The following is a 51,628-nucleotide window of genomic DNA, read 5'->3' as shown; positions in this document are numbered from 1 at the left end:
GGCCCGCCCCCCGCGGGGCCACCGCGGGCCCCCCCTCCTCCCCCCCCCCCCCGGGGCCGCCCCCCCCCTGATTAACCTCCCCCACGGGCGAGGGGCCCCCCCCCCATCCCGGCACCCGCGGCCCCGGGGCCCCTTTCTGGTGGCTCAGCGCCCCTGGTTGGCCACCGCCGCGGCGGCTGCCTTCGCAGCGGTCGGGTCGAGGTAGGTGCCGCCCAGAGTGAGCGGGCGCAGCTGCGGGTCGAGGTCGTAGCGCAGCGGAATGCCCGTCGGGATGTTCAGCTTGGCGATCGCCTCGTCGGAGATCTGGTCGAGGTGCTTGACGAGGGCGCGCAGCGAGTTGCCGTGCGCGGCCACCAGCACCGTCCGGCCGGCCAGGATGTCCGGCACGATCGAGTCGTACCAGTAGGGCAACATCCGGTCGACGACGTCCTTGAGGCACTCGGTGCGCGGCATCAGCTCGGTCGGCAGCAGCGCGTAGCGCGGGTCACCCACCTGCGACCACTCGTCGTTGTCGTCGATGGGCGGCGGTGGCGTGTCGTACGACCGGCGCCAGAGCATGAACTGCTCCTCGCCGTACTCGTCGAGGGTCTGCTTCTTGTTCTTGCCCTGCAGGGCGCCGTAGTGGCGCTCGTTGAGCCGCCACGACCGGCGCACGGCGATCCAGTGCCGGTCGGCGGCGTTGAGCGCCAGCTCGGCGGTGCGGATCGCACGGCGCATCACGCTGGTGTGCACGACGTCCGGTAGCAGGCTGTGCTCGCGCATCAGCTCGCCGCCGCGCCGCGCCTCGCCCTCGCCCTTCTCGGTCAGGTCGACGTCCACCCAGCCGGTGAAGAGGTTCTTGGCATTCCAGTCGCTCTCACCGTGTCGCAGCAGGACCAGCGTCCCGACGGTGGGCCCTTCGCTCGCAGTCATGCGGATCATCCTGCCTCAACCGCCTGACGGACACGCGGGCAGCCGTCGTGACGACCACCACGTGAAAAAGCTGATGACCAGCGGATCCGGCCGCCACTAGGGTTGTAAGGCACGCCAGTCACATCGGTCATTACTTGCAAGCGGGGCGCCATATGCGGACGATGCGGAGTTGGTTCCGGGACACCACCGGCGGCCTACCGACCACCTTCTGGTACCTGTGGTCGGGCACCCTGATCAACCGACTCGGCTCGTTCGTCCTCGTCTTCCTCGCCATCTACCTGACCCAGGAACGTGACTTCTCGGCCTCGCAGGCCGGCCTGGTGATCGGCCTCTGGGGCGTCGGCGGGGCGTTCGGCACGACCGCCGGCGGCACCCTCGCCGACCGGTGGGGTCGCCGACCGACACTGCTCACCGCCCACGTGGGAGCGGCGGCCATGATGCTCGGGCTCGGGCTGGCCCGGGATCTCTGGGCGGTGGCGCTGGGCGCGCTGCTGCTCGGCATGTTCGCCGAGGCGGCCCGGCCCGCGTTCGGGGCGATGATGATCGACGTGGTGCCGGCGAAGGACCGGCTGCGCGCCTTCTCACTCAACTACTGGGCGATCAACCTGGGCTTCGCCTGCGCCGCCGTCCTCGCCGGCCTCGCCGCACAGGCCGATTACCTGCTGCTGTTCGTGGTCGACGCGGCCACCATGCTGATCACCGCGCTGATCATCTTCAGCAAGGTGCCGGAGACCCGACAGGCCGGCCCCGCCACCGCCGTCGCGGCAGCAGCGGCTCCGCGCGGGGCGCTGCGCACGATCCTCACCGACCGGGTCTACCTCGGCTTCGTGGCACTCAACCTGTTCGCCGCGCTGGTGTTCCTCCAGCACATCTCGATGCTGCCGATCGCGATGGGCGACGACGGTCTGAGCCCCGCCACCTACGGCTCGGTGATCGCGCTCAACGGCATCCTGATCGTGGTCGGCCAACTCTTCGTGCCCCGACTGATCCGGGGTCGGAGCCGCTCGCACGTGCTCGCGCTGGCGTCCGTGGTGATGGGCGTGGGGTTCGGGCTGACCGCGTTCGCCGGCACCCCCTGGTTCTACGGGCTGACAGTGCTGATCTGGACGGTCGGCGAGATGCTGAACTCGCCCTCCAACTCCACGCTGATCGCCGAGCTCTCCCCGGCCGAGTTGCGCGGTCGCTACCAGGGCGTGTTCTCCCTCTCGTGGCAGATCGCCGGGGCCAGCGCGCCGATCCTCGGCGGCCTGGTACGCGAGCACGCCGGCAACGACACCCTCTGGTACGGCTGCGCCGCGCTCGGCCTCCTGACCGCGGTGGCCCACCTGGTGTCGGGGCCGGCCCGGGAACGGCGTGCAGCCGCGCTGCGCCGCTCCGGTGAGGCACTGGCAACGACCACCGCGTCCCGTGCGCCACAGCCCGCCGAGGCGTAATGAGTGGCGCGGCCGTGCCGGAGTTCCTACTGTGCGGTGGAAACAGTTAACAACCTGAACTGTCGGGAGGTCGGGTGCACGCCCTGCGGCGCTGGTGGCACGACACCGCAGGCGGGCTACCCGCCACCTTCTGGTACCTCTGGGCCGGCCTGCTGATCAACCGGGCCGGCGCGTTCGCCATGCTGTTCCTCTCGCTCTACCTCACCGACGTACGCGGCGCGAGCGAAGCCCTGGCCGGCACAGTGGTCGGCGCGTACGGGGCCGGCGGAGCGGCCGGCGTACTGCTCGGCGGGGTGCTCGCCGACCGGTGGGGACGCCGGGCGACCCTGCTCGCCGCGCACCTGGCCACAGTCGGCCTGATGGTGGCGCTCGCCTTCACCCGACCCCTGCTGCTGATCGCCGTGCTCTCCGCGCTGATCGGCGTGGTCCACTCGATGCCCAGCCCGGCATTCGTGGCGGCGATCGTCGACGTGGTGCCCGCCGAGCGCCGCTCACGCGCGTTCAACCTTCAGTTCTGGGCGTTCAACCTGGGCATGGCGGTCGCCTCGCTGCTCGCCGGGGTCCTGGCCGAGGCGAGCTTCACCGCACTGTTCCTGGTCGACGCGGGCGCCACCCTGACCGCCGCCGCCGTGATCGCCTGGAAGGTGCCCGAAACCCTGCGGTTGGCCCGGCCAGCAGCCAGCCCACCGCCCGCCACAGACGCGGCACCGAGGTCCGTCCGGACCCGCCGGCCGGGACTGCACACCGCGCTCACCGACCGCACCTTCCTGGTCTTCGTCGGGCTCACCTTCGTGCTGGCCGTACTCACCATGCAGACGTCGACCATCATGCCGCTGGCCATGCGCGCGGACGGCCTGGGCCCATCGGCGTACGGGCTGGTGGTGGCGCTCGGCGGCGCGCTGATCGTGGTCGGGCAGTTGTTCGTGCCCCGGCTGATCGACAGGCACCGCAAGGACGTCGTGCTGGCCGCCTCCACGGCGCTGCTCGCGCTCGGTTTCGGGGCGCTCGCCATTGCCGACGAACTGGCCGTCTACCTGGGTGCCGCAGTGGTCTGGACGGTCGGCTCGATGCTCGCCGCCCCGCCCAACGCGCAGATCAACGCGGACCTGGCACCACCGCAGCTACGAGCGCGCTACCAGTCGGTCTTCTACCTGACGTTCCCAGCCGCGGCGTTCGTCGCGCCCACCCTCGGCGGGGTGAGCCTCCAGCACCTCGGCGACCGGCACTGGCTGATCGTGGGCGGGCTGGGCCTGCTGGCCGCGCTCGGGCACCTGCTCGCCGGACCACCCCGGGAGCGGCACGTCGCCGCGCTGCGCCGGGTTGTCGACCCGAAGCCGACAACCTCCGCAGACCGCGTACCGACCGGATAACCGACGCAAAGCGCCCACCACGTCCCTGAGGTCGTGGTGGGCGCCCGCCGGTGGGGCCGGCGGCGGCGGGCAACACTCACCCCCGTAAGCATCGCCCGCTCACGCCGCCGGTCCAAACAGGTGGGAACCGTCCCCCAACGGTTATTCCACCCGTCCCCTCGCGCCTCGTCTGGTGCGCGGATCTGATCGATCCGCCGCTCCCCCGAACGTTTCCAAACGTGGCGCGGTGCAATAAAGCTAGTTCGCCCGGATTCTGGATTCAACCCAGAACGGCTGTCTCGCCGGTCACAACTGGCGAGTATCCGCTGCTCCGGCCTCGTCCGTTGGCAACAGCCGGGTACCCGTCGGCCATTCCCGCAAACACCTCAACCGTCTTCCCGATCGGGTGACTCGGTCCGGAAGAAGTTGCTCTGCCGGCCGTCCCGCAGCTGTTCCTGATAAATCAGGTTCAAGCGCCGCAGGTCAAACGTGTAGAACCACTCATCCCAGGTGATCTCGCGAATCCGGCTGCTTTCCCGGTATCCGGGAATGTTGAAGGTCAACACACCCGCCCGGCCATCCCGCTCGGTGCCGGCGATGGTCGCCGGCCGGGCCCCGCGTTCCCGGGCCCACCGCTGGATCACCTCGTGGTTCGCCGTGATCAAACTCCGTCCCGGCCGCTCCGGCCGGTCCGTGATCGACGAGATCACCTGCGAACTGCGGACCGACCGCCCCGTACCCCGTCCGGTCCGGATCCCGCCGGCCGCCGTCCCGCCACCGGTCGACGGCGTCAACGTGCGCTTGGCCGCCGCGCTCTTGGCCGGTACCGCGCGCTTCGCCGCCGCGCTCTTGGCCGGTGCGGTGCGCTTCGCCGCCGCGCTCTTGGCCGGTGCCGCGCGCTTCGCCGTGGTGCGCTTCGCCGCCGCGCTCTTGGCCGGTACCGCGCGCTTCGCCGCCGGCCGCGCCGGTGCCTTCTTCGCCGGTGCCTTCCGCGCGGGCGCCGTACGCGCCGTCGCTGTCTTACGGGCCGCCGTGGTCTTCCGCGCCGCGGCGGTCTTCCGGGCGGCCGTGGTCCTGCTCGTGGCCGTGCTCTTGCGGGCGGCCGTCGACGTCGCCGCTGTGGTTCTCTTCGCGGCGGTCGCCTTCTTCGCCGGCGCCCTCTTCGCCGCCGCCGTCGACTTCCGCCCGGCGGTCGCCTTCGTTGCGGCGGCCCGCTTCGCGGGCGCGCTCTTGTTCGCCGGCGCGGCCTTCGCACGGCTGGACGCCGGCCTGGCCGCGGACTTCTTGGTGGCGGCGGCACGACCCGCCGACGCCCTGGTGCCGGCGGCTCGACCCGACGGGCCGGTGCTGCTCCGACCGGCGCCGGCCCGCATCGAGCGCACCAGCTGTTTCACCAGCTCGGGCTTGCGCAACGCGGAGATCCCGGAGACCCCGCGTTTGCGCAACTGCCCGCGGATGTCGTCCACCCGCATCCGGGAAATCTCCGACTCGGAGACTCCGGGCGTACCCGGCGTCTGGTTGCCGGCCTGTCGCTTCGTCCTGGTCGCAGTCGCGCCGCGACCTGAGCTGTTCCGCTGAGCCATGGGACGCTCCGCTCCTTGGCACTCCGTCATCGGCGCGCGGGGGTCCCTTGCCGCACCGCGCGGTGCGGCATACCCGTCAGGAGCACTCCGAACCACAGTCAACTCGCCATGATCGTGCTGGATCCAGGATCGAGTGGCATCGCCGCGTCGGCGACACCACTACGTCGTGGTTCGAGCACGATCAGGGGAGGCGGCCCCGGCGCGCGGGCGCGGGACGGCGCGGGGTGGGGGCGCGGCCGGGGGCGGTGGGTCAGGTTGGGTCGGGGCCGGCGCCGGAGGGCTCGAAAAGGTGGGCGAAGGCGGCCAGGTTGGCGGTCGACTCGCCCCGCTTCACCCGCCACTCGTACTCGCGCCGGATCGAACTGCCGAAGCCAATCTCCAGCATCGTGTCGAACGACTCGTCGGCGTACGTGAGCACCGCGCCGAACAGTCGGTCCAACTCGTCGGCGTCGACGCCGGCCGGGTTGACCCGACCGGTCAGGTACACGTCGCCGACCGCGTCGGTCGAGAAGGAGACGCCGTACATCCGGGCGTTGCGCTGCAACAGCCAGGCCCACAACTCCTCGCGGCGCTCGTCCGGCTGGCGCATCACGAACGCCTCGATCCGCAGCGCGTGCTCGCCGACGATCAGGTTGCAGATCGTCTTCAGCTTGTGGGTGCCCGGCAGCGTCACCGCGTACGAGCCGGGGCCGGTCGACTCCCAGGCCAGGTCCCGCTCGGCGCAGGCCGACTCGATCAGGGTCGCAAGATCGCTCTTCGGGCTCACCGGACCCACTCTACGACCGACCGGGCTCGCGCACCCTGTGACAAGCGGGCCCCCGGGTCACCAGGAGCAGGAGAGCGCCGGGTCACACGCCAGGTCGGCCGCGAGACGGGCGCGGTGCCCGGCGATCGCCTCGCCGTAGACCCCGAGCAGACCGGCGACCGTACGGTCCCAGGAGAAATGCCGAGCGTGCTGCTCGGCGCCTCGGGCCAGCACCGACCGCAGCGCCCGGTTCGGCAGCAGGCTGCCCATCGCACGGGCCCAGTCGACCGGGTCGTGACCGTCGATCAGTACGCCACTGACCTGGTCCCGGACGGCGGTGACCAGCCCTCCGACGGCGGCGGCCAGCACCGGCGTACCGCAGGCCTGCGCCTCAAGGGCGACCAGCCCGAACGATTCGTTGTGCGACGGCACCGCGACGAGATCCGCCGCCCGGTACAGGGCCGGAAGGTCGTCCCCGGTGAGCGGCGGCAGGAACCGCACCCCGTCGCTGACCCCGAGCCTGGCGGCCAACTCGATCAGGGCGGTCGGCCGGTCCAGCCCACTGCCGCTGGGCCCGCCGCAGATCACCACCGTCACCTGATCGGCCAGTGCCGGGTCGCGCTCCCGCAGCGCGGCGATCGCGCGGATCAGCACGTCGGGGGCCTTGAGTGGCTGGATTCGACCGACGAAGGCAACTACGTACCCGTCGACGGGAAGCCCCAGCCGACGACGGGCCTGGCGGGCGGCCGCGGACCTGTCACCCGGCGCGGGCCGGAACCGGGCCAGGTCGACGCCCGGCTGCACGACGGACACCCGGGTCGGGTCGGCGTCGTACCGGTCGACCAGGTCGCTGGCCTCGACCCGGGTGTTGGCGACCAGCCGGTCCGCCTCGGCGACGACCTGCTCCTCGCCGATGACCCGGGCCTTGGGCTCCGGCCGGTCCCCGGCCGCGAGCTGGGCGTTCTTGACCTTCGCGAGAGTGTGCGCGGTGTGCACCAGCGGCACCCCCCAGCGCTCCTTGGCCAGCCAACCAACCTGGCCGGAGAGCCAGTAGTGGGAGTGGATCAGGTCGTAGTGGCCGGGCGGACGGGACGCCTCGGCGCGCAGCACCCCGGCGGTGAAGGCGCAGAGCTGACCGGGCAGCTCCTCCTTGGTGAGGCCCTCCAGGGGGCCGGAGGTGATGTGTCGGACCTGCACCCCGGGCGCCATCTCGACCACCGGGGGAAGGTCACCGGAGGTGGCCCGGGTGAAGATCTCCACCTCCACGTTGGCCTCGGCGAGACGCCGGGCGACTTCGAGGATGTAGACGTTCATTCCGCCGGCATCACCCGTGCCGGGCTGGTGCAGGGGGGAGGTGTGTACCGACAGGGTCGCGATGCGGCGAGGCCGGGGCCACGGTCGGGCACCTCGCTGACGCCCGACACCGGCGTGCATTTCCGCCACATCCGCTCCTTCTTCACGGTTGATGCCGTCTCGCACGACCGGCGCTTCTCGGTCAACCTGTACGCCGGATGTCATCTTCCCCATCGGGCTTCGGAAATTCCCCGGCGCGGCCCCTCGGCGTGACGGACCTCATCACCGAACGTCCGCCGATGGCTGCCCTACGCCCGGTCGGGGCGGGTCGTACGCCCGCTGTGACAATGTCGGAATGACCTCAGTCGCCATCGTCACCGGAGCGTCCAGCGGGATCGGCGCGGCCACCGCCCGCCGGCTCGCCGCCGAGGGCTTCCACGTGCTCGCCGCCGCCCGCCGCGCCGAACGGCTCACCGAGCTGGTCGCCGAGATCACCGCCGGCGGCGGGCAGGCCACCGCCGTGACCTGCGACGTCACCTCGGACGAGTCGGTGGCCCGGCTGGCCGACGCCGCCGCCCAGGCACCCGGGCCGGTCACCCTGCTGGTCAACAACGCCGGGGGAGCGCGCGGGCTGGACCCGGTGGAGTCCGGCTCGGTCGCCGACTGGCAGTGGATGTACGACGTGAACGTGCTCGGCACCCTGCGGGTCACCCAGGCGCTGCTGCCGGCGCTGGAAGCCTCCGGCTCCGGCACCATCGTGGTGGTCTCCTCGACCGCCGGACTGACCGTGTACGAGGGCGGGGGCGGCTACACCGCCGCGAAGCACGCGCAGACCGCCATCGCCGGCACGCTCCGCCTGGAGCTGTGCGGCCGGCCGCTGCGGGTCGTCGAGATCGACCCGGGCATGGTGAAAACCGACGAGTTCGGGCTGGTCCGCTTCGAGGGCGACGCGGAACGGGCCGCCGCCGTCTACGCCGGGGTGCCGGGGCCGCTGGTCGCCGAGGACGTCGCCGACTGCATCGCCTGGTGCGCCACCCGCCCCGAGCACGTCAACATCGACCGCCTGGTGGTCCGGCCCCGGGCACAGGCCGCCCAGCACAAGGTGCACCGGGTCGACCAGTGAAGCCCGGGCAGTGACGTCGGGATGAGCGGCGTGGCGCGGCGCCGGCCGGTCGGCGTGGTCACGCGCGGCACGACGAACCCGAACCGGCTCCGTCGGGTGGACAACTGGATCGTCGCCACCTGCGCCGACCGGCTGTCGGCGGCGGACGACCCCCTGGTGGTCGACCTCGGCTACGGCGCCACCCCGGTGACCGCTGTGGAGTTGCGCGCCCGGCTGGCGGCCGGGGTCCGTCCTGACGTACGGCTGGTCGGGTTGGAGATCGACGCGGCCCGGGTGGCGGCCGCGGCGCCGGCCGCCGACCCACCCTGGCTGATGTTCGCCCGGGGTGGGTTCGAGTTGGCCGGGCTCCGGCCGGTGCTGGTCCGCGCGTTCAACGTGCTGCGACAGTACGACGAGAGCGAGGTAACCGAAGCCTGGCAGACGATGACCGCCGCGCTCGCCCCCGGCGGAGTGCTCGTCGAGGGCACGTGTGACGAGTTGGGGCGGCTCGCCAGTTGGCTGCTGATCGACGCCGACGGCCCCCGGACGCTGACCCTGGCCGCGAAGCTCACCACGCTGGGCAGCCCTGCCGAGCTGGCCGAGCGGCTACCCAAGGCGCTGATCCATCGCAACGTTCCCGGTGAGCCGGTGCACGCGCTGATCCGCGCCCTGGACGACGCCTGGCAGGCCGCCGCCCCGTACGCCACCTTCGGCCCCCGCCAACGCTGGCTGCACGCGGTGACCCGCCTCCGCGAAACAGGCTGGCCCATCCTCGACAACGCCACCCGCTGGCGCCAGGGCGAACTAACCCTCCCCTGGCCCCTCCCCTAACCCGCACCCCGCACCCCGCACGCCGATCTTGCACTTTCGGTTGGCTATTTGCCCTTTTGTAGCCCTTATGTCACCGCAGAAACTGCAAGATCGCGGGGCGCGGGCGGGATGGGCGCGGGGCGCGAGGGCGGGGCGGGGCGGGGCGGGGGCGGGAGCCCGACCGGGTTAGAGGGTGCAGTTGATGAGGACTGGTTCGGGGTGCAGGGTTACGCCGAAGCGGGCGTGGACCTGATCGCGGATGGTGGCGGCCAACGCGAGCAGGTCAGCGGTGTGGGCGGTGCCGCTGCGGTTGGTCAGGGCCAGGGTGTGTTTGCTGGAGATGGCCACCCCACCCTCGCCGGGGTGACCCTTGGCGAAGCCGGCCTTGTCGATCAGCCAGGCGGCGCTCACCTTGACCAGGCCGTCCGCCCCGGGCCAGGCGGGCGGGTCACCCAGCTCGGCGGAGCGTTCCAGGAGCTGTTCGTACGTCGCGCGGTCGAGCACCGGGTTGGTGAAGAAGGAGCCGACCGAGCGAGTGTCCGGGTCATTGGCGTCGAGCACCATCCCCTTGCCCGCCCGCAGTCGCAGCACCACCGCTCGGGCGTCGGCCAGCGGCACCTGGTCGCCCACCTCGACACCGAGGGCTCGGGCCAGCTCCGCGTAGCGCACCGGCCCGGACAGCGAGGACCTGGTGAGTCGGAAGTCGACCGAGAGCACCACCCAGCGGTCCACGTACTTGAAGACGCTACCCCGGTAGGCGAAGCCGCAGTCTGCGGCGGGGATGACCTGACGGGTGCCCTCGACCCTGTCGTACACCTCGACGCCGGTGATCGTCTCGGCGACTTCCTGGCCGTACGCGCCGACGTTCTGGATGGGGGTGGCGCCGGTCGAGCCGGGGATGCCGGAGAGGCATTCCAGCCCGGCCCAGCCGTTGGCGATGGTGGAGGCGACCAGGTCGTCCCACGGCTCGCCGGCGTCGACCCGTACGGTGACCGAGGTGGCGTCCTCGGCGATGACCCGCATGCCACGGGAGCGCACCAGCACGACGGTGCCGGGGAAACCGGCGTCGCCGATCACCACGTTGCTGCCCCCGGCCAGGATCAGGACCGGCTCCGCCGCGGCGCGTACCGCCTGGACGAGCTCGTCGGCACTGCCGGCGGCCACGATCCGCTCGGCCGGCCCACCCGTTCGGAGGGTGGTGTAGCCGGCGAGTGGACCGGGGATGGCACGATCGGCGTCGGTTGTCGGCTGGGCGGAGGCGTCTGGCACGCCCTTCACCTTAGGCTGACAAGTAGCCGTGGCACCCACTGGTCGCCCGGCACCCCCGGGAGGATGGCGATGAGCAGACTGCAGGGCAGCAAGGATTTCTGGATCGGGGCGCTCCGGACGGAGGGTCCGGCTTTCGCGGCAGCGGTGGCCGAGGCGCCGCCGGAGACACCGGTGCTGTCCTGTCCGGGCTGGACGGTCAACGACGTCACACTGCACATGGCCGGCATCTACCACTGGGTGTCGTCGTTCGCCGGTTCCGGCCAGACCAGCCAGCCGCCTCGGCGGGAGAAGATCGAGGCCGACCCGGGCGTGAATGCGCTCCAGCTGTGGCAGCAGGGTTACGACCGGGTGATGACCCTCTTCGACGGGCTCGACCCCGAGGCACCGGCGTGGAACTGGGCCCCGCAGCCGAAGAAGGCCGGTTTCTGGCCGCGTCGGATGGCGCACGAGACGGCTGTGCACCGCTGGGACGCCCAGCTCGCCATCGGGGCTGGTGATCCGGTCGAGGCGAAGCTCGCGGCCGACGGGGTGAGTGAGGTGCTGGACACCTGGCTGCCGGCGGGCCGGCGGCAGGTGCCCGGTGACTGGCACGGGGTGGTGCAGCTCTGCGCGACCGATGCGGCCCAGGAGTGGTATCTGCGGTTGCGCGGCGAGGGGGTGGCGCTGCTCGACACCGCGACCATCTTCGACCACGACGATCACCACGCCCGCGCCCAGGTCAGCGGCACCGCGAGCGACCTGCTGCTGGCGCTCTGGGGTCGGGTGAGCTTCGAGACGCTGGACGTCGCCGGTGACCGCACCCTGTTGGACGGTCTGCGCACCGGCTGACCGACCCATCACGAACGAGGGCGTCACCCATCCGGGGTGGCGCCCTTCGTCGATGTCGGGGTTCCTTCGCCTGCCGGACGTCGCACCGGCGCGGAGCGTTCATCACGGGACCACAACGCTGAGAGAGCGCTCTCTTGACAGTCGGTTGGCGACCCACCACCCTGTCGTGAGAGCGCTCTCTTAGCCATCTGCCATCACCCGCCCGCCTTGAGAGAGGTCGATAACCCATGGCTGTCTTCCCGCGCCGCCGCCTCGCCGCGGTGGCCCTCGCCGCCGCCACCGCCCTGCTCGTCACCGCTGGCTGCGGCGGCGGCGACGAGCCGGGCGACGGACCGGTCACCCTGACCGTCGATGTCTTCGGCCAGTTCGGCTACGAGCAGCTCTACCAGGAGTACATGAGCGCCAACCCCGGCGTGAAGATCGTCGAGCGCGGCACCGGCACCAACCTCGACGAGTACTCGCCGAAGCTCACCCAGTGGCTCGCCGCCGGCCGGGGCGCCGGCGACGTGGTGGCCATCGAGGAGGGTCTGCTTGTCGAGTACAAGGCCAATCCGGCGAACTTCGTCAACCTGCTGGACCACGGCGCCGCCGACCTCAAGGGCAACTTCCTGGAGTGGAAGTGGAACGCCGGCCTGACCGCCGACGGCAAGCAGCTCATCGGCCTCGGCACCGACGTGGGTGGCATCGCCATGTGCTACCGCAAGGACCTCTTCCAGAAGGCCGGCCTGCCCACCGAGCGCGACGAGGTCTCCAAGCTCTGGCCCACCTGGTCGGACTACATCGCCACCGGTGAGAAGTTCGTCGCGGCCAAGACCGGAGCGTCCTTCCTCGACGCGGCCACCAACACGTTCAACACGATCCTGCTGCAGACCGCCGGCAACAGCAGCGGCTACAGCTACTACGACACCAGCGAGAAGCTGGTGGTCGACAGCAACCCGGCCGTGCGACAGGCCTACGACGTCACAATGGACATCATCGACTCCGGCCTCTCCGGAAAGTACGGCTCCTGGTCGGAAGAGTGGGTCTCCGCCTTCAAGCAGTCGAAGTTCGCCACCATCGCCTGCCCCGCCTGGATGACCGGCGTCATCGAAGCCAACGCCGGCACTGGCGCCCAGGGCAAGTGGGACATCGCCCAGGTGCCCGGCAACGGCGGCAACTGGGGCGGATCGCACCTCGCCGTGCCCAAGCAGAGCAAGCACCAGGCCGAGGCGATCAAGCTGGCCAAGTTCCTCACCAGCGCCAAGGGGCAGATCGGGGCGTTCAAGGCCAAGGGCCCGCTGCCCTCCTCGCCGCAGGCGCTCGACGACCCGGCGATCACCGGCGCCACCAACGCGTACTTCTCGGGGGCACCGGTCGGCACCATCTTCGGCACCGGCGCGAAGAGCCTGAAGCCGGTCTACATGGGCCCGAAGAACCAGGCCGTACGGACCGAGGTGGAGAACGCCGTACGGACCGTGGAGCTGGGTCAGCGCAGCCCCGCGCAGGGCTGGACCGACGCGGTGGCCAACGCGAAGAAGGCCGCCGCCAAGTAGCCCGAGCGAGCGTGCGGGCGGGCCTCGGAGCAGAGGTCCCGCCCGCACGACGGAAAGGAGTTCTCGGGCATGACCGTCCAGCTCGACGCCCGCCCGCCGGCCACACCGGCAACCGGTAACAGCCGCCAATCCTCGGGTCGACTCAGTCGATTCGACACGCGCTTCTCCCCGTACCTCTACATCGCCCCGTTCTTCCTGATCTTCGGCATCTTCGGGGCGTACCCGCTGGCGTACACCTTCTGGGTCTCGCTGCACGACTGGGACCTGCTCGGAGCCGACCACCCCTTCGTCGGGGCGGAGAACTACACCCGGCTGCTGGCCGACGTGGACTTCTGGCACGCGCTGGTCAACACGCTGGGAATCTTCGTCATCTCGACCGTTCCGCAGTTGCTGGCGGCGCTCTGGTTGGCCAACCTGCTCAACCGGGGCCTGCGGGGGCGCACCGGTTGGCGAATGGCGGTGCTCGTCCCCAACGTCACGTCCACCGCCGCGGTGGCGATCGTGTTCGGGGTGCTCTTCGGCCGTGAGTTCGGCATGATCAATTGGCTGCTCGACCTGGTCGGGCTGGACGCGATCGAGTGGAAGTCCAACCGGCTGGCCTCCTGGGTGGCCATCTCCGCCATGGTCGACTGGCGGTGGACCGGCTACAACGCGCTGATCCTGCTGGCCGCGATGCAGGCCATCCCCCGCGACCTGTACGAGGCGGCGGCGATCGACGGCGCCAGCCGGGCCCGACAGTTCTGGTCGGTCACCGTGCCGCTGCTCAAACCGACGATCATCTTCTGCGCCATCATCGCCACCATCGGCGGACTGCAACTCTTCACCGAGCCCCGGATGTTCCACTCCGGCACCAACCCGATCCGCGGTGGGCCGCTGCGCGAGTCGCAAACCCTGACCATGTACATGTTCGAGAACGCCTTCGCCCCGCACTACAACTTCGGGTACGGCTCGGCCGTGGCCTGGCTGCTCTTCGCGCTCATCGCGATCGTCGCGGCGGTCAACGTGCTGCTCCTGCGCCGACTCGGCGGCGGAGCGCGCCCCAACGCCCGGAAGGGAACCACCCGATGAGCCGGCTCTGGCGGGCCAGCCCGCTCACCTACCTCGCCCTGGTCGTCGCCGCCGGCCTGTCGGTCTTCCCGATCTGGTGGATGTTCGTCGTCGCCAGCCGCAGCAACGACGCGATGGGCCAACTGCCACCCCCGGTCACCCCCGGCGGCAACCTGGGCGCCAACATCGCCCGCCTGTTCGACAACACCGACGCGTACTTCCTGACCGGCCTGATCAACTCGGCTGTCGTCGCGACCACTGTGACCGTCTCCGTGGTGTTCTTCTCCAGCCTGGCCGGGTTCGCCTTCGCCAAGCTCAGGTTCCGTGGCCGCAACGCCCTGCTGCTCGTCATCATCGCGACCATGATGGTGCCGACACAGCTCGGCGTGATTCCGCTCTACCTGCTCATGACCAAGCTGCACTGGAACGACCGGCTCCCCGCGGTCATCGTCCCGGTGCTGGTCACCGGGTTCGGGGTGTTCATGATGCGGCAGTACGCCGGCCAGGCCATCAGCGACGAACTGATCGAGGCCGCCCGGATGGACGGCTGTGGCACCGCCCGGATCTGGTGGCACGTCGTGCTGCCCGCCCTGCGTCCCGCCGCCGCCGTCCTCGGTCTACTCACCTTCATGACCACCTGGAACGACTTCCTCTGGCCGTACGCTGTATTGAACGATCCGGCGAATCCGACAGTGCAACTGTCCCTACGAGCACTGTCGGACGGGTATTACCAGGACATGTCGCAGGTGTTCACCGGAACGGCCATCGCGACGCTGCCCCTGCTACTGGTCTTCGTGTTGTTCGGCCGACAGATCATCGGCGGAATCATGGAAGGTGCGGTCAAGGCGTGAACGAGCGGAGCGAGCCAACCAACCGGCCCGACAACGAGATCCGGTTTCCCGAACACTTCCTCTGGGGGACAGCCACCGCCGCGTACCAGATCGAGGGTGCGGCCCGCGACGACGGTCGCGGTCCGTCCATCTGGGACACCTTCAGCCGTACGCCGGGCAAGGTGTACCAGGGCCACACCGGCGACGTCGCCTGCGACCACTACCACCGGTACGCCGACGACGTGGCGCTGATGGCCGAGCTGGGCCTGCGGGCGTACCGGTTCTCGGTCGCCTGGCCGCGAATCCAGCCCGACGGCACCGGCCCCGCCAACCCCCGTGGGCTGGACTTCTACGACCGGCTCACCGACACGCTGCTCGACCGGGGAATCGACCCGATCGTCACCCTCTACCACTGGGACCTGCCGCAGGCCCTGGGCGACCGGGGCGGCTGGACCAACCGGGACACCGCCGAACACTTCGCCACCTACGCCACCGCCGTGTACGCCCGCCTCGGCGACCGGATCGACGTGTGGACCACGCTCAACGAGCCGTGGTGCTCGGCCTACCTCGGTTACGCCAACGGCCTGCACGCTCCCGGCGAGCAGGACCCGGCGGCGGCCTTCACCGCCGTACACCATCTGCTGTTGGGCCACGGCCTGGCGGCGCGGGCGTTGCGGGCGGCCGGCGCGCGCAGCGTGGGCGTCACCGTCAACCCGGCCGACGTACGCCCGGCCGACCCGCAGAGCGCTGCCGACGCCGCCGCGGTCCGCCTGGTCGACGGCCTGCACAACCGGATCTTCCTCGACCCGCTGCTGGCCGGCGGCTACCCGGACGACGTCCGCGAGCACGTGGCCCGGCTCGTCGAGCCGACGTTCATCCGCGACGGCGACGAGAAGGTGATCGCCGCCCCGATCGACCTGCTCGGCATCAACTACTACGCCCCGAGTTACGTGGCCGGTCGGCCCGACGGCGCCGGCAACGGCGCGTATCCGGGCACCGAGGGCGCTGTGCACTTCCTGCCGCCGGCCGGGCCGCTCACCGACATGGGTTGGATGATCGAACCGGCCGGGCTCACCCGGCTGCTGGAGCGGATCGCCGCCGACTACCCCGGTGTGCCGCTGCTGATCACCGAGAACGGCGCGGCGTTCCCCGACAAGCCCGGCGCCGACTCGCCCGACGGCCCGACGCAGGTGATCGACGCCGATCGCATCGCCTACCTCGACGGGCACCTCCGTGCGGCGCACGAGGCGATCTCCCGGGGCGTGGACCTGCGCGGTTATCTCGTATGGTCATTCCTGGACAACTTCGAGTGGGCGGAGGGTTACCGCAAGCGGTTCGGGATCGTGCACGTCGACTACCTGACCCAGCGGCGCACACCGAAGGCCAGCGCCCGGTGGTACCAGGAGGTGATCTCCCGGAACGGGCTGTGACGAGCGGGGGGAAAGCGCGATGACGACGGCGCAGCGGCCGACGCTCGAAGCGGTGGCAGCGCGGGCCGGGGTCTCCCGCGCCACCGTTTCGCGGGTGGTCAACGGCTCCACCACCGTCGCCGAGCCGATCCGCGAGGCGGTCACCCGGGCGGTCGCCGAGCTGGGGTACGTGCCCAACCTGGCGGCCCGCAGCCTGGTCACCCAGCGCACCGACTCGATCGCCCTGGTCATGCCGGAGGCGGCCACCCGGGTCTTCTCCGACGACCAGGTCTTCCCCGGCATCATCCGGGGCGTCAGCCAGGAGTTGGAGGCGGCCGACAAGCAACTGGTGCTGATGCTCGCCGGCTCGCCGGCCGGGCACCACCGGGTCGAGCGGTACACCACCGGCCGGCACGTCGACGGCGTGCTCTTCGCGTCGCTGCACGGTGCCGACCCGCTGCCCGGCACGCTGGCCCGACTCGGCATCCCGGTGGTGGTCAGCGGTCGGCCGCTCGGCGACGTGCCCGTCCCGTACGTCGACGTCGACCACGTGGCCGGGGTGACCGCAGCCGTCCGGCACATGATCGACAGCGGTCGTCGACGGATCGCGACCATCGCCGGGCCACAGGACATGGTCGCCGGGATCGAGCGGCTCAGCGGCTACCGCAGCACGGTCGCCGACGCGGGGCTGCCCGAGCTGATCGCCATCGGCGACTTCACCCGGGAATCCGGGTCGGCGGCGATGCGCCGCCTGCTCGCCGAGCATCCCGACCTCGACGGCGTCTTCGCCGCCTCCGACCTGATGGCGCACGCCGCCCTGCGGACGCTGCGCGAGGCGGGTCGACGGGTGCCCGACGACGTGGCGGTGGTCGGCTTCGACGACATCGAGACCGCCGCCTACACCGAGCCGCCGCTGACCACCGTCCGGCAGCCGATCGTGGAACTCGGCCGCCGGATGACCCGCCAACTGCTCCGGCTGGCCGCCGGGGAGAGCATCGAGCAGGCGATCATGCTCCCCACCGAACTGATCCGCCGCGCCTCCGCCTGACCGTACCGGGCGGTTAATGCGTCGCTCGGGCGGACGATCGTCGCTAGCCTCGCCGACATGCCGAATCCTGTCGCGCTGCTGCACGTGCTCCGCTGTTACCACCAGCGCGTCGAGATCGAGGCCGTCGCGGCCGTATGGATGGGGGCCTGACATGCGCATTCGTGAGGCACAGCCGGACGACGCTCCGGGCGTGGTGGCGCTGCGGACGATCGTCTACCCGTACCTGGTGCGCGGGGTCGAGTCGACCCGAAAGATGATCGCCGAGCCCCCACCCGAGGAGGGCTGGACCGCCTTCGTGGCCGAGGTCGACCACCAGGTGGTCGGCTGGGTGTCGGCGCAACGCTCGGGCTGGACCTCAACGCCGAACTTCGGGGAGGTCTCGATGCTGCACGTGCACCCGGAACACCGGAGGCGCGGCGTCGGCACGGCGCTGCTGACCGCCGTCACCGACCACCTCCGCCAACTGGGAATCCGCCGGGTACGTGCCATGGCCCAGACGGACGGGCTGCCGTTCGCCCGCCGACACGGCTACGAGCCCAGCCGCGAGGTGCGCTACTCGGCGCTCGACCTCGACCCGGCGCCCGCGCTACCCGAGCTGCCCCCGGGCGTACGGCTGCTGCCGATCTCCGACCTGGACCCGCACCTGCTGTACGCGGCCGACGTGGCCTCGGCCGCCGACGAGCCGGGCGACGTGCCGGTCGACTCGATCAGCTACGAGAGCTGGCAGTACGACGTCTGGGACAACCTCGGCCTGGACAAGTCGGCCAGCACCGCCGCCCAACTCGATGGTGAGGTCGCCGCCTTCAGCCTGGTGAAGCGGGACGGGGACCGGATGTGGTCGGACTTCACCGGCACCATCCCGGCCTACCGGGGCCGGGGCCTCGCCCGGCTCACCAAGACCGCAGCGCTGCACCGGGCCGCTGGGGACGGCGTACGCGTCGCGTACACCTCGAACGACGAGGAGAACGGGCCGATGCTCGCGATCAACACCCGACTGGGCTACCGACCGGTGGCATCCCAGTGGACCTGCCTGGCCGACCTGAACTGACCTGCAGTCCGGGAATGCGTTAGCGATCTGCCCCGCCCGCGCCGATCTTGCAGTTTCTGTCGTCGGAATGCGCGGAATGCCCCCTATGCCGCGACAGAACATGCAAGATCGCGGAAAGGACGAGCCAGACCTCGTCGATCATGGAGTTGTGGTGCCCGTTTTGTTGCAACAAAGGCACTTTGTCACTCACCACAACTCCATGATCAATGGGGCGGCGCCGGGGCTGAACTGCTCAGCATCAAGTGATCAAGGACAAGGTCGGTGTTCAAGGCGAGGGCCGCTCCTCGAACACCCGGCGGGCGACAGCGTGGGTGTCGGGGCCGAAGAGCACCAGGCGGGCCTCGGTGACGGTGGCCGGGGTGGCCGCGCGCAGCACCGCCAGCGCCTGACCAACCGCGTCGTCGACCGGCCAGCCGTAGATGCCGGCCGAGATCAGCGGGAACGCCACAGTGGTCGCGCCCACCTCGTCGGCCACCCGGAGGCTGTTGGCGTAGCAGTCGCGCAGCAGCGCCGACCGGTCCTCGGTGGCCGACCAGACCGGCCCCACGGTGTGGATCACCCAGCGGGCCGGCAGTTCCCCGGCCGTGGTCGCCACCGCCTGGCCGGTGGGCAGGCCCCTGCCGTAGCGGGACGCCCGCAGCGCCCGGCACTCGGCCAGGATCGCCGGCCCGCCGCGCCGGTGGATGGCACCGTCGACCCCACCGCCACCGAGCAGCGACGAATTCGCGGCGTTCACCATGGCGTCCACCCGCTGGGCGGTGATGTCTCCCTCGACCAGGCTGATCTCCATGTCAGCTCTCCTCGATCGGTTGGCCCATCGAGCGACGGGCCAGCAACGTGGCACCGGCGACTGCGGCCGGCATGATCAGCACGGCGCCGAGCGGAATCAGGAAGCAGAGGAAGACGGCCACTCCGAAGCCGAGCGCCGTGGGTCGGTCGGCCTTCAGGATCGTCCGGCGCTGCGGCAGCCGCATCCCCCGTCGGTAGAACGGTGCGCCCACCAACTCCACGGCGAGGAACCAGCCGCCCACGGCCGCCCCGATGACCGGGACGACCGTCTGGCCGACCACCGGAATGAAGCCGGCGACGAAGAGCGGGATGCCGACCAGCGCCGTGAGCGCCACCAGGCGTACCGAGTCGGCGAGGCTGCGGCGCAGCGACGACCAGAAGGGCACGTCCACAGCGCCCGGCGTGCCGCCGTACCGCTGCTCGACCTGCTCGGAGATCTTCTCGTAGAACGGGTCGCCGATGACCAGGGTGACAGCGGTGAAGGTGAGCACGCCGAGCAGGCCGCCGAGCCCCAGGAAGGCCAACCCGGCGATCACCCGGACCAGGCTGCGGCCGGTGCTCGACCAGTCGTCGGCGAACGGGGTGACCAGCGCGGCGAGATCGTCCACGAAATACACGAGCGTGGCGAGCGCGGCCAGGAAGAGCACGCCGGAGATCAGCGCCGGCACGATGCCGAGCAGCATCAGCCCCGGGCTGCGGACGTAGAGGCCCAACCCGCGCAGGAGCAGCCCCGCCCCGGCGAGGAAGCGTCCGACGACCCCGGTCACCGGGCTGGCGATTCTGCTGGCATCCACGATCGAGCAGCCTAACCAGCCGTGATCGGATCCGCCGGACGGAGCGCTAGCAGCGACTCACCACGTACACATCAACCGGTTGACGGACGGCGGTGATCCACCGGGCACACCGGGGTTCGTCGCTGACCGGTCGATTCGCCGGCGGGCCACCCCGACAACCATTGAGGGGTACGAAGTCAGCGGCGGCGGAAGGCGGCACGATGCCGGTCATCGAGGTGACCCACCTGAAGAAGCGGTACGGCGACCTGGTGGCGGTGGACGACGTGTCGCTCTCCGTGGAGGCCGGGGAGATCTTCGGGGTCCTCGGTCCGAACGGCGCCGGCAAGACCACCACGGTGGAGTGTGTCGCGGGGCTGCGTGTCCCCGACGGGGGCGGGGTGTCGGTCCTCGGGCTCGACCCCCGCAGGGACGCGGCCCAGCTACGCCAGCGGGTCGGGGTGCAGCTCCAGGAGAGTCAACTGCCGGACCGGTTGCGGGTGGCAGAGGCACTGGAGCTGTACGCCTCGTTCTACCGCAACCCGGCCGATCCGGCCGAGCTGATCGACAAGCTGGGCCTCGGCGAGAAGCGGAACACCGCGTACAAGAAGCTCTCCGGCGGTCAGAAGCAGCGGCTCTCCATCGCGCTGGCCCTGGTGGGCAACCCGGAGATCGCCATCCTCGACGAGCTGACCACCGGGCTGGACCCGCAGGCCCGCCGGGACACCTGGGGCCTCATCGAACAGGTCCGTGACAGCGGGGTGACGATCGTGCTGGTCACCCACTTCATGGAGGAGGCAGAGCGGCTCTGCGACCGGGTCGCGGTGATCGATCGGGGCCGGGTGGTCGCCCTGGACAGCCCGGCGGGCCTGGTGTCGACGGTGGCTCCGGAGCAGCGGATCCGGTTCCGGCCCTCGGCTCCGGTCGACGACCGACTCCTCACCGACCTGCCCGAGGTTTCCGCCGTGCAGCGCACCGGCAGTCAGGTGGTGGTGACCGGCACCGGTGAGTTGCTGCACGCCGTCACGTCGGTGCTCGCCCGCCACCAGATCGTCGCCGCGGACCTGCGGCTGGAGCAGTCCACCCTCGACGACGCCTTCGTCGAGCTGACCGGGCACCGGCCCGCCAACTGAGAGGGAGAGCCAGCATGCACGCCTTCCGCAACATCCTGCGAACCGAGGCGCGGCTCTACCTGCGGGACCTGCCGACGCTTCTCACCACGATCGGGCTGCCCACGGTGATCCTGGTGGTGCTGGGGCTGATCCCCTCGCTGCGCAAGCCGGATCCGACCTTCGACGGGCAGACCTTCGTCAGCTACTTCGCCCCGTCGCTGCTGGTGGTCACCCTCGCCATGGTCGGGGTGAACATCCTGCCCGCCGTGCTGGCCACCTACCGGGAACGCGGCGTGCTGCGCCGACTGGCGACCACCCCCGCGCACCCGGCCGCTCTGCTCGCGGCCCAACTGGTGCTGGCCCTGGCCGGGATCCTGGCCAGCGCGCTGCTGCTCATCGTCGTCGCCCGGCTCGCGTTCGGGGTGCCGCTCCCCCGGCACCCGCTCGGCTTCACGCTGGCGTTCATCCTCGGCACGGCCGCCCTGCTGTCGCTCGGTCTGCTGGTCGCCGCGGTGGCCCGCACGACGAAGGCGGCACAGGCCCTGGCCGTGCCGCTGTTCCTGGTCACCATGTTCTTCGGCGGGGTCTACCTGCCCCGGTTCCTGCTTCCGGACTTCGTGGCGCGGATCGGCGACTACACGCCGCCCGGGGTGCAGGCGCTCCTCGACGCCTGGACCGGCACCCCGCCGCAGCCGCTGCACCTGGGGATAATGGCGGTGATCGCCGTGGCGGCCGGCGCCGGCGCGGCGAAACTGTTCCGCTGGGAGTGAGCGGAGATGCGATGATCTGCAACGGTGGGCACGACCGTCTGACCAGTTGGCGAGAGCGCGAAGCGAGCCTCTATCGGGTGTTCCCCTTCGGCGGGCTGACCCTGGGCACCCTGCTGGCCCTCGTCGCACCGGCACCCGATCATCTCGGGACACTGCCCACCCTCGCCGTCGCCGTGGCGGCCGGATGCTGGGTCGCCTGGTTCGTCACACTGCACCCCGGCTGGCAGAGCCGGCGCACGCTGATGGCGGTCTACTACGCCGGCCTGCTCACGTTCGCCGCCGCACTGGTGGCCGCCAGCCCGTGGTACGGCTTCTTCGCCTGGATCGGCTACATCCACGCCTTTCCGGTGCTACCCGGGCGCTGGCGGGTCGCCGGCGTGGTCACCACTGCCGCCCTGGTCGCCACGTCTCAGGGCGGCGGCCTGTCGGTGGTGGTGTCGCACCTGCCGCTCTGGCTGGTGCTGGTGCTGTTCAACCTGGTGGTGGCCGGCTCGGTCACCTGGTTCGCGATGGTCGCCGAACAGGAGGACGCCAAACGCAAGCGGTTGGTGGCGGAACTCGGCGAGACCAACCGCCAACTCACCGAGACGGCCAGTGAGAACGCCGGGCTGCACGCCCAACTACTCACCCAGGCCCGGGAGGCCGGCGTGCTTGACGAACGGCAACGGATGGCGCGCGAGATCCACGACACCCTGGCGCAGGGGTTGACCGGCATCATCACCCAGTTGGAGGCGGCCGAGCAGACCCGCGACCGGTCCGCCGACTGGCGTCGGCACGTCGACAACGCGCTCGCCCTGGCCCGGGAGAGCCTCACCGAGGCCCGCCGCTCGGTACAGGCGATCCGTCCGGAACCGTTGGAGACGGCCCGACTACCGGACGCGCTGGTCGAGCTGGGCGGGCGCTGGGCGGCCCTGAACGGGGTACGGGCCGACGTGGCCACCACCGGCACGCCCCGCCCACTGCACCCGGAGGTCGAGGTGACACTGCTACGGGCCGCCCAGGAGGCGCTGTCCAACGTGGCCCGGCACGCCGCCGCGTCGCGGGTCGGGCTGACCCTGTCGTACATGGCGGACGTGGTCACGCTCGACGTCCGCGACGACGGGGCGGGCTTCGACCTCACCGACCAGCCGATGCCCCGTGAGCCGGGCGGCGGGTACGGACTGACCGCCATGCGGCAACGGGTGGCGAGGGTCGGTGGCGAGTTGGCAGTCGAATCCGAGCCGGGCGGCGGCACCGCCATCTCGGCGTCCGTCCCCGCGCTACCCGGAGGTGCCGGTTGACCGCCCCGGTTCGCCTGCTGATCGTCGACGACCATCCGGTGGTGCGGGACGGCCTGCGGGGGATGTTCACCGGCGACCCCGACTTCGAGGTGGTGGGCGAGGCGGCGGACGGTTCGGAGGCGTTGGCCCTGGTCGCGACGCTGCGGCCGGACGTGGTGCTGATGGATCTGCGGATGCCCGGGATGGACGGCGTCACCGCCATCGGCAGGCTGGCTCGCGCCGGCAGCACCGCCCGGGTGCTGGTGCTCACCACCTACGACACGGACGCGGACGTGCTGCCGGCGATCGAGGCCGGTGCGACCGGTTACCTGCTCAAGGACACACCTCGGGAGGATCTGGTTCGGGCGGTCCGGGCCGCGGCCCGAGGCGAGTCGGTGCTCGCGCCGAGCGTCGCCGGCCGGCTGATGGGTCGACTGCGCGCTCCCGCCGAGGAGCCGCTCAGTCAACGGGAGTTGGAGGTGCTCACCCTGGTGGCCCGGGGCGCCTCCAACCGGGAGGCGGCGACCCTACTGTTCATCAGCGAGGCCACCGTCAAGACGCACCTGCTGCACCTGTACGCCAAGCTCGGAGTCAACGACCGGGCTGCCGCGGTGGCCACCGCGTACGACAGGGGGTTGCTGACGCCCGGCGGGCGGTGAGCGGCACCGGGCAGGATGGGCGGATGCGCGCGTCCCGACTGATCTCGTTGCTGTTGCTGTTGCAGTCGCGCGGGTCGATGACCGCGAGCGAGCTGGCGCGGGAGCTGGAAGTCTCCGAGCGGACCGTCTATCGGGACGTCCTGGCGCTCTCGGCGGCGGGCGTGCCGGTCTACGCCGACCGGGGGCGGGCCGGCGGTTACCGCCTGCTCGGCGGGTATCGCACCCGACTGACCGGGCTGACCCGGGACGAGGCGGAGGCGCTCTTCCTCGCCGGGCTGCCCGGGCCGGCCGGTGAGATGGGGCTCGCCGACGCGGTCGCGTCCGCCGAGCTGAAGGTGCTCGCCGCGCTGCCACCCGCCCTGCGCGACGCGCCGGCTCGTGCCGGGCAGCGGTTCCACCTGGACGTGCCGGGCTGGTTCCGGGAGACCGCGCCACCGCTCTGGCTGCCCGAGCTGGCCCGGGCGGTCTGGGGCGACCGGGTGGTGGAGCTGCGCTACCGACGCGGCGACCGGGAGGTGACCCGCCAGGTCCAGCCGTACGGTCTGGTGCTCAAGAGCGGGGTCTGGTATCTGGTCGGCCGGGTCGGCGACGATGTGCGCACCTACCGGGTGGACCGGGTCACCGGGGTCGAGGTGGGCGACGAGCACTTCGACCGCGACGAGGGCTTCGACCTGGCCGGGCACTGGCGCGGACAGGCCGGGTCGTTCCTGCGGACCATGCTGCGGGCCGAGGTCGCCGTCCGGCTGAGCCCCGCCGGCCTGCGCCAGCTCCGGCACCTGGTCGATGCCCCCTTCGTGTACGACGAACTGGTCGCCGCCGCCAGCCCGCCCGACGGGCAGGGCTGGGTGATGGCGCGGCTGCCCGTCGAGTCGGTCCAGGTGGCGTACCACCAACTGCTGGGGCTCGGCCCCGAGGTCGAGGTCCTCGGCCCACCCGAGCTGCGGCGGTTGTTCGCGGAGGGCGCCGACCGGCTCGCCGCGCTCTACCGGTAGCCGGTCACGTCCGACGGCTTGCCCGCGTCGACCACCTCGGTGATGTAGCGGAAACCCTCGGGTTGGCTGCCGTCGAGGTCGGTGAAGCCGTACACCTTGGACAGCGTGCCGGCGTCGACGGATTTGCCGCTCCAGCGGGCCTTCTCCTCGTCGGCGGCGAGCGCGGCCACCGCCCGGCCGACGAAGGCCGGGGTTTCCGAGATGAGGAAGTTCGGGTCGGTGGCGGCACCGTCGCGCCAGTTCTCCTCGGTCACGCCGAAGTGCTCCAGCATCGCCTCGGAACGGATCCAGCCGGGGGTGAGCGCCACGGCCGTGCAGCCGTGCGACTTCAGCTCGTGGGCCTGGCTGAAGGCGAGCCGGTTGACCGAGACCTTGGCCAGGTCGTAGAAGACCGACAGCCGGTAGTTCTCGTCGTTGTACGCCTTGGTGCCGTCGCCCATCTCCACCACCAGGCCGCCGGGCTTGCGGATCAGCAGCGGTAGGGCGAAGTGGCTGGTGATGATGTGCGTGTCGACGGCCAGTCGCAGGGTACGGAAGCCGGCGTCGAGCGGCTGCTCCCAGACCGGCTTGTTCCAGGTGACCAGTGGGTCGCCGCCCCAGATGTCGTTCACCAGCACGTCGAGTTGGCCCTGTTCGGCGTCGATCCGGGCGACCAGGTCGCGGACCTGCTCGGGCACCAGGTGGTCGACCTGAACGGCGATGCCGGTGCCGCCGGCCGCGCTGACCAGCTCGGCGGTCTCCTCGATGGTCTCCGGTCGGTCCATCTCGGAGCGGCCGGCCCGGGAGCTGCGACCGGTGGCGTAGACAGTGGCACCGGCCGCGCCGAGCTGAACGGCGATCTGCCGTCCGGCACCACGGGTGGCACCGGCGACGAGCGCGATCTTTCCTGTGAGCGGTTGTGTCATGCCTGCGACGTTGTCAGGAATACCTGACAACCGACGTCCGAATTCGGTACTCGATCTAGTCGACCAGTCGGACCCGGACCCGACGGTTGGCCCGGCCCTTGCTCTCCACCTTGACCACCTGGACCTTGCCGATCTGGGCGGTGGAGGCGACGTGGGTGCCGCCGTCGGCCTGCACGTCGAGCCCGACGATGTCGACGATCCGGACCTCCTGCTCATCCGGCGGGATGAGGTTGGACTGGGTACGGATGATGTCCGGCAGGGCCAGCGCCTCGGTGCGCGGCAGCACCCGGGTGGCGACCGAGCGGTCGGCGGCCACCTCGGCGTTGACCAGCTCCTCGATGCGACTCTTGAAATCCGGGGGCACCTCGGGGAGGTTGAAGTCCATCCGGGCCTCGCCCGGTTCCATGGAGTTCCCCGTCACCAGCGCGCCGAAGTCGCGGAACACCACACCGCAGAGCACGTGCAGCCCGGAGTGGGTGCGCATCAGCCGGGTGCGGCGCTCGTCCTCCACCGCGCCGACGACCTCGGTGCCGACCGGCGGCAGCGGGTCACCCTCGGCGGGAACCAGGTAGGGGTCGTCGCCCTTGCGGGTGCCGACGATCCGGGTCTGCACCCCCTGCCAGAGCAGCACGCCGTGGTCGGGTGGTTGACCACCGCCGCCCGGGTAGAACGCCGAACGGTCCAGCACGATGCCCTGCTCCGCGTCGGAGTGCAGGACCGTGCACGTCCATTCGCGCAGTGTCGGGTCGGCAAGGTCCAGCCGGTGCGTCCGGCCGTGCTGTGTGACGCCCATGACAGGGCAGGTTACTCGTTCAGGAAGCCGGAGATGCGGTCCCGCAGGTCGGCGCGTTCCGACCAGAGCACGCCGGGCCTGTCGTACACGTGCAGGGTGGCCTGGGGCAGCGCGACGGCGAGCCGCTCGGCGACCTCGACCGGGTGCAGGTCGTCGCCCGCGCAACCGATCACCAGCGCCGGCGCGGTGACCGCCGTCAGGTCACCGATCTGGCGCAGCGGTGTCTGGTCGGTGAGCGTGGCCAGACCGTCGGCCAGACCGTCGCGAAGCAGTTGGTCGAGCCGTTGCCGCAGGTAGGCCCAGCCGGCCGGGGTGTTGCGCACCGCCGGGGGCAACTCCAGCGTGACGATGTCGGCGACCGCCGAGGCGTCCCCGCTCTCCACCGCCTCCAGCAGGTCGGTGACGCGCTCCCGGGCGAGCGGCCCGCGTGGCTCGTCGAGGACCGCCGGCAGGAAGAAGACCAGCTTGTCGAAACGCTCCGGGCTCTCCACGAGGAGTCGGCAGAGGGCGCCCGCGCCGAGGCTCGCGCCGAACGCGCGGCTGGCGCCGCCGAGGTCGGCGATCGCCCGCAGATCCCGGGCCAGGTCCAGGTAGTCCCACGGCCCGTCCGGGGCTTCGGAACGGCCGTGCCCGCGGAACTGGAAGAACACCTTGCGCCCGTTCACCCCACTGCCGAACGGGCGGGTGGTGGCGATGCCGTTGCCCAGCCCGTGCGCGAACACGGTGACCGGATCACCGGTGCCGGTGACCAGCCGCTCCAGCCGTACGCCGTGCGGAGTGGTGACCAGCTCGGTCTCCGGCTCCGGCAGCGCCGGCCGGCCGGTACGCGGCCCACCCGGCCCGGGCCCCCAGGTGCGGGGCCCGCTGTCGGGCGGAGGCGGCCAGCGAAAACCTCTCACCAGAACCCTTTGCCGTCGCTCAGGTCGCGCAGACCGACCCGGACGTCGAGCAGGTAGATCAGACCGGCGGCGATGCCGACCAGCCCGAAGAGGCTGATCGGACCGAAGCCGAGCAGGGTCAGCACGAGGCAGACCGCCAGGATGGCGATCCAACCGCCCTTGGGCAGCGTCCCGATGGCGGGGAAGGCGTCGGAGCGCTGGGTGACGGCGTGCACCAGGGCGACGCCCTGAACGATCAGCGCGAAGACGAGCAGGATCAGCTCGATCACGTCACGGACGGCATAGGCGAAGATCGGCGCGGCGTTGGCCATGTCGGCCAGTTTATGTCCACGACCCCGGCTACGTCCGACAAGGACGCCGCCGGGGTCGTGGACCCGACGAGCTACTCGGCGGCCGGGCGGGTCCGCTTGGTGGCCCGGGGAAGCTTCGCCGACGGGGTCTCGGCCGGCTTGGCGGCCTTCGGCGCGCGGGCGACCTTCTTGACCGCGGCCGGCTTGGCCTCGGCGATCCCCGCCACGTCGGCCGGGGTCGGCGCGTCGGCGGGGGCCGCAGCGGTCGGGGTGATGACAGCCGCGGTGGTGGCCGGCGTCACAGCCTCGGTGGCCTCGATGTCGGCGTTGACGGTCTCGGCGGCCTCCAGCACGCCGGCACCGACGACCCGCTCGCCCCGGGCGACCAGCGCGCCGTACGCGGCGAAGGCGCGTTCCTGGGCGACCTGGGCACCCGCGACCACCAGGGCGGCGTTGCGGGTCGCGGCGGCGCGCAGCTTGTCGATGTCGGCCACCTCGCGCAGCTTCGCCAGGTCGGCGGTCTCGTTGGCGGTTCGCAGCGTCTCGGTGGCCTTCTGCTTCAGCTCGAAGCCGGTCAGCACGGCCCGGCCACCCAGGTCGGCGACGACCCGGGTGCTGAGGACGCCGACCACGGCCGGCAGCTTGCGCAGCTGCTCGATGGCCAGCTCACCGGCGCCGGCTGCGGCGTAGATCGGGGCGGGGATGCGGTTGGTCTTCGGCTCGCTCATGACGTCTCCTCTTCGGCCGCCTCAGCGGCCTTCTTCTTCTGGGGGATGCTGGTGCTGCCCGGGGCGGGGGCGGTGCCCGCCTCGGTGACGGCTACCGACTCGAGCACGGCTTCGGTCGGGGTGCCGCCCACGGTGGTGGGGCCGGTGGCGGCCACATTGGCCAGGTCCGCGGCCTGGCTGGCGGACGGGCTGGCGGGCTGGTCGGCCTGCGCCGTCTCGGCTTCGGCCTGGGCCTCGGCCAGCCGGGTGTTCTCCCGGCGGAACGTCTCGTAGATCTGACTGAGCGACTGCTTCTGCGCCATCGTCAGGTCGGCGTCCACGGCGATGGCGGCGAGCACCCCGTGGCCTTCCTTGTCGTCGAGCAGACCGGCGCGCAGGTACATCGCCGGCGTGGAGACCCGCAGCGCGCTCGCCAGTTGCTGGAGCACCTCCGCGCTGGGTTTGCGCAGGCCGCGCTCGATCTGGCTGAGGTACGGGTTGCTGACCCCCGCCTGCTCGGCGAGCTGCCGTAGCGAGATCTTGGCGTTGCGCCGCAGATCGCGGATGAACCCGCCGACGTCGGGAAGGTCCTTGGGTGTGGCCATGGCAGCGACGCTAATCGTCCGCGCTAGCTGTTGCAAGCAAAACGCTAACCATAGTTAGCAAGGTCTCAGCACCCCGTTTGCGCGCCACTCGGCCGATCCGTACGGTCCGTCCGTGCACAAGATCACAGTCAATGGAGCAAGCATCGCGTACGACGAGGCCGGCACCGGTTCGCCAGTCGTCCTGCTGCACGCCGGAATCGCCGACCGGCGGATGTGGCGGGGGCAGGTGTCCGCGCTCGCCGCCCGGCACCGGGTGATCGTCCCGGACCTGCGTGGCTACGGAGACTCCGAGCTGCCCCCGACGCCGTTCGCGCATCACGACGACGTGGCCGGGCTGCTGGACGCGCTCGACCTGCCCCGGGCCGCCCTGGTCGGCTGTTCCTTCGGCGGGGCGGTCGCCATCGACACCGCGCTGGCCCACCCCGACCGGGTCAGCGCCCTCGCGTTGTTCGACACGGCGGTCTCCGGCAACGAGTGGTCAGACGAGGCGAACGACCTCTGGGACGGCCTGGTCGGCGAGGTCGACCCGGACGACTTCGTCGCCGGTGCGGCCGGTGAGGTGCGGTTCTGGGTGGTCGGCCCGCGCCGCCGGCCGGAGGACGTCGACAGGGAGCTGGTCGCGTTCGCGCAGGAGATGGACCAGCGTGCCCTCGCCGCCGAACTGGCGCTCGGCGCGGTCGAGGTGGGAGAGCTGTCGCCACCGGCGATCGGTCGTCTCGGCGAGCTGAAGATCCCCGTCCTGGTCACCGCCGGCGCCGCGGACGTGCCGGACATCAGTCGGCTCGCCGACCGGATCGCCGCCGAGGTCCCCGGCGCGGTACGACTGCCAGACGTGCCGGACGCCGCGCACCTGCTGCCGCTGGAGCGTCCGGAGCCGGTCAACGCCGCGCTGCTCGACTTTCTGAGCTAGCCACCACCGCCGCCGACGGGCCTGACGTCGCTCGATCCGGAGTTGGCCGCCGGGTCGGGCGGCCGGGCCGGTGGGCCCGTGGTGTCACCAGAGCGGGCGGACCGCCCCGACCGGGACCCCGCCACCGAAGAGCGGCACCTCGGCGTACTCGGTCAGCACCGGAGCGTCCACGCCGAGCCGGCGCAGCGCGGAGACCAGTACCGGCATCCGGGCCCGGTCGGCGCCGTCGTCGATCTTCAGTGCGACAGCGCCGACGCCCGGCAGCGCCACGGCGATCACGCCCTCGGCACCGACCTTGGCCAGCAGCCCCGGGACACCGCGCATCAACCGGGTGTCGTCGGCCTGGGTGCCACCTACGATCTCCGGGTACGCCCGCATCGCGTCGGCCACAGTGCGCGGCACCGAGCCGGGCTCGGCGTCGACCAGCCGGAGGTACGCCCCGGCCAGGCCGGTCAGCGACACCGCGAGGACCGGGGCGCCGCAGCCGTCGACCCCCACCGCCGCCGCCTGCTCGCCGGTGAACTCCTCGATGGCGGCCCGCAGCCGCTGCTGAAGCGGGTGCTCCGGCCGCCAGTAGCCCTCCCGGGACCAACCGGCGGCCTCGCAGGTCAACAGCATCCCGCTGTGCTTGCCGGAGCAGTTCATCTGCACCCGGCTGGGGGCGCCACCGGCTCGAAGCACCGCCTCCCGGGCCGCGGCCCCCACCGGCAGGTCGGGCGGGCAGTGCAGCGCCGACGCGTCCAATCCGGCGCGCTCCAGCAGCGCACCGACCCGGGAGATGTGGAATTCCTCGCCGGCGTGGCTCGCGGAGACCAGCGCCACGTCGGCCGGGTCGGTCAGGGCCAGGCCGGCCCGGAGCATCCCGATCGCCTGCATCGGCTTGCTGGCCGACCGGGGGAAGATCGGCGAGGTCACGTCCCCGGCGGTCGCCACCGCGGCACCGGCGGCGTCCAGCACCACCACCGAGCCGCGGTGCGCACCCTCCACGAACCCGGACCGGACCACCTCGGCGAGCGGCGCGCCGCCCTCGTACGTCTTCGTCACGCGCTGGACGGTACCGACGGTCCGGGGGTGCCCGGCGGCGGGGTGACCAGGAGGTCCACCGCCCGGGTGACAGGGGCGCGGGACAGACCCGGCCTTACAGCCCGAGCAGCTCGCGGGCCTCGGTGGTGGTCAGCGGCGGGCGCTGGGCGAGCTGGGCGAAACCCACAGCGCGGGCGACCAACTGCATGTTGGACTCCACCGGGCGGCCCTTCGCGTAGGTCACGGTGTCCTCCATGCCGACCCGCAGGTGCCCGCCCGTCGACAGCGAGGCCAGCAGCACCGCGATGGTGCTCCGGCCGACGCCGGTGGCCGAGAAGGTGGTGCCCTCGGGCAGGTCCCGCAGCATCCGGTGGGCCGCGACCAGGGTCTCGGTGGTGCCCGGCATCCCGCCCGGCACGCCCATCACGAAGTCGACGTGCACGTGCCCGCCGGCCGGCAGCCCGTACTTGCCGAGCAACCGCTGCAACGCGGACAGGTGGCCGAGGTCGAAGATCTCGTACTCCGGCACGATCCCGCGCTCCTGCATCCGGGTGTGCAGGTCGACGATGAACTCCCAGCGGTTGAGGAAGACGTCGTCGCCGAAGTTGACAGTGCCCATGGTGCAGGAGGCCATGTCCGGACGGGCGTCCAGCACGGCGAGCCGGGCGGCCTCCGGGTCGGTCACCGCACCACCGGAGGAGAGCTGCACGATCAGGTCGGTACTCTCCCGGAGCGCCGCCACCGTGTCGGCCAACCGCACCGGGTCGAGCGTCGGCCGGGCCTCGTCGTCGCGGATGTGGACGTGGATCACGGCGGCGCCGAGCGCCTCGCACTCCTTGGCGGTGAGCAGCAACTCGTCGAGGGTCACCGGCAGCGCCGGCACCTCCGCCTTGGCCGACTCAGCGCCGGTCGGGGCCACCGTGATCAACGTCCCTGTCGTCATGCCGGCGATCCTAGACGGCCCGCTCAGGACGGGTCGATCGCCGCCGCGGTCTCGCCGATCAGCAACGCGGCGTCGTCCGGGACGTTCCGCTTCAGCACCGCGAGCGCGACCTGGCCCAGCTCGTGGTGCAGCACTGCGGTGCCGACGAAACCGACCGCCCGGCCGTCGAGCGTCACCGGCGTACCGGCCACCGGCGGCTGATCGGTGGTCACCCCGTCCAGATGCAGCAGTACGAGGCGACGCGGCGGCCGGCCCATGTTGTGCACTCGCGCCACCGTCTCCTGCCCCCGGTAGCAACCCTTGTCCAGATGCACCGCCGGGGCGATCAGGTCGACCTCGGCCGGAATGGTCCGGTGGTCGGTGTCCACCCCGACCCGGGGCTGCCGGGCGGCCACCCGGATCGCCTCGTACGCCCACAGCCCCGCGACCGGCACCCCGGCACCGCGCAGCTCCGCCACCACCTGGTCCATCGCCGACCGGGGCACCAGCAGGTCCACCCCGAGCGGACCACGTCGGGCCCAGCCGCCGATCGGCAGTGGCCGTACGTCGTACCGAGCGCTCGCCCGGGGTGGCACGGCACCGTGCGGGAACTTCGGACCCGGCACCGCGACCACGTCCGGTGCGGCGAGCCCGGTCACGCCGAGCGTGCCGAGCGCCTCCATGGCCGCCGGCCCGACCAGCGACAACAGCGCACGCTCGGCCGTCGCGTCGCGTGGTTCGACCTTGCTGAAGAACCGCATCTTCTCCAGGTAGGTCAGCAGGCCCTCGGTCGCGCCGGGCTCGGTGTCGAGCCAGGTGGTCTCGCCGTCCTCGGCGACCATGGCGTGCTGCTCGACGTGGCCGTGCGGCGACAGCACCAGCAACTCGGTGCCCTCACCGGCGGCCAGCGCGTTCAGGTGCTGCGAGGTGACTGTGTGCAGCCAGCTGGCCCGTTCCTCCCCGGCCACCGCGATGACCCCTCGATGCGACCGGTCGACCAGACCGACAGCGGTGTCGAGGGTGCGCTGCTCGCGCAGCGGGTCGCCGTAGTGCGCGGCCACCCCCCGCACCCCGGCCGCAACGTGCGCCGGATCCGGCTGGTCACGGCTGGCCTCGTCGATGCCCTCGACGGCCACCGCACCCGCGATGTCGATCATTTTTCGTCCCCGTTCTCGCAGCGTACGCAGACGCCGAAGAGTGACACGTGCCCGATGTCCACCCGGAACCCGCGCTGCGCGGCCAACTGGTCGGCGAGGGGGCGGAGCAGCTCCGGCTCGATCTCGTCGATCGCGCCACACTCCCGGCAGACCAGGTGGACGTGTTGGTGCTCACCGGCGGCGTGATAGGTCGGTGAGCCGTGCGACAGGTGCGTGTGGGTGACCAGACCGAGCCGTTCCAGCAGCTCAAGCGTGCGGTAGATGGTGGTGATGTTGACGCCGGCGGCGACCTCCCGGACCGCGGTGTGCACCTGCTCCGGGGTGGCGTGGCCCAGATCGAGCACCGCCTGGAGGACGAGCTGCCGCTGGGCCGTCAGCCGCAGCCCACGGGCCCGCAGCATTTCCGCGAGGGAGGATTCGGACACCGTCCGATCATAGTTCGGCCACCGGGCTGTTCCCCGCACCGCGATCGATCACCGCTACGCTCGACGGTCATGGTGAGGTCGTCCGTCGGGAAGGTCGGAGCCGACCCGACCGCGCGGATCGCCGTCCTGGGGCGTGGCCCGGTGCCACCCGGCGACCCGGTGCTCCGCGGTGACGACCTCGGGGTGCTGCACGGCGACGGCCTCTTCGAGACCATGCACCTGCGGGACGGCCAACCGTGGCTGCGCGACGAACACCTGGCCCGCCTGGCCACGGCGGCGGCCGCCGTGGAGCTACCCCTGCCCCCCACCGCCGCGCTGGTCGACCTGCTGGACCAGGTGCGAACAGGCTGGCCAGCGGCTGTGGAGGGGGCACTTCGGTTGGTCTGCACCCGAGGCCCGGAGGCCGGCGGTCCGCCCACGATCTACGCCACGCTGGCCCCGGTGCCGGCGGCCTCCCGGGCCGCCCGGCGGGACGGGATCACTGTGGCCACCCTGCCGCTGGGGCTGCCCGCCGCCGCCCGCAGCGGGCTGACCTGGCTGCCGGCCGGCATCAAGTCCACGTCGTACGCGGTCAACAGCGCCGCCCGCCGCTGGGCCCGCCGGGCCGGCGTGGACGACGTGCTCTGGATCTCCTCCGACGGGTACGCGCTGGAAGGCCCCACCGCCAATGTGGTGTGGCTCACCGACGACACGCTCTGCACGGTGCCGGCCGCCAGCACCGGCATCCTCGCCGGCACCACAGCGGCCTGGCTGATCGCCCACGCGAGCGAGCTGGGCCTGGGCGCCGCCGAACGGATGGTCACCCCCGCCGAACTGGACGCGGCGGACGGCGTGTGGTTCACCTCGTCACTGCGCGGAGCCGCCGAGGTCCACACGCTGGACGGGGTACGGAGGGCTCGCTGCCCGCGTACCCCCGCCCTGCAGGCCCTGCTGGGTTTCCCCGTCTAGTGCTGTGACCGACCGTCGGGGTCAGCCGCCGACCCGGACGAGTCGGGCGGAGAGGTGCGGGCTGAGCCCGTGCCCCATGGCGGCCATCTCCTGGGCGTAGAGCAGCGCACCCTCGACGATGCCGAAGAGCCGGTGCCCACCGGTGACCTCCTTGGCGGTCGGAGTCCGGATCACCGCGTCGGTGGCGAACTCGAGCTGCGTGCCGGTGCGCTTGCCCAGGTGCAGCTCCATCACCCCGGTCGGGGTGGTCAGCAGCGCCTCCAGCTCGTCGGTCGCCCGCCCGTCCACCAGCACCGGCCGCCACCAGCCCACCTCGCGGCCGGCCGGACGGACCGGCTTGCTCTGCTCGTCGAGGATCCACGCACGCGACTCGTAGTGCAGGAACGGTCGGCCGTCGTGGCTGATCCGGATCTCCTGCGCGTAGTCGAAATCCTCGATGGTGGGGAAGCCGCCCTTGCCCCGACCACGCCACAGACCGATGTACGGCAGCAGGGCATCCAGCGCGGGGTGCAGCTTCGGCCCGACCCGCAGGTCGTGGCTCTCCTCGAACGGGTACTCCTCGACCGGCGGCGCGTTCAGCCACGGCGGCTGCAGCGGGTTCTCGCTCACCAGCGTCCTCTCGAAATGCGTACGGCAAGGTAGACCAGGCCACCGGCGAGCCCGCCCAGGCCAGCGACCAGCAGGCTGACAAACCCGATCTCGGTAACCATCCCGGCCATCCTATGCTGGGCCACATGGCCCGCAATCTCGTCGTCAAGGCCACCGCAGGGGCGGACGCCCCGGAGCGGTGCGCGCAGGCATTCACCGTCGCCGCGACGGCGGTAGCGGCCGGGGTGGACGTCTCGCTCTGGCTGACCGGTGAGTCCACCTGGTTCGCGCTGCCCGGTCGCGCCCAGCAGTTCGACCTGCCGCACTCCGCGCCCCTGGCCGAGTTGTTGCACGTCATCCTGACCAGCGGCCGGGTGACCGCCTGCACGCAGTGCGCGGCCCGACGGGAGATCGGCCCGGACGACGTACTCCCCGGGGTCCGGATCGCCGGTGCCGCGGTCTTCGTCGAGGAGGCGTTGGCCGAGGGCGCGCAGGCACTCGTCTACTGACCGCACGGCGGCGATAGGGCGACCCGAGCGGAGTGTCGATACCGACCCGACATCTCGGACGGCTGCCTACGATTCGGATGTGACCGAGGCGGCGGAGAGGTTCTTCGAGGCACTGCCGTCGCGCGCACCCGACGTCCTGGGCGGCCTGGCCGACGGCACCCTCCAGATCGACCTCGGCGAGGACCACCGCACCGAACACTGGCTGGTCCGGATGCGGCCCGGGTTCGTGGAGGTCAGTCGTGGGCGTGGCCCGGCCGACGCCATCTGGTACAGCAGCGCCGCCCTCTTCGACCGACTGATCACCGGCGAGGCCCAGGGGGTCGCGGCGGTGCTGCGCAACGAGAGCACGTTCAGCGGGAACGTGGTGCTCTTCCTCGCCTTCCGCCGGTTCTTCCCGAACCCGCCCGGCACCCGGGACCCCCGCGAAACGGCCCGCCGAGCAGCCGGGCGACTTCGGTGAAGGACCTCGTCAGCATCCTGGACGGCAACACCTTCCTGGTCAGCGATCGGCGCGGGGACATCGAACCGTCCTACGACTTCCCCACCGGGCTGTTCTCCTTCGACACCCGCTTCCTGTCCACCTGGGTGCTCACCCTGGACGGCGAACGGCTGCACGCCCTCTCCGTCGACGACACCGAGTCGTACCGCACCAAGTTCTTCCTCGCCCCCGGCGAACCCACGCACTACCTGGACGCCAAGGCGTCGGTGATCCGCAGCCGGGCGATCGTCGGCAGCTTCGAGGAGGAGCTGACAGTGCTGAACCACCTCGGCGCGGAGGTCGAGTGCACCCTCCGGATCGAGATCGGGGCCGACTTCGCCGACCTCTTCGAAATCAAGAACTCTCGACAGAAGCGGGGGCGGACCACAGTCACTGTCGCCGAGAACGAACTGCGGCTGACCTACCGGCGGGAGGCGTTCCACCGGGAGATGACGGTCAGTACCACCGCGCCGGCGCGGATCGACGAGACCGGAATGACCTTCCGGGTCCGGATAGCCCGCAACGACAGCTGGACCACCAGGCTGCACGTGTCCAGCGTCGTCTACGGGGCCCGGGGCGAGGACATCCGGGCCACCCTCCCGTACGGCGGCAGCCGCAGCGCCGACGTCATCCGGGCCGAGCAGCAGGAGCTGATGGACCGGGCGCCGAAGCTCGGCTGCGACTGCGAGCCGCTGGCCGGGGCGTACCGGCGCAGCCTCAACGACCTGGCCGCGCTGCGCTACGAGTCGATCGCCCTGGGCGTACGGCTGATCGCCGCGGGACTGCCCTGGTTCATGACCCTGTTCGGCCGGGACAGCATCATCACCTCGTTGCAGGTGCTGCCGTTCCTGCCGGAGCTGGTCCCACCGACCATCCTGATGCTGGCCGGCCTTCAGGGGCAGCGGGTGGACGACTTCCGGGACGAGGAACCCGGCAAGATCCTGCACGAGCTGCGGTACGGGGAGACCGCCGGCTTCGAGGAGCAGCCACACTCGCCGTACTACGGGTCGGCCGACTCGACGCCCCTGTTCATCATCCTGATCGACGAGTACGAGCTGTGGACCGGTGACGCCGCACTCGTCCGCAAGCTGGAACCGCAGGTCCGCGCGGCGTTGGAGTGGATCGACACCTACGGCGACCTGCTCGGCACCGGCTACCTCTGGTACCAGACCCGAAACCCGGAGACCGGCCTGCAGAACCAGTGCTGGAAGGACTCCTGGGACGCCATCTCGTACGCAGACGGTCAACTGCCCGGCTTTCCCCGGGCCACCTGCGAGTTGCAGGGCTACGCCTACGACGCGAAGGTCCGGGCCGCCCGGCTGGCCCGGAAGTTCTGGAACGACCCGGAGTTCGCCGACGAGTTGGAGCGGCAGGCCGCCGACCTGAAACGGCGGTTCGACAGCGACTTCTGGATCGCCGACCGCGAGCACTACGCGCTCGCGTTGGACGCCGACGGCCGGCAGGTGGACGCGCTGACCTCGAACATCGGGCACCTGCTGTGGAGCGGCATCGTGGACGAGTCGCGCGCCGGCAAGGTGGTCGAGCACCTGCTCGGGCCACGACTGTTCTCCGGCTGGGGGGTGCGGACGCTCGCCGCGGACGAGGGGCGGTACAACCCGATCGGCTACCACGTGGGCACCGTCTGGCCGTTCGACAACTCGATCATCGCCTGGGGGTTGTGGCGGTACGGCTTCCGGGAGGAGGCCGGGCTGATCTGCGACACGATGCTGGCCGCGTCCCGGTACTTCGAGGGTCGGCTGCCGGAGGCGTTCGCCGGCTACACCCGCGACCTCACCGACTACCCGGTGGAGTACCCGACCGCGTGCAGCCCGCAGGCCTGGTCGACCGGCACCCCGCTGCTGCTGCTGCGGGTGATGCTGGGGTTGGAGCCGCAGGGCGAGCACCTGATCATCGACCCGGCCGTGCCACCGGGGATGGGCCGGGTCGAGCTGCTGGACATCCCCGGCCGGTGGGGCATGGTCGACGCGTTGGGCCGCAGCCGTGACCCGGAGGACCAACCGGACGACGGCTGAGCCGAGCGGGCTGCCCCGCTCAGCTCGGGCAGCCGACGGTGGCGGCCAGTCGGGTGGCGTCCGGGCCGATCTCGGCCAGCACCGTGACGGCGCCGCTGCGGTACGCGTACACCGGGGGTTGGTCCAGCAGTGGGGCGTTGCCGGCCAGCGGGGCGAGTGCGGCCGTCGACGCCGCCGGGCCGGAACCGCTCGCGGACCACGCGGTACGGGCGAGCCCGCCGCCCGGGCAGGGCGCGGTGACCTGCTCCGCCGCGGCGTCACCCGGTCGGTCGAGGGCCGTCAGTGCGGCGGCCAGCGCGGTGGTCTCCGGGCCGGCAGCGGTGGCCGGGGACGGCGTGTAACCGGCGCCGACCGGTCGGCAACCGGTGTCGACGACCAGCCGCACCCGGCCGTCGACGGTCGGCCTGCCCTCGACGGCCACGAACTCTCCGGCGTCGGCGCGCAGCTCGGGGCCGTCCACCCCGGGCCCGACCCCGGCCCGCCAGCTCGCCGGCAGCCGCTCGGCGATGCCGGTCAGCACGGCCCGCTCGTCACCGGTGGCAGCGAGCACCCCGACCTCGCGTCGCAGCCTCGCCCCGTCGGCGAACGGGGTGACCCGGCAGCCGGACGCGACCCGCGCGGGGCTCAGTTCCAGCAGACCGGCCGCACCGGCCGCGCGAGCCAGCTCACCGACCGCCCGGTCGACCACCGGGCCGGCCTGATCGAGGGAACGCTGTTCGCGCACGGTCGGCGGGTCGTTCCGCACCGATATCCAGGTGAGCCCGGCCAGCAGCACCGCCCAGGCCACCGTCACAGCCAGCAGCAAACGCCGCCGCGACCGGGCCGGTGTCGGCGCGGCAGGGCCGGCCGAAGAGGCCCAACCCGTCTGCACAGCACCGCTCACCCGGCCATGGTGTCACGCGCCCGCCGCCGGGCCGGCAGCGGAGGCGGTCGGCCCGGCGGAGCGACAGCGGGTCAGTGGTCGTGCAGCCGGGGCGGCGGGTCGAGCCGATAGCCGATCCCTCGCACGGTGTGCACCTGCGGCCCGCCCGGCAGGCCCCGCAGCCTGCGACGTAGCCGTCTGATGGTGGATTGCAGCGCTGCGGTGTCCGCGCCACCCAACGCGGAGGCGCAGAGCCGTTCGTAGCTCCACACCACCAGCGGTGGGCCGATGAGCAGGGTGAGCAACTCCCGTTCGGTGGGGGTCAGCGGGAGCGCCTCGCCGCGCCAGGTGACCCGGTGTCCGGCCCGGTCGACGACCAGCTCACCCCACTTCACCAGCCCCCGCGGTTCCAACCCTGGGGAGACCGGCCTGACGGCCGGCGTCGGGGCACTCGGCGACGAGAACAGCAGTGCCCGTAACTGGACCAGGTCTTCGCAGCTCACCACCTGACCAACCCCGTCGAGCTGTCGCCGCACCCGCTCAATCATCAAGGCATCCGCGCTGACGCAGACGATGATCGGAACCCTTTGACCGGACACGTCGCTGTCCGCACCAACCGTGATCTCCACTCTTAGATAGTGACGCACACCGATGGATTTGATTGGACCGTCCGCGCCGTCGGCAACACCCAACTTTCTCCCGGTACCCACAAGGCCATCCGCTCGCGCCTCGCGTCGCCGCATCACTCGCGCCGACTGTCGTGGAACCGACACCAGCGCAACCGAAGAGCGGGTGCCATCGATTGACAGTGGGTAGTGGACTAGTGACGCGAGGATCCGCAATGCGGTCCGCGTCGTCGGAGAGAGGCACTAGGGTGACGCCAACAGCGACGTCGTCGACGGCGAGAGGACCAGCAATGGGCACCGCCATCGTCAAGACCCAGCAGGAGCTGCGAGAGTGGCGAGCGCGGCTCCTGGAGCGTGTCCACATGAACAAAGAGACGCTGTATGACCTGGGGCGCAACTTCGAACTCCGCGCCGACGAGCGCAGCGTCTACGAGATGGTCCGCTCCATTGACTACCTGCTCGGCGATGACGACTGACGGGACTCCCGTCTCTTCGGACCTGATCGCCCGAGCCAGCGCTTTCGCCGACGACATAACCAGCCGAGTGCAACGAGTGGTGAGGACAGAGAAGCACCTGTCCGCGCTGCTGATGCCTGGCAGGAACGGCGGTCGCGTCATGGTGGGCATCGTCGAGGGAGACGATTTCGGCACGTTTCCGCTGTACATCGACAACAAGCACCGCCTTGACCTGCTAATCAAGTTCAACTGCTGCATGGATTCAACCGGCAGGCACCTTGCCACGGATGCCTCCTGGCTCCATGTCACGCCCAAGGGTGAAAAGGCGCCTTTGTTCCGCTACGAGTACGTCCGGGAGTTCCAGCCCGGCGTGCCCTGCGCCCACCTTCACGTGCATGGTCACCGCGACGAATTCGCCTTTGTCATGCAGGACGGGCCAAGCGGACGCCCGAGAGCCCGTAAGCGCAGACACGAGGTACCGCGGCTTGCCAAGTTCCACTTCCCGCTGGGCGGGCACCGTTTTCGGCCCTGTGTCGAGGATGTCCTGCAGGCCGTGGTGGAAGAGTTCTCCGTCGACACGGTCGACGGATGGCGGATGGCAGTCGACGAAGCTCGGGAGGAGTGGCGCAAGCTCCAGTTACTGGCTGCTGTACGCGACGCTCCGGGCATCGCCGCTCAGGCGCTGGAGGAGCTGCACTACAAGGTGGTTCCGCCCGACTCGGCCCCTGCCGACAACCAGAGCAGGATGCGAGCTTACTAACGCTGCGAAGAAACGACCGGGGCCAGCCACCCCCGGGAGGGTGACCGGCCCCGGTCGATCAGAGCGGTGGGTCAGGCGACGGTGACGGCAACCTCGTTGACGCCTCGGCCGGCAGTGACAGCGGTGTCGCCGTTGCCGTGCCGGGACAACGCCCGCAGCGTCCAGGAACCCGGCGCGGCGAAGAACCGGAACTGCCCGGCGGCCGAGGTGACCACCTCGGCGGTGAACTCACCGGTCGAGTCGAGCAGCCGGACGTACGCGCCCGGCACCGGGTCGGCCTCGGCGGAGCGGACGATGCCGGTGATGACAGTTTCCTTCTCCAGATCCAGGCTGGCCGGCAGCGGCGCGGCCTGGTCCGGTGCGGCGCAACCCGCGGCGGTGGGAAGAGTCATGATCAGGCCTCCCCGGGTTCGTCGCCGAGCGCGACCGGCACACCGACCAGCGAGCCGTACTCGGTCCAGGAGCCGTCGTAGTTCTTGACGTTGCGGTGACCCAGCAGCTCCTGGAGCACGAACCAGGTGTGCGACGAGCGCTCACCGATCCGGCAGTACGCGATGGTCTCCTTGCCGTCGTCGAGCCCCGCGTCGCCGTAGATCTTGCGCAGCTCGTCGTCGGACCGGAAGGTGCCGTCCTCGTTGGCCGCCTTGGACCACGGAACGCTGATCGCGGTGGGGATGTGGCCGGCCCGCTGCGCCTGCTCCTGCGGCAGGTGGGCGGGGGCGAGCAGGCGACCGGCGAACTCGTCGGGGCTGCGCACGTCGACCAGGTTCTTGGTGCCGATCGCGGCGACGACCTCGTCGCGGAAGGCCCGGATGGAGGTGTCTGGCTCCTGCGCGACGTACTGCGTCGCCGGGCGGGACACCGCGTCGGTGACGAGCGGGCGGGCGTCCAGCTCCCACTTCTTGCGGCCGCCGTCGAGCAGCTTCACGTCGCGGTGGCCGTAAAGCTTGAAGTACCAGTAGGCGTACGCGGCGAACCAGTTGTTGTTGCCGCCGTACAGGATGACGGTGTCGTCGTTGCTGATGCCCCGCTCGGAGAGCAGCGCCTCGAACTGCGTCTTGTTGACGAAGTCCCGGCGGACCTGGTCCTGGAGGTCGGTCCTCCAGTCGATCTTGATGGCGCCGGCGATGTGGCCGGTCTCGTAGGCCGAGGTGTCCTCGTCGACCTCGACGAAGACGACGCCCGGGGCGTCGAGGTTCTTCTCGGCCCACTCGGCCGAAACGAGTGCGGTGTCGCGACTCATCGAATCACTCCCTGGTGAGGATGGATGGTGAGCCAACGCGCGCGAATCGACCGGTGTAACTGTCGCACCACGCGCGGGACCCAGCGGAAGGACGGGATCACGGGTTCGTGCGACGGCGCCGCTGCCGGGCGTTCGGTGGGATAACCGGAGGGTGCGAGAACCCTGTGCCGGTGGCCGCCGTCAGGCGGCCGGAGACAGCCCCGCCGTCAGATGACGGGGCGACACAGGCAGGTGGCCACGCGGCACAGGTCGACCGCGCGCCGTTTGGTGAGGTGGGTCCCCATGGCCAGGGAGCTTACCAGCCAGTGACCGTGCTGCCACTGCGCCGACCACCATCCGGGAATCGCCGGGATCGCCGAGGATTTCGGCGTCCCGCCGCGCCTCCGGCGTCAGCCAGCGGAGTTGATCGGCACGTTCTTGGCGTCGGCGGTGACCGCCAGCCCTTCCGGCAGTGGACGGACCTCCCGGACCGCAAGCTGGAACGGCAACTCCGGCAGGGGTACGTCGATGGAGATGCTCTTGGCGTAGTTGCTCAGGAAGGCCCGAGCCAGCGGCAGGTTCGGCAGACCCGCGGCGTCCAGGTCGTTGAACCGCAGGGCGACCGCACCGTTGTCGGCGACGGTGACGTCGGCGGTGCCGCTGATGGTGAGCTTCTGACCGAGGATGTCGGCCGGGGCCTTGACGGTGAGCTTGCCGTTCTGCTCGCCGAGGGTGAGGCCCGGGCGGTTCAGCAGCGCGGCCAGGCTCTCGTAGCTGATCGTGCCGGCACCGTTGACGGTGTCCGCCACTACGTCACCCTGGCCGGTGCGCAGGGTGTCCAACGAGGCCCGAACGTTGCGGGCGGTCACGTCGAGCACCGGCAGCCGGACGGCGTCACCCTCGACCGAGGCCTGCACGTCGCGCAGGTTGATGGTGATCCGCTGGTAGCGGCCATCCAGCACCTGGGTGAGGAACGGAGTTCCGCCCACCTCCACCTCGGGTGCCGCGGATTGCGCGCCCTGCTTGGCGATCTCCTGGCGTACGCGGTCGCCGATCATCCGCTCGGCGACACCGACCGCGACCCGGTCGGCGACCACCAGCAACCCCGCCAGCAGCAGGAGCAGCACGAACAGCCCGATGAGCAGCTTGCGGCCACGCCGTCGGGGTCGCGCCTGGTCCACCGGATAGTCCTGCGCCACGCCGCCTCCTGTCTCCGCCCGTCGCGCCGCGACGGGTCGTTCGTTCCGACGCCGCAGGGCGGCGCACCCGTAGGTACCCGACCGGCTCAGCGCTCAACCGTGCCTCAGAGGAAGAGCATGCACATGGCATACGCGGCGGGCGCGGCCAGGGCGAAGCCGCCGAGCGGGCCCTGCATGTGCCGGGCCACCCACATCGTCGGCGGTTCGCCGGCCATCAACCGGCCCGCCTCCGCGTACCCCACGGCGAGGTCGGAGAGGACGGCGGTGACCGCCGCGACCAGGCCGATCACGGCGGCCCGGGTCGGCGTGAAGGGAGCCACCAAATAGCTGCCGAGGAGGGCGCTGGTCAGTGTGCCGACCATCGCGCCGGCCACCACGCCGGCGGCGCCCCGGGGCACCTGCGGTGCGAGCCGGGGCCAGGGCAGTACGGCGTCGGTGAGCCGAGCGACGGTGAGCGCGACACCGCTCGCGGTCAGGCAGACGGTGATCGCCTGGGTGCCGGCCGGGATCCGGCTGAGCACGATCAGGGTGCCGAAGGCCACCACCCCGACCACGATGAGCAGCGTGGAGCCGAGGGAGTCGGTGACCCGGACCCGGTCGACCCGACGAACCAGTTGGCCGAGCACCGCGGCGAGGAACCCACCGGCGGCCAGGTAGCCCAGCGGCGCCAGGCCGGCGACGTCGGTCTGCACCGCCGCGATGTCGACAAACGCCGCGACCGCGGCGCTGATCCCGGCGACCACAAACAGCGCGGGCGGACGCATGGCCATCGTCCAGGCGAGCACGAACAGCAGTTGGACGCCGAAGATGATGAAGGCGAACGGCAACCGGTGACCGGGGCCCGACGTCTGCGCGCCGAGCACCAGGCCGACACCGAGCAGCGCGGCGAAGCCGGCGATGGTCAGCGCCAGTTGACGGTGCACCGCGACCGGGGGAACGACCTCCTCTTCCGGCTCGTCGATCTCGTCCTCGGATCGGCGGGCCGGCTCGCCGGCGCGGCGGGCACGGCGCGGCCCACCCCGTTCGCGGCGGTCGCCATCGGTGGTGGCCGGGCCGGTACGCGGCGCGGGCGGTTGGCCGCGCGTCGCTGCGGCGGCCGGACCCGGTTGGGGCCCAGCGGGCCACGATTCGCGGCCGGCCTCGGGCGATGTGGAGGAAAACACGACCCGATCGTGCCAGACCGACGGCCCGACGCGGTGGTCACGGGTTTCGGCGACGTTAAAATCCGGGCCACGATCAGGGGCAAGGTAGACAAACGGGAAATGGCCTGACGGCGCGGCCGAGGCGATCGGTTAGGCTCAACGCGTTACCCGCCCGTCAGCGACGCCGGGACCACGCAATTTCTCAGCGCACTCCTTGATGAGTGCGACTGGTCGCGTGCGGCCTCGCGCCGCCGGGACGGAGGTGATCGTGGAGATCCTGCTGCTGGTGACCGCGCGTGCAGGAGAGCCGTCGGCTGTGCTGCCGGCGCTCGACCTGCTGCCGCACTCGGTCCGCACCGCGCCGCGTGATGTTCGCACCCTGGTCGCGGGCCCCAGCCCGGACGCGGTGATGGTGGATGCCCGATCGGAGTTGAGCGAGGCTCGCGCGACCTGCCGAATGTTGCACGCCACCGGGCTCGGCGTGCCGTTGGTCGCGGTGGTGACCGAGGCCGGCCTGATCGCACTCAACGCCGACTGGGGCGTCGACGACGTCATCCTCGCCTCGGCCGGCCCCGCCGAGGTCGAGGCGCGGCTGCGGCTGGCGGTGGGCCGGCTCAGCAACGCCACCGCTGGCGCGGGTGGCTCGATCCGGGCCGGCGAGTTGACCATCGACCCGGACACCTACGCGGCCAAGCTCAAGGGCCGTCCGCTCGACCTCACGTACAAGGAGTTCGAGCTGCTGAAGTTCCTGGCCCAGCACCCGGGCCGGGTGTTCACCCGGGACCAGCTCCTGCGCGAGGTCTGGGGCTACGACTACTTCGGCGGCACCCGCACTGTGGACGTGCACGTCCGGCGACTGCGCGCCAAGCTCGGCTCGGAGTACGAGTCGATGATCGGCACCGTCCGCCAGGTCGGCTACAAGTTCGTCGTTCCGCCGTCGCGGTCGCTTCCCGAGGCGGAGCACGCGCCCCTGCCGGTCTGATCCGGAGATCTCTCCGGGCGATTTCCCATATGCCCTTTTTGCGCAGCTTGGCAGTTCTATTCTGACTGCCGGGTTTGTCGGAGAAAGGGGCGACGGTGCGCGCACTGAACACGGGGGCGACGGGCCGGCGTGACCGGCAAGCCAGGCGGAAGTCGTGACGCGGGGCAGCTCCACCGCGCGCGCCGCGGGGATCGTGACGCTGGTGGTGGCGGGGCTGCTCGGCTCCGCGTACGTGCTGGGCCGCAGCCTCGTCCCCGACCAGACACCTCAGCAGTCAACCGGTGTCACCACGAGCGCCGACGGGCCGCACTACGCCGACCAACCCAGCGTTGGCGAGCCGGGCGGAGCCCCGAGCGGCAGCGCGGCTGAGACCGGCCCAGTCGAGACCGGCCAGGACGGGTCCGGACGGGACGCCGGAGACGACAACCTGTTCGGCGCGTACACCACCACCGGCACCCCCCGGCTCGCGCTGACCTTCGACGACGGGCCGGACCCGCGCTACACGCCGCAGGTCCTCGCCCTCCTGCGCGAATACGACGTGCGCGCCACGTTCTGCGTGGTCGGCGAGAACGCGCAGAACCACCCCGACCTGGTCCAGTCGATCGTGGACGCTGGGCACACCCTGTGCAACCACTCCTGGCACCACGACGTGGGCCTGGGCGCCCGGTCGGCCGACGCGATCCGCTCCGACCTCCTGCGCACCAACGCGGCGATCCGGGCGGCGGTGCCGAACGCGCCGATCGTCTGGTACCGCCAGCCGGGCGGAGCCTGGACGTACCCGGTGGTGTCGGTGGCGCGGCAGCTCGGCATGACCCCGCTGCACTGGTCGGTGGATCCGTCGGACTGGGAGCTACCCGGCGCCAGCAAGATCACCGCGACGGTGCTGAGCCAGGCCGAACCGGGCTCGGTGGTGCTGCTGCACGACGCCGGCGGGGACCGGCAGGGCACGATGGAGGCGCTGCGCCGGATCCTGCCCGACCTGACCGCCCGGTTCGAGCTGGAGGCACTCCCCACCGACCCGACGTGAGCCCCGCCTTTACGGCGACGCTCCGGGCGCCACGACACGCAACGGATACGGTGGCGGGATGAGCAGCGCGGAGCCGACCAGCGACCAGGTGACCCGGAGCGACCAACTGGCGCCGGCGGAGATCGCCGAGGTACTCGCCCTCGCCAGCGCCGCCGGTGACACGGACGGAGCGGACCCGCTCGACGAACACGTCCTGCTGCGGCTGCGGGACCCCGACGCCCCCGCCGTTCATCTGGTCGCCCGCGCCGACGACGGCACACTCACCGGGTACGCGCACCTGGACACCACCGACCCGGTGGGTGGGATCGGGGTCGAGCTGGTGGTGCACCCCGCGTACCGGCGGCGGGGCACCGGACGGGCGCTCGCCCGGGGCGTACTCGCCTCGGCCACCGGGCCGCTGCGAGCGTGGGCGCACGGCGACCACCCCTCGGCCGCCGCGCTCGCCGTCGACCTCGGCTTCGCCCGCGCCCGGGTGCTCTGGCAGTTGCGCCGGCCGCTGGCGGCCCCGCTGGGTGAGCCGCGCCTGCCCGACGGGGTGGCGCTACGCGCGTTCCGGCCCGGGGCGGACGACACCGCCTGGTTGGCGCTCAACGCACGGGCCTTCGCCGAGCATCCCGAACAGGGCCGGTGGACGTCGGACGACCTGCGGGTCCGCCTCGCCGAGTCGTGGTTCGATCCGGCGGGCTTCCTGCTCGCCGAGGAGACCGCGACCGGCCGACTGCTCGGCTTCCACTGGACCAAGGTGCACGAGCGGCCGGGGTCGGCCCGAATCGGCGAGGTGTACGTCCTGGGGGTGGAACCGACCGCGCACGGCGGCGGGCTCGGCCGGGCCCTGACCACCGCCGGGTTGGCACACCTGCGGGACAAGCGTGGCCTCGACCGGGTGATGCTCTACGTGGACGACTCGAACACCGGGGCCGTCGCGCTCTACGAGCGGCTGGGCTTCGCCCGCTGGTCCGCGCACATCAACTACCACCTGGGCTGACCGTCGGCCGTCGCCCCGACCGCGTCACCGGTGGGTAACGGTCGAGCGTCGGCGGGATAACGCCGAACCGGAAATATACCCATACTTCCGACAGGTGTACCCCGGTTCACTTAACGGACAACTCACCCTCAGCAAGCGGTCACCTCAGGGGCCGTACGTGTTCACCTTGCGTTCACTTGCGACCGGCGAACCGGCTACCTGGCACTTCTAACTTTCGTGTCAGCCGGTCAGTGCCGGTCCTCGGGCCCCGGGATCGGGGCGCCAAGTCAGACGCGAAGGGAAACCCCTCAGGTGAAGCTCCAGCGGTACGGCGCGATTGCCGGCCTCGCCCTTGCTGCGACGCTCGGTCTCAGCGCATGCGGCTCGGACAACAACGAGCCCACCCCCGGCGCCAGCGCTTCGGGCTCGGCCGCCGCGGTCGACTGCGCTACCGGCACGCTGAACGCCCAGGGCTCGTCGGCGCAGAAGAACGCCATGGCCGAATGGATCAAGGCGTACCAGCAGAAGTGCCAGGGTGTAACGATCAACTACGAGCCCAGCGGCTCGGGCGCCGGCATCCAGGCGTTCATCGCCGGGACGGCCGACTTCGCCGGCTCCGACTCCGCGCTCAAGCCGGAGGAGCAGCCGCAGGCCGACGCCAAGTGCGTCGGTGGCAAGGCCATCCACCTGCCGATGGTGATCGGCCCGGTGGCCGTCGCCTACAACGTGAGCGGCGTGGACAACCTCCAGCTCAAGCCGGCCACCCTGGCGAAGATCTTCGCCGGCAAGGTGACCAAGTGGGACGACGCGGCGATCAAGGCCGACAACCCGGGTGCCACCCTCCCGGCGACCACGATCCAGACCGTCCACCGCTCGGACGAGTCGGGCACCACCGACAACTTCACCAACTTCCTCTCCAAGACCGCTGAGGCCGACTGGACCCTCGGCAAGGCCAAGGCGTGGAAGGCCCCGGGCGGCACCGGCGCCAAGGGCTCGGACGGCGTGGCCAGCCGGGTCAAGGGTGCCGACGGCTCCATCGGCTACATGGAGTGGTCGTTCGCCGAGAACGCCGGCCTGAAGATGTCCAAGATCGGTAACGGTGCGGGTGAGTTCGCCGCGCTGACCGCCGAGGCCGCCGGCAAGACCATCGCCGGCGCCAAGGTCGAGGGCCAGGGCGACGACCTCAAGCTGTCGATCGACTACAACACCAAGGAGGCCGGGGCCTACCCGATCGTCCTGGCGACGTACGAGATCGTCTGCAGCAAGGGCCTCGCCGCCGACAAGCTGCCGCTGGTCAAGGGCCTGCTGGGCTACGCCGCCAGCACCGAGGGCCAGGCTGCCATGACCGAGCTGGGCTACGCCCCGCTGCCGGAGAGCGTCCGCACCAAGGTCGAGGCCGCAGTCAAGAACATCTCCTGACCGACACCAACTCCGCAATCGAATCGAGCGAGCAGATGGGTGACACCCCCCACCGCTCGGCCGACGCCGGCACCGGCGGGACGCGCGTGACCCAGAGTCACGAGTGGCCCGCCGGTGCCTCGGCGCGTGTGGCCGAGGCACCAGTCAGCACCCGTTCCCCGGGCGGCACCGGGCTGGGCGGCGGCGGCGCGCTGCCGCGCAGCCGTAGGTTCGGCGCCGAGCGGGCCTTCCGCGGTCTCACCCTGGCCGCCGGCACCGCCGTTCTGGTCATCATCGCCGCCATCGCGATCTTCCTGGTCGTCAAGGCGGTGCCGGCCCTACGCGCCAACACCGAGAACTTCTGGTCCTACGAGGGCTGGTCGCCCAACGAGACGGAGCCGAAGTTCGGCATCGGTGCGCTCGCCTTCGGCACCGTGCTCAGCTCGGCGCTGGCACTGCTCATGGCGGTGCCGGTGGCGCTGGGCATCGCCCTCTACCTCTCGCACTACGCGCCGCGCCGGTTGGGCACCGCGCTCGGCTTCCTGATCGACCTCCTCGCCGCAGTGCCGAGCGTGGTCTTCGGCCTCTGGGGGCGGGACGTCTTCAGCAGCCCCGTCCGGGACTTCTCGGTCTGGCTGAACCAGCACTTCGGCTGGATCCCGCTCTTCGGCGGCGACGGCCCCTTCGGGGCGTCCGTCATGCTCGGCGCCCTGGTACTCGCGATCATGGTGTTGCCGATCATCACCTCGCTCTCCCGCGAGGTGTTCCTCCAGACGCCCACCGCGAACGAGGAGGCCGCCCTCGCCCTGGGCGCCACCCGCTGGGAGATGCTCCGCACCGCGGTGCTCCCCTACGGCCGCCCCGGCATCATCGCCGCGATGATGCTCGGCCTCGGCCGGGCGCTCGGCGAGACCATCGCCCTGGCGCTGACCCTCGGCATCACCTTCGGCATCTCGTTCAACCTGATCCAGAACGGCGGCAACACCATCGCCGCCAACATCGCCAACGCGTTCGGCGAGGCGAACGAGACCGGCCGGGGCGCGCTCATCGCCTCCGGCCTGGTGCTGTTCGCCATCACGCTGATCGTCAACATCACGGCGCGGGCGATCATCTACCGCCGCCGGGAGTTCACGGAGTCGGCCGCATGACCACAACCGCCACCTCCCACCGCACCCGGCCGCCGGCCCAGCCCGACTCGCTGCGGGCCAAGCGGCTGCCCTGGTACGCCGCCCCGGCCATCGCCGTGGCGGCCCTGGCGCTCTCCGCCGTGATCGTCTACGGCACCGGCATCGGCGGCCCGGTCCTCGTGGTCGTCCTCGGCGCGATCCTCTACCTGGTCGGGCTCTTCGCCGCCGCCAACGCGGTCGAGGGGCGCCGATCGGCGCGCAACCGCACCTGGAGCGCACTGATCCACTCCGCCTTCGTGCTGGCGGTGCTGCCGCTCGTGTCGGTGGTCTGGACGCTGGTCAGCAAGGGCGCCGACCGACTGGACGTCAACTTCTTCCAGACCTCGATGAACAACATCGGGGCCCGGGACGCCAACGGCGGCGCGTACCACGCGATCGTCGGCACGCTGGAGCAGGTCGGCATCGCCACCCTGATCACCGTCCCGCTCGGCGTTCTCTGCGCGATCTACATCGTCGAGTACGGGCGCGGCAAGTTCGCCTTCGCGATCCGGTTCTTCGTGGACGTGATGACCGGCATCCCGTCGATCGTCTCCGGCCTCTTCGTGCTGGCGTTCTGGGTGCTGATCGTGTCGCCGTGGTTCAACGACGGTCGGCCCAGCTTCTCCGGCTTCGCCGCCGCGCTCGCGCTGAGCGTGCTCATGCTGCCCACCATCGTCCGGTCCACCGAGGAGATGCTCCGCCTCGTACCGGCACCACTGCGCGAGGGCGCGTACGCGCTCGGCGTACCCAAGTGGAAGACCATCCTGCGGGTGGTGCTGCCGACGGCGCTGCCCGGCATCGTCACCGGCGTCATGCTCGCCATCGCCCGCGCGGCCGGTGAGACCGCGCCGGTGCTGCTGGTCGCCGGCGGTGGCGCCGCGATCAACACCAACCCCTTCGAGAACAGCCAGTCGTCGCTGTCCCTCTTCGTCTACCAGCAGGCCGGCGACGCGTCGAAGTACGCCCCGGCACGGGCGTGGACCGCGGCACTCACCCTGGTCGCCCTCGTGCTCATCCTGACGATCGCGGCGAAGCTGCTGGCCCGTCGCAACAGGCTCAGCCGATGAACCCCGGAGGTACCACCATGGCCAAGCGCGTCTCCGCCTCGAACGTCACCGCGTACTACGGCGGCTTCAAGGCAATCGAGAACATCAACCTGACTGTCGAGCCGAAGACGGTCACCGCTCTCATCGGACCGTCCGGCTGCGGCAAGTCCACGTTCCTGCGGTCGATCAACCGGATGCACGAGGTGCTGCCGGGGGCCCGGGTCGAGGGCAGCCTGACCATCGACGACCAGGACATCTACGACCGGGACGTGGACGTCACGGCGGTCCGCCGCACCATCGGCATGGTCTTCCAGCGGCCGAACCCGTTCCCCACCATGAGCATCTTCGAGAACGTGGTGGCCGGGCTGAAGCTCAACGGGGTCCGCAAGAAGTCGATCCTGGAGGACGCGGCCGAGAAGGCCCTGCGCGCCGCGAACCTGTGGGGCGAGGTCAAGGACCGGCTCGGCAAGCCCGGCGCGGGCCTCTCCGGCGGTCAGCAGCAGCGGCTCTGCATCGCCCGGACCATCGCGGTCGAGCCGCAGGTCGTCCTGATGGACGAGCCGTGCTCCGCCCTGGACCCGATCTCCACGCTGGCGATCGAGGACCTGATGTTCCAGCTCAAGGACAAGTTCACGATCATCATCGTGACGCACAACATGCAGCAGGCAGCGCGTGTCTCGGACCGGACCGCCTTCTTCTCGATCGAGAAGACCGGCGACCCGGGCCGGCTGATCGAGTACGACAACACCCAGAAGATCTTCAGCAACCCGAGCGTGAAGAAGACCGAGGACTACATCACCGGCCGCTTCGGCTGAGCCGACCACGTCCGGTCACCGGCGCCCCGCCTCCCGGCGTGGGCGCCGGTCCCATCTCCAGCACCAGTACCGCCCCGTCGAGCAAGATCGCGCCGATCTGTGAGTGGGGGTTGTCAAGGGGTGCGGTGGTGGGTGGTGATGGTTCGGTAGAGCTGTCGGGCGATGTAGCGCTTGAGGCAGCGG

At 71.2% G+C, this 51,628-nt stretch carries 55 protein-coding genes and 2 pseudogenes; 31 read left to right on the top strand and 26 right to left on the bottom strand.

Annotated elements, in window-relative coordinates:
• Positions 1–144: 144 nt before the first annotated feature.
• On the bottom strand, positions 145–912 hold the full coding sequence (locus tag ABZ794_RS31790; RefSeq protein ID WP_091403562.1) for a phosphoglyceromutase: 768 nt from the start codon (positions 910–912) through the stop codon (positions 145–147).
• Between the two features lie 152 nt (positions 913–1,064).
• Here ABZ794_RS31790 and ABZ794_RS31785 point away from each other — a divergent pair, with 152 nt between their 5' ends.
• Both ABZ794_RS31785 and ABZ794_RS31780 read left to right on the top strand, forming a co-directional pair.
• Positions 1,065–2,345 (top strand): MFS transporter, encoded by a 1,281-nt coding sequence (locus tag ABZ794_RS31785; protein ID WP_210782518.1) that lies wholly within the window; start codon positions 1,065–1,067, stop codon positions 2,343–2,345.
• Positions 2,346–2,419: 74 nt separating this feature from the next.
• On the top strand, positions 2,420–3,715 hold the full coding sequence (locus tag ABZ794_RS31780) for an MFS transporter (protein ID WP_238689064.1): 1,296 nt from the start codon (positions 2,420–2,422) through the stop codon (positions 3,713–3,715).
• Between the two features lie 365 nt (positions 3,716–4,080).
• Here ABZ794_RS31780 and ABZ794_RS31775 read toward each other — a convergent pair.
• Positions 4,081–4,449 (bottom strand): annotated as a pseudogene (locus ABZ794_RS31775) (hypothetical protein); the annotation flags it as partial.
• Here ABZ794_RS31775 and ABZ794_RS31770 point away from each other — a divergent pair.
• The gene (locus tag ABZ794_RS31770) at positions 4,388–5,272 is read left to right on the top strand and encodes a hypothetical protein (RefSeq protein ID WP_357519040.1); all 885 of its coding nucleotides are present in this window, start codon (positions 4,388–4,390) and stop codon (positions 5,270–5,272) included. The pseudogene ABZ794_RS31775 and the gene ABZ794_RS31770 sit on opposite strands and share 62 nt — an antisense overlap.
• Before the next feature lie 255 nt (positions 5,273–5,527).
• On the opposite strand, the gene ABZ794_RS31765 is transcribed toward ABZ794_RS31770, so the two are convergent.
• Both ABZ794_RS31765 and mshA read right to left on the bottom strand, forming a co-directional pair.
• Entirely contained in the window at positions 5,528–6,043 is a 516-nt protein-coding gene (locus ABZ794_RS31765) for a YbjN domain-containing protein (RefSeq protein ID WP_357519032.1), read from the bottom strand.
• Between the two features lie 57 nt (positions 6,044–6,100).
• The gene (gene mshA, locus ABZ794_RS31760) at positions 6,101–7,465 is read right to left on the bottom strand and encodes a D-inositol-3-phosphate glycosyltransferase (RefSeq protein ID WP_210782512.1); all 1,365 of its coding nucleotides are present in this window, start codon (positions 7,463–7,465) and stop codon (positions 6,101–6,103) included.
• A gap of 205 nt (positions 7,466–7,670) precedes the next feature.
• On the opposite strand from mshA, the gene ABZ794_RS31755 reads away from it, so the two are divergent.
• Positions 7,671–8,438, top strand: a complete 768-nt coding sequence (locus tag ABZ794_RS31755) for an SDR family oxidoreductase (protein WP_357519030.1) — start codon at positions 7,671–7,673, stop codon at positions 8,436–8,438.
• A 21-nt stretch (positions 8,439–8,459) separates the two neighbouring features.
• Positions 8,460–9,248, top strand: coding sequence for a class I SAM-dependent methyltransferase (locus ABZ794_RS31750; protein WP_238689060.1), 789 nt, complete (start codon positions 8,460–8,462; stop codon positions 9,246–9,248).
• Between the two features lie 165 nt (positions 9,249–9,413).
• On the opposite strand, the gene ABZ794_RS31745 is transcribed toward ABZ794_RS31750, so the two are convergent.
• On the bottom strand, positions 9,414–10,451 hold the full coding sequence (locus ABZ794_RS31745; RefSeq protein ID WP_357519038.1) for a UDP-N-acetylmuramate dehydrogenase: 1,038 nt from the start codon (positions 10,449–10,451) through the stop codon (positions 9,414–9,416).
• A gap of 114 nt (positions 10,452–10,565) precedes the next feature.
• Between ABZ794_RS31745 and ABZ794_RS31740 the strand changes: the two genes are divergently transcribed.
• The 7 genes from ABZ794_RS31740 to ABZ794_RS31710 all read left to right on the top strand — a co-directional run bounded on the left by ABZ794_RS31740 (position 10,566) and on the right by ABZ794_RS31710 (position 18,238).
• Positions 10,566–11,324 carry a maleylpyruvate isomerase family mycothiol-dependent enzyme gene (locus tag ABZ794_RS31740; protein ID WP_238689059.1) on the top strand — a complete coding sequence of 253 codons (759 nt, stop codon included), beginning with the start codon at positions 10,566–10,568 and terminating at the stop codon, positions 11,322–11,324.
• A 227-nt stretch (positions 11,325–11,551) separates the two neighbouring features.
• Positions 11,552–12,856 carry an extracellular solute-binding protein gene (locus ABZ794_RS31735; RefSeq protein WP_210782496.1) on the top strand — a complete coding sequence of 435 codons (1,305 nt, stop codon included), beginning with the start codon at positions 11,552–11,554 and terminating at the stop codon, positions 12,854–12,856.
• 69 nt (positions 12,857–12,925) lie between these two features.
• Complete coding sequence (locus tag ABZ794_RS31730) at positions 12,926–13,924, top strand: sugar ABC transporter permease (protein ID WP_210782491.1); 999 nt, start codon at positions 12,926–12,928, stop codon at positions 13,922–13,924.
• Positions 13,921–14,754 (top strand): carbohydrate ABC transporter permease, encoded by an 834-nt coding sequence (locus ABZ794_RS31725; RefSeq protein ID WP_210782488.1) that lies wholly within the window; start codon positions 13,921–13,923, stop codon positions 14,752–14,754. Before ABZ794_RS31730 ends, ABZ794_RS31725 begins: the two co-directional genes overlap by 4 nt.
• Entirely contained in the window at positions 14,751–16,163 is a 1,413-nt protein-coding gene (locus tag ABZ794_RS31720; protein ID WP_210782487.1) for a GH1 family beta-glucosidase, read from the top strand. Before ABZ794_RS31725 ends, ABZ794_RS31720 begins: the two co-directional genes overlap by 4 nt.
• A 19-nt stretch (positions 16,164–16,182) precedes the next feature.
• The gene (locus ABZ794_RS31715) at positions 16,183–17,190 is read left to right on the top strand and encodes a LacI family DNA-binding transcriptional regulator (RefSeq protein ID WP_091402797.1); all 1,008 of its coding nucleotides are present in this window, start codon (positions 16,183–16,185) and stop codon (positions 17,188–17,190) included.
• A gap of 151 nt (positions 17,191–17,341) precedes the next feature.
• Positions 17,342–18,238, top strand: a complete 897-nt coding sequence (locus ABZ794_RS31710; protein ID WP_357519026.1) for a GNAT family N-acetyltransferase — start codon at positions 17,342–17,344, stop codon at positions 18,236–18,238.
• A 265-nt stretch (positions 18,239–18,503) separates the two neighbouring features.
• On the opposite strand, the gene ABZ794_RS31705 is transcribed toward ABZ794_RS31710, so the two are convergent.
• Together ABZ794_RS31705 and ABZ794_RS31700 are read right to left on the bottom strand one after the other, a co-directional pair.
• Positions 18,504–19,028 carry an O-acetyl-ADP-ribose deacetylase gene (locus tag ABZ794_RS31705; RefSeq protein WP_210782485.1) on the bottom strand — a complete coding sequence of 175 codons (525 nt, stop codon included), beginning with the start codon at positions 19,026–19,028 and terminating at the stop codon, positions 18,504–18,506.
• A gap of 1 nt (position 19,029) precedes the next feature.
• A complete protein-coding gene (locus tag ABZ794_RS31700; RefSeq protein ID WP_112674072.1) occupies positions 19,030–19,821 on the bottom strand; it encodes an EI24 domain-containing protein in 792 nt (263 codons plus the stop codon).
• Between the two features lie 200 nt (positions 19,822–20,021).
• On the opposite strand from ABZ794_RS31700, the gene ABZ794_RS31695 reads away from it, so the two are divergent.
• Genes ABZ794_RS31695 through ABZ794_RS31675 form a run of 5 tightly spaced genes read left to right on the top strand, consistent with a single transcriptional unit; the run spans position 20,022 to position 24,589 of the window.
• Positions 20,022–20,930: an ABC transporter ATP-binding protein gene (locus ABZ794_RS31695; RefSeq protein ID WP_210782480.1), complete on the top strand. Its 909-nt coding sequence runs from the start codon at positions 20,022–20,024 to the stop codon at positions 20,928–20,930.
• 14 nt (positions 20,931–20,944) lie between these two features.
• Complete coding sequence (locus ABZ794_RS31690; protein ID WP_210782478.1) at positions 20,945–21,679, top strand: ABC transporter permease; 735 nt, start codon at positions 20,945–20,947, stop codon at positions 21,677–21,679.
• 11 nt (positions 21,680–21,690) lie between these two features.
• Positions 21,691–22,959, top strand: a complete 1,269-nt coding sequence (locus ABZ794_RS31685; protein WP_238689054.1) for a sensor histidine kinase — start codon at positions 21,691–21,693, stop codon at positions 22,957–22,959.
• Positions 22,956–23,597 (top strand): response regulator transcription factor, encoded by a 642-nt coding sequence (locus ABZ794_RS31680; RefSeq protein WP_357519023.1) that lies wholly within the window; start codon positions 22,956–22,958, stop codon positions 23,595–23,597. Before ABZ794_RS31685 ends, ABZ794_RS31680 begins: the two co-directional genes overlap by 4 nt.
• Before the next feature lie 23 nt (positions 23,598–23,620).
• Complete coding sequence (locus tag ABZ794_RS31675) at positions 23,621–24,589, top strand: WYL domain-containing protein (RefSeq protein ID WP_210782472.1); 969 nt, start codon at positions 23,621–23,623, stop codon at positions 24,587–24,589.
• Here the strand turns inward: ABZ794_RS31675 and ABZ794_RS31670 are convergent.
• The 6 genes and pseudogenes from ABZ794_RS31670 to ABZ794_RS31645 form a co-directional block, all read right to left on the bottom strand.
• Positions 24,580–25,494 (bottom strand): SDR family oxidoreductase, encoded by a 915-nt coding sequence (locus ABZ794_RS31670; protein WP_357519020.1) that lies wholly within the window; start codon positions 25,492–25,494, stop codon positions 24,580–24,582. The genes ABZ794_RS31675 and ABZ794_RS31670 overlap by 10 nt on opposite strands.
• A 55-nt stretch (positions 25,495–25,549) precedes the next feature.
• Positions 25,550–26,287, bottom strand: a complete 738-nt coding sequence (locus tag ABZ794_RS31665; protein ID WP_210782468.1) for an alanyl-tRNA editing protein — start codon at positions 26,285–26,287, stop codon at positions 25,550–25,552.
• 11 nt (positions 26,288–26,298) lie between these two features.
• Positions 26,299–27,186, bottom strand: a complete 888-nt coding sequence (locus tag ABZ794_RS31660) for an alpha/beta hydrolase (RefSeq protein WP_091402823.1) — start codon at positions 27,184–27,186, stop codon at positions 26,299–26,301.
• On the bottom strand, positions 27,183–27,497 hold the full coding sequence (locus ABZ794_RS31655; RefSeq protein ID WP_210782467.1) for a DUF2516 family protein: 315 nt from the start codon (positions 27,495–27,497) through the stop codon (positions 27,183–27,185). The genes ABZ794_RS31660 and ABZ794_RS31655 overlap by 4 nt, the downstream gene beginning before the upstream one ends.
• 71 nt (positions 27,498–27,568) lie before the next feature.
• A complete protein-coding gene (locus ABZ794_RS31650) occupies positions 27,569–28,204 on the bottom strand; it encodes a hypothetical protein (RefSeq protein ID WP_210782464.1) in 636 nt (211 codons plus the stop codon).
• A gap of 113 nt (positions 28,205–28,317) precedes the next feature.
• Positions 28,318–28,788 (bottom strand): annotated as a pseudogene (locus ABZ794_RS31645) (helix-turn-helix transcriptional regulator); the annotation flags it as partial.
• A gap of 112 nt (positions 28,789–28,900) precedes the next feature.
• Between ABZ794_RS31645 and ABZ794_RS31640 the strand changes: the two are divergent.
• The gene (locus tag ABZ794_RS31640) at positions 28,901–29,698 is read left to right on the top strand and encodes an alpha/beta hydrolase (RefSeq protein ID WP_238689051.1); all 798 of its coding nucleotides are present in this window, start codon (positions 28,901–28,903) and stop codon (positions 29,696–29,698) included.
• A gap of 84 nt (positions 29,699–29,782) precedes the next feature.
• Here ABZ794_RS31640 and ABZ794_RS31635 read toward each other — a convergent pair whose 3' ends face one another.
• From ABZ794_RS31635 to ABZ794_RS31620, 4 genes are all read right to left on the bottom strand, one after another.
• Positions 29,783–30,742, bottom strand: coding sequence for an asparaginase (locus tag ABZ794_RS31635; protein WP_357519017.1), 960 nt, complete (start codon positions 30,740–30,742; stop codon positions 29,783–29,785).
• Between the two features lie 94 nt (positions 30,743–30,836).
• Positions 30,837–31,664, bottom strand: coding sequence for a 3-keto-5-aminohexanoate cleavage protein (locus ABZ794_RS31630; RefSeq protein WP_210782456.1), 828 nt, complete (start codon positions 31,662–31,664; stop codon positions 30,837–30,839).
• Positions 31,665–31,687: 23 nt separating this feature from the next.
• The gene (locus ABZ794_RS31625) at positions 31,688–32,800 is read right to left on the bottom strand and encodes a folate-binding protein YgfZ (RefSeq protein ID WP_210782454.1); all 1,113 of its coding nucleotides are present in this window, start codon (positions 32,798–32,800) and stop codon (positions 31,688–31,690) included.
• Complete coding sequence (locus ABZ794_RS31620) at positions 32,797–33,201, bottom strand: Fur family transcriptional regulator (RefSeq protein ID WP_238689170.1); 405 nt, start codon at positions 33,199–33,201, stop codon at positions 32,797–32,799. Before ABZ794_RS31620 ends, ABZ794_RS31625 begins: the two co-directional genes overlap by 4 nt.
• 93 nt (positions 33,202–33,294) lie before the next feature.
• On the opposite strand from ABZ794_RS31620, the gene ABZ794_RS31615 reads away from it, so the two are divergent.
• Complete coding sequence (locus ABZ794_RS31615) at positions 33,295–34,173, top strand: aminotransferase class IV (RefSeq protein ID WP_357519015.1); 879 nt, start codon at positions 33,295–33,297, stop codon at positions 34,171–34,173.
• Between the two features lie 21 nt (positions 34,174–34,194).
• On the opposite strand, the gene ABZ794_RS31610 is transcribed toward ABZ794_RS31615, so the two are convergent.
• Both ABZ794_RS31610 and mtfM read right to left on the bottom strand, forming a co-directional pair.
• Positions 34,195–34,785, bottom strand: coding sequence for an FABP family protein (locus ABZ794_RS31610; protein ID WP_112584198.1), 591 nt, complete (start codon positions 34,783–34,785; stop codon positions 34,195–34,197).
• Positions 34,779–34,883 carry a small membrane protein MtfM gene (mtfM, locus tag ABZ794_RS31605; RefSeq protein ID WP_030327764.1) on the bottom strand — a complete coding sequence of 35 codons (105 nt, stop codon included), beginning with the start codon at positions 34,881–34,883 and terminating at the stop codon, positions 34,779–34,781. Before mtfM ends, ABZ794_RS31610 begins: the two co-directional genes overlap by 7 nt.
• Positions 34,884–34,895: 12 nt before the next feature.
• Between mtfM and ABZ794_RS31600 the strand changes: the two genes are divergently transcribed.
• The 3 genes from ABZ794_RS31600 to ABZ794_RS31590 all read left to right on the top strand — a co-directional run bounded on the left by ABZ794_RS31600 (position 34,896) and on the right by ABZ794_RS31590 (position 37,781).
• A complete protein-coding gene (locus tag ABZ794_RS31600) occupies positions 34,896–35,270 on the top strand; it encodes a DsrE family protein (protein ID WP_124820325.1) in 375 nt (124 codons plus the stop codon).
• A gap of 79 nt (positions 35,271–35,349) precedes the next feature.
• Positions 35,350–35,730 (top strand): SCP2 sterol-binding domain-containing protein, encoded by a 381-nt coding sequence (locus ABZ794_RS31595; RefSeq protein ID WP_210782450.1) that lies wholly within the window; start codon positions 35,350–35,352, stop codon positions 35,728–35,730.
• Positions 35,727–37,781, top strand: coding sequence for a glycogen debranching N-terminal domain-containing protein (locus ABZ794_RS31590; RefSeq protein ID WP_357519012.1), 2,055 nt, complete (start codon positions 35,727–35,729; stop codon positions 37,779–37,781). The genes ABZ794_RS31595 and ABZ794_RS31590 overlap by 4 nt, the downstream gene beginning before the upstream one ends.
• Positions 37,782–37,800: 19 nt before the next feature.
• Here ABZ794_RS31590 and ABZ794_RS31585 read toward each other — a convergent pair whose 3' ends face one another.
• Together ABZ794_RS31585 and ABZ794_RS31580 are read right to left on the bottom strand one after the other, a co-directional pair.
• Positions 37,801–38,583 carry a hypothetical protein gene (locus ABZ794_RS31585; protein ID WP_357519035.1) on the bottom strand — a complete coding sequence of 261 codons (783 nt, stop codon included), beginning with the start codon at positions 38,581–38,583 and terminating at the stop codon, positions 37,801–37,803.
• A 152-nt stretch (positions 38,584–38,735) separates the two neighbouring features.
• Positions 38,736–39,191: a winged helix-turn-helix domain-containing protein gene (locus ABZ794_RS31580; RefSeq protein WP_247669150.1), complete on the bottom strand. Its 456-nt coding sequence runs from the start codon at positions 39,189–39,191 to the stop codon at positions 38,736–38,738.
• Positions 39,192–39,559: 368 nt separating this feature from the next.
• On the opposite strand from ABZ794_RS31580, the gene ABZ794_RS31575 reads away from it, so the two are divergent.
• On the top strand, positions 39,560–39,745 hold the full coding sequence (locus ABZ794_RS31575) for a hypothetical protein (protein WP_196919975.1): 186 nt from the start codon (positions 39,560–39,562) through the stop codon (positions 39,743–39,745).
• Positions 39,735–40,484: a hypothetical protein gene (locus ABZ794_RS31570; RefSeq protein WP_357519010.1), complete on the top strand. Its 750-nt coding sequence runs from the start codon at positions 39,735–39,737 to the stop codon at positions 40,482–40,484. Before ABZ794_RS31575 ends, ABZ794_RS31570 begins: the two co-directional genes overlap by 11 nt.
• A 71-nt stretch (positions 40,485–40,555) precedes the next feature.
• Here ABZ794_RS31570 and ABZ794_RS31565 read toward each other — a convergent pair whose 3' ends face one another.
• The 5 genes from ABZ794_RS31565 to ABZ794_RS31545 all read right to left on the bottom strand — a co-directional run bounded on the left by ABZ794_RS31565 (position 40,556) and on the right by ABZ794_RS31545 (position 44,068).
• Complete coding sequence (locus tag ABZ794_RS31565; RefSeq protein ID WP_210782441.1) at positions 40,556–40,876, bottom strand: DUF1416 domain-containing protein; 321 nt, start codon at positions 40,874–40,876, stop codon at positions 40,556–40,558.
• Positions 40,877–40,878: 2 nt separating this feature from the next.
• Positions 40,879–41,727, bottom strand: a complete 849-nt coding sequence (locus tag ABZ794_RS31560; RefSeq protein ID WP_112584191.1) for a sulfurtransferase — start codon at positions 41,725–41,727, stop codon at positions 40,879–40,881.
• Positions 41,728–41,933: 206 nt separating this feature from the next.
• Entirely contained in the window at positions 41,934–42,011 is a 78-nt protein-coding gene (locus ABZ794_RS31555; protein WP_310503780.1) for an Ms5788A family Cys-rich leader peptide, read from the bottom strand.
• A gap of 105 nt (positions 42,012–42,116) precedes the next feature.
• Positions 42,117–42,905 (bottom strand): DUF2993 domain-containing protein, encoded by a 789-nt coding sequence (locus ABZ794_RS31550; protein ID WP_210782439.1) that lies wholly within the window; start codon positions 42,903–42,905, stop codon positions 42,117–42,119.
• A gap of 104 nt (positions 42,906–43,009) precedes the next feature.
• A complete protein-coding gene (locus tag ABZ794_RS31545; RefSeq protein WP_238689037.1) occupies positions 43,010–44,068 on the bottom strand; it encodes a hypothetical protein in 1,059 nt (352 codons plus the stop codon).
• Between the two features lie 241 nt (positions 44,069–44,309).
• On the opposite strand from ABZ794_RS31545, the gene ABZ794_RS31540 reads away from it, so the two are divergent.
• From ABZ794_RS31540 to pstB, 7 genes are all read left to right on the top strand, one after another.
• Positions 44,310–45,029 carry a response regulator transcription factor gene (locus ABZ794_RS31540; RefSeq protein WP_181518701.1) on the top strand — a complete coding sequence of 240 codons (720 nt, stop codon included), beginning with the start codon at positions 44,310–44,312 and terminating at the stop codon, positions 45,027–45,029.
• A gap of 154 nt (positions 45,030–45,183) precedes the next feature.
• Complete coding sequence (locus ABZ794_RS31535; protein ID WP_210782435.1) at positions 45,184–46,056, top strand: polysaccharide deacetylase family protein; 873 nt, start codon at positions 45,184–45,186, stop codon at positions 46,054–46,056.
• Between the two features lie 58 nt (positions 46,057–46,114).
• Positions 46,115–47,041: a mycothiol synthase gene (gene mshD, locus ABZ794_RS31530; RefSeq protein WP_210782433.1), complete on the top strand. Its 927-nt coding sequence runs from the start codon at positions 46,115–46,117 to the stop codon at positions 47,039–47,041.
• Positions 47,042–47,332: 291 nt separating this feature from the next.
• Positions 47,333–48,439, top strand: coding sequence for a phosphate ABC transporter substrate-binding protein PstS (pstS, locus tag ABZ794_RS31525; RefSeq protein ID WP_196919982.1), 1,107 nt, complete (start codon positions 47,333–47,335; stop codon positions 48,437–48,439).
• Positions 48,440–48,474: 35 nt separating this feature from the next.
• Positions 48,475–49,566, top strand: a complete 1,092-nt coding sequence (pstC, locus tag ABZ794_RS31520; RefSeq protein WP_238689035.1) for a phosphate ABC transporter permease subunit PstC — start codon at positions 48,475–48,477, stop codon at positions 49,564–49,566.
• Positions 49,563–50,651 carry a phosphate ABC transporter permease PstA gene (gene pstA / locus ABZ794_RS31515; RefSeq protein WP_210782429.1) on the top strand — a complete coding sequence of 363 codons (1,089 nt, stop codon included), beginning with the start codon at positions 49,563–49,565 and terminating at the stop codon, positions 50,649–50,651. Before pstC ends, pstA begins: the two co-directional genes overlap by 4 nt.
• Before the next feature lie 17 nt (positions 50,652–50,668).
• Positions 50,669–51,445, top strand: coding sequence for a phosphate ABC transporter ATP-binding protein PstB (gene pstB, locus ABZ794_RS31510; protein ID WP_112584183.1), 777 nt, complete (start codon positions 50,669–50,671; stop codon positions 51,443–51,445).
• Positions 51,446–51,628: the final 183 nt, after the last annotated feature.

Source organism: Micromonospora sp. NPDC047187 (assembly GCF_040643355.1).
In the GTDB taxonomy this organism is placed as follows: Bacteria; Actinomycetota; Actinomycetes; order Mycobacteriales; family Micromonosporaceae; genus Micromonospora; species Micromonospora salmantinae.
Note: the sequence above shows the minus strand (reverse complement) of the source record. Positions and strands in the feature narration are given on the sequence as shown.

Coding starts and splice junctions, on each gene's coding strand:
- ABZ794_RS31790 (WP_091403562.1), bottom strand. CDS start 912: ATGACTGCGAGCGAAGGGCCCACCGTCGGGACGCTGGTCCTGCTGCGA.
- ABZ794_RS31785 (WP_210782518.1), top strand. CDS start 1,065: ATGCGGACGATGCGGAGTTGGTTCCGGGACACCACCGGCGGCCTACCG.
- ABZ794_RS31755 (WP_357519030.1), top strand. CDS start 7,671: ATGACCTCAGTCGCCATCGTCACCGGAGCGTCCAGCGGGATCGGCGCG.
- ABZ794_RS31750 (WP_238689060.1), top strand. CDS start 8,460: ATGAGCGGCGTGGCGCGGCGCCGGCCGGTCGGCGTGGTCACGCGCGGC.
- ABZ794_RS31740 (WP_238689059.1), top strand. CDS start 10,566: ATGAGCAGACTGCAGGGCAGCAAGGATTTCTGGATCGGGGCGCTCCGG.
- ABZ794_RS31735 (WP_210782496.1), top strand. CDS start 11,552: ATGGCTGTCTTCCCGCGCCGCCGCCTCGCCGCGGTGGCCCTCGCCGCC.
- ABZ794_RS31730 (WP_210782491.1), top strand. CDS start 12,926: ATGACCGTCCAGCTCGACGCCCGCCCGCCGGCCACACCGGCAACCGGT.
- ABZ794_RS31725 (WP_210782488.1), top strand. CDS start 13,921: ATGAGCCGGCTCTGGCGGGCCAGCCCGCTCACCTACCTCGCCCTGGTC.
- ABZ794_RS31715 (WP_091402797.1), top strand. CDS start 16,183: ATGACGACGGCGCAGCGGCCGACGCTCGAAGCGGTGGCAGCGCGGGCC.
- ABZ794_RS31710 (WP_357519026.1), top strand. CDS start 17,342: ATGCGCATTCGTGAGGCACAGCCGGACGACGCTCCGGGCGTGGTGGCG.
- ABZ794_RS31705 (WP_210782485.1), bottom strand. CDS start 19,028: ATGGAGATCAGCCTGGTCGAGGGAGACATCACCGCCCAGCGGGTGGAC.
- ABZ794_RS31695 (WP_210782480.1), top strand. CDS start 20,022: ATGCCGGTCATCGAGGTGACCCACCTGAAGAAGCGGTACGGCGACCTG.
- ABZ794_RS31690 (WP_210782478.1), top strand. CDS start 20,945: ATGCACGCCTTCCGCAACATCCTGCGAACCGAGGCGCGGCTCTACCTG.
- ABZ794_RS31685 (WP_238689054.1), top strand. CDS start 21,691: ATGATCTGCAACGGTGGGCACGACCGTCTGACCAGTTGGCGAGAGCGC.
- ABZ794_RS31675 (WP_210782472.1), top strand. CDS start 23,621: ATGCGCGCGTCCCGACTGATCTCGTTGCTGTTGCTGTTGCAGTCGCGC.
- ABZ794_RS31670 (WP_357519020.1), bottom strand. CDS start 25,494: ATGACACAACCGCTCACAGGAAAGATCGCGCTCGTCGCCGGTGCCACC.
- ABZ794_RS31665 (WP_210782468.1), bottom strand. CDS start 26,287: ATGGGCGTCACACAGCACGGCCGGACGCACCGGCTGGACCTTGCCGAC.
- ABZ794_RS31655 (WP_210782467.1), bottom strand. CDS start 27,497: ATGGCCAACGCCGCGCCGATCTTCGCCTATGCCGTCCGTGACGTGATC.
- ABZ794_RS31650 (WP_210782464.1), bottom strand. CDS start 28,204: ATGAGCGAGCCGAAGACCAACCGCATCCCCGCCCCGATCTACGCCGCA.
- ABZ794_RS31630 (WP_210782456.1), bottom strand. CDS start 31,664: ATGACGACAGGGACGTTGATCACGGTGGCCCCGACCGGCGCTGAGTCG.
- ABZ794_RS31625 (WP_210782454.1), bottom strand. CDS start 32,800: ATGATCGACATCGCGGGTGCGGTGGCCGTCGAGGGCATCGACGAGGCC.
- ABZ794_RS31620 (WP_238689170.1), bottom strand. CDS start 33,201: ATGCTGCGGGCCCGTGGGCTGCGGCTGACGGCCCAGCGGCAGCTCGTC.
- ABZ794_RS31615 (WP_357519015.1), top strand. CDS start 33,295: ATGGTGAGGTCGTCCGTCGGGAAGGTCGGAGCCGACCCGACCGCGCGG.
- mtfM (WP_030327764.1), bottom strand. CDS start 34,883: ATGGTTACCGAGATCGGGTTTGTCAGCCTGCTGGTCGCTGGCCTGGGC.
- ABZ794_RS31600 (WP_124820325.1), top strand. CDS start 34,896: ATGCTGGGCCACATGGCCCGCAATCTCGTCGTCAAGGCCACCGCAGGG.
- ABZ794_RS31580 (WP_247669150.1), bottom strand. CDS start 39,191: ATGATTGAGCGGGTGCGGCGACAGCTCGACGGGGTTGGTCAGGTGGTG.
- ABZ794_RS31575 (WP_196919975.1), top strand. CDS start 39,560: ATGGGCACCGCCATCGTCAAGACCCAGCAGGAGCTGCGAGAGTGGCGA.
- ABZ794_RS31570 (WP_357519010.1), top strand. CDS start 39,735: ATGACGACTGACGGGACTCCCGTCTCTTCGGACCTGATCGCCCGAGCC.
- ABZ794_RS31565 (WP_210782441.1), bottom strand. CDS start 40,876: ATGACTCTTCCCACCGCCGCGGGTTGCGCCGCACCGGACCAGGCCGCG.
- ABZ794_RS31560 (WP_112584191.1), bottom strand. CDS start 41,727: ATGAGTCGCGACACCGCACTCGTTTCGGCCGAGTGGGCCGAGAAGAAC.
- ABZ794_RS31555 (WP_310503780.1), bottom strand. CDS start 42,011: ATGGGGACCCACCTCACCAAACGGCGCGCGGTCGACCTGTGCCGCGTG.
- mshD (WP_210782433.1), top strand. CDS start 46,115: ATGAGCAGCGCGGAGCCGACCAGCGACCAGGTGACCCGGAGCGACCAA.
- pstC (WP_238689035.1), top strand. CDS start 48,475: ATGGGTGACACCCCCCACCGCTCGGCCGACGCCGGCACCGGCGGGACG.
- pstA (WP_210782429.1), top strand. CDS start 49,563: ATGACCACAACCGCCACCTCCCACCGCACCCGGCCGCCGGCCCAGCCC.
- pstB (WP_112584183.1), top strand. CDS start 50,669: ATGGCCAAGCGCGTCTCCGCCTCGAACGTCACCGCGTACTACGGCGGC.